Here is a 41,282-nt window from a genome sequence, read left to right on the forward strand (position 1 = left end):
CTCGCGTGGGCGCGGCGCCGCCCCGGTGCAGCACGCGCTCATCGCCGGTGACCGCGTGACCGGCGCGGCCGTGTTCCAGCTCGTGCCCGCCCTCGATGCCGGCGACGTCTACGGCGAGGTCCGCTACGACGTGCCGCGCGGGGCGACCGCGGGGGAGGTGCTCGCCAACCTCGCCGACGTCGGCGCGGCGCTCCTGACCGAGGTGGTCGACGCCATAGATGCGGGCACCGCCCGCGCCGCGGCACAGACGGGAGAGCCGACGCTCGCCCCGAAGCTGACCCTCGCCGACGGCGCGCTCGACCTCACGGCATCCGCCGACCGCGTGCTCGACCGCTACCGGGGCACGACGCCCGAGCCCGGGGCGTTCGTGACGATCGACGGGCAGCGCCTCAAGATCCTCGCCGCACTGCGTGGCCCCGACGGCGCGGCGGCAGCGGGCGAGTTCGCGCTCGTCGGGCGCGATGTGGTCATGGGCACAGGCGACGGCACGATCCTGCTGAAGAGGGTCCAGCCCGCCGGCAAGGCGGCGATGGGTGCCCCCGACTGGTGGCGGGGGCTCCGCGGCGCGACCCCGCGCGCCGACCTTCCACGCGAACACGACGACAGCGACGCCGCCGACGGGGGTGAGTCGTGAGCGCCCGCGACGCGTCGGGCGCCGAGGCGCACGCGCGCGGCCGCGCGCAGGAGGCATCCGGGCGGTCGCCGCGCTGGGTCGCCTATGACACGCTCCGCGCCGTGCACACCTCCGACGCCTACGCGAACCTGCTCCTGCCGCGGGCGATCGCCCGCGCGGGACTGAGCGGCGCCGACGCCGGGCTCGCGACCGAGCTGACCTACGGCACGCTCCGCCGCGAGGGCACGTACGACGCGATCATCGCGGATGCCGCAGGTCGCTCGGTCTCGGCCATCGACCCGGCCGTCCTCGACGCGCTGCGCCTCGGCACGCACCAGCTCCTGTCGATGCGCACGCCCTCGCACGCCGCGGTCAACGAGACGGTGCGCCAGGTGCGGCAGGCTGCGGGAAAGCCCGCGTCGGGCTTCGCGAACGCCGTGCTCCGGCGCGTGTCGGAGAGGTCGATCGACGAGTGGCTCGCTCGACTCGACGCAGCCGCCCGCTCGGAGGACGAGCGCCTGGGCCTGCGCTACGCGCACCCCGTCTGGGTGATCCGCGCGTTCCGCCGCGCCCTCGCCGCGGAGGGGCGCGCCGACGAACTCGAGTCACTTCTCGAGGCCGACAACGTCTCACCGGTCGTGACGATGAGCGCTCTCCCCGGGCTCGCCGATGTCCCCTCGGATGCCGAAGCCACCCCCTACTCGCCGATCGGCTTCCGCTCGCCCGGCGGCGACCCGGGCGCCCTCGTCGTCGCCTCGGAAGGGCGCGTGCGCGTGCAGGACGAGGGCTCGCAGCTCGCCGCACTCGCGCTCAGCCGGGTTGCGCCGGTGCGTGCGGGGGAGCGGTGGCTCGACCTGTGCGCCGCTCCCGGCGGCAAGACCGCGGTCCTCGCCGCGGAAGCGCTCGCGGGAGGCGCCCTGCTGGAAGCCAACGAACTGTCCCCGGCGCGCGCCGGTCTCGTCCGCGACTCGGTGGCCGGCGTGCCACTCGACGTGCCGGTCTCGGAAGAGGACGGACGCACGCGCGCGGGGAAGGGGCGGTACGACCGCATCCTCGTCGACGCGCCCTGCACCGGTCTCGGCGCGCTGAGGCGACGCCCCGAAGCGCGCTGGCGCAAATCGCCGGCCGATGTACCTGCTCTCGCCGCGCTCCAGTCGGAGCTGCTGGATGCCGCGCTCGCGGCGCTCGCGCCGGGAGGAATCGTCGCGTACGTCACCTGCTCGCCGCACCTCGCCGAGACGGCCGCAGTCGTGTCCGAGGCGCTTCGTCGTCACGGCGACGCGGTCGAGGAGCTCGACGCGCGGGCCGTCGTCGCGGAGATCTCCCGGCATCCGATCGACCTCCCGGAATCGGGGGGTAGCGGACGTGCCCAGCTCTGGCCGCACCGCCACGGCACCGACGCGATGTCAATCTCGCTCTTGCGGCGACGCTGACACTCCCGCCGACTCATCCGAACCCGAAGCGGAACGCGGTTCGCCGCGGGTCGGGTTCACGGGGCCGGGTTCACGGGGCCGGGTTCACGGGGCCGGGTTCACCGGGTCGGGTTCACGGGGCCGGCTTACGCGAACGGGCGCCGGGGCGCTCCGCGAAGGAGTGCCCCGGCGCCCGTCGGCGCGTGATGCGTCAGTCCCAGCGCACGGTGAGCGGCGTCGTCGTGAAGTCGACGAGCGGCGAGCCGATCGACGGTGTGAAGAAGAACTCGCACCCCGTCATCGTCTGGCCATCGACGATGCAGTCGGCCACGACATCGACCGAACCGATGTAAGGCCCGCTCACCTGCATCGGGTCGCCGTAGATCTCATCGGGCTGCAGGTTCGCGAGCTTCGCCTGGGCATCGGCGCTGAGCGTACGCGTCAGGGTGCCGTCAACGATCTGGGTGCCGTCACTGAGTGTTCCGGGAACGGTGAGCCCGCAACCCGCCTCGAGCGTCTTGGAGGCCACGCAGGCGTTGACCGAATCGTTGACTGCCGTACGGAAAGCGGTGAGGCCCGACTCGCTCAGGCCGACGGTCGCTTCGAGGTCTCCCTCCGTGTAGTCGGCGGGGTCGCTCACGACGGCCGACGTGGTCCCGCTGAGCGCGTAGTTCTCGTTCGAGACGGCCAGCTCGTACGTGCCCGGGAAGACGGTGACGCTCTCCGCGTCATCGATATCGATGCCGTTGATCGTGGAGCCGAGCCCCTTGTAGCGGTCGCCCAGGTAGATGTCGATCGTGCCGACGTAGATCTCCCACTCGCCCTTGCCCGAGTAGTCGGCCACCCGGAACGTGCCCGAGACCGGCTCGCCGCCGACCGTGAAAGACGCCTCGACATCAGCCGAATAGGAGTCCTTGTCGGTCTTCGGCGCGGTGACGTCGATGTCCGCGATCTCACCGAGCTCGTTCGACGCGGCGAGCGCCTCATCGGTGAGGAGCGTCGTATCGGACGGCTTGCTCTCCATGAGCCCGAGAGCCGTCTTCGCATCGCCGTCGGCGATCGCCTCGAGGTACGACGTGACCACTTGTTCGGGGCTGGACTTCTTCGTGTCGTCACCGCCGCCACCACCGGAGGGAGACGAGCCGCCCGCTGCGCCGACGAGTGCGACGATGCCGAGCACGATGAGCAGGAGGAGGACGACGCCACCGGCGATGATGCCGATGATCGCGCCTGTGCCGAGCTTCTTCTTGCTGGTGGTGTCGGTCTGCGTCGGGTACGCCTGCGAGCCGTACGGCTGGGCAGGGGATGCCTGCTGCTGGCCCGGGTAGGCCTGCTGCCCGGGGTAGGACTGCTGGCCCGGGTGGGCCTGCTGACCGGGGTAGGGCTGCTGACCCTGAGCGGGGTAGGCCTGCGGAGACGTCTGCTGACTCGCGTACGGCGTCGCCGGAGCCTCTGCGCCGGTCGTCGGCTGCGAGGGCGTCTGCGGCGTGGCGGGCGCCTCGGACTCCGCAGCGGGCGCCGCGTCGCTCGCGGGCGCGGCGTCGCTCGCGGGCGCCTGCGGCGCGGGCGGGGTCTGAGCGGCGGTGTCGCGCGCGACCCATTGGCCGCTCGCGGCATCCCACCGGTGATCTCCGGACACCCATTGTCCGGCCTCAGCGTCCCACTGCGGCTGCGGTGCGCCGTCGTTGCTCATGGCTCTCCTTCTCGATACCTGTGAGGACCCTATCGGTTTCGACGCGCCCACAACGCCGTTTCCCGCGGCGGTGTGGATAATGGGCGCGTGAGCGAGCCGCGCATCAACCCCAGCATCCTTTCCGCCGACTTCGTGAACATGCAGGCCGATCTGGAGCGGATCGCGAACGCCGATTTCGTGCACGTCGACGTCATGGACAACCACTTCGTGCCGAACCTCACCTTCGGCCCCCAGATGGTCCAGCGCATCCAGGAGACCAGCCCCGTCCCGCTCGATGTGCACCTCATGATCACCGACCCCGACACCTGGGCGCCGGGGTATGCGGAGCTCGGCGCGGCCTCGGTGACCTTCCACCTCGAGGCGGCCGCCGACCCGCTCACCCTCGCGCGCCGCCTCCGTCAGATCGGCGCGCGGGCGGGCGTGGCCGTCAAGCCGGCGACACCCGTCGAGGGGCTGTTCGAGGTGCTCGACGAGTTCGACCAGATCCTCGTGATGACCGTCGAGCCGGGCTTCGGCGGGCAGAGCTTCATGGCCGACCAGATGCCCAAGCTCGCGCTCCTGCGCGACGAAGCACGACGTCGCGGCTCGCAGGTGTGGCTGCAGGTCGACGGCGGCATCTCCGATTCGACGATCGCGCAGGCCGCCGAAGCCGGAGCCGACACGTTCGTCGCCGGGTCGGCCGTCTTCGGCGCCGACGACCCCGGGCGGGCGATCGAGGCGCTCCGCTCCGAGGCATCCGCGCATACCCACTGACGCAGACGGCCAGCCGGTCAGCCTTCGACGCGCACGCGTCTGTCCGAGTCGGATACCTGCCGGCGTAGCACGTCGATCGCCATCGGGTGCACCTGGGCGAGGCCTCCGGCGTCGATCACGATCGACCGACCCGGCAGGTCGATGTCCCTCAGGCGCGTGAGCACCCGCTCGACGCCGCTGAAGGAGAGCTCACCGCCGAGGATGACCCGCAGTTCGTCGCCGTCCTCCCGAATGGCGACCTCGGGCGTCGCAACGGCTTCGTGAGCCTCGAAGACGTGCATGCCGAATCGCTCCGACAGCTTCTCGAGGACCATCTGCCCGCGCACCGTGTTGCCGCGCGCGTTCAGACGCGGACTGAACACGCCGACACCGAACTGCGACGGCGAGATCGCGATCAGCCCGCCCGCGACGCCGCTCTTGGCCGGGAGGCCGACACGCAGCAGCCATTCGCCGGAGTTGTCGTACATGCCGCACGACGACATGACCGCGACGGTGTCACGCGCACTGCGCTCGCTCACCACCCGCTCCCCGGTGAGGGGGTTTCGGCCCCCGAAGGCGAGGGTTCCCGCCATGACGCAGAGGTCCTGCACCGTGACGAGGGCCGAGCACTGTCGGAAGTAGGTCTCGACGACGTCGTCCACCTCGTCGGTGAAGATCCCGTACGAGCGCAGCAGATGCCCGAGCGCACGATTGCGGTCACCCGTCGCCGACTCCGATCGGTACACGTCTTCGTCGACGGCCAGGTCGCGCCCCGCGAACGCCGAGAAGCCCGCGAGGATCGTCGCCGACCGCTCGACGATGTCTGCACCCGGGATGAGCGACGTGACGGCGAGCGCGCCCGCGTTGATGAGCGGGTTCGCGGGGCGCCCCGTGCCCTTCTCGAGGCTGATCGCGTTGAACGGCTCGCCGCTCGGTTCGACGTCGACCTTCTGCATCACGGCATCCGGACCCCACCGGTCGACGGCGAGCGCGAACACCATCGCCTTCGAGATCGACTGGATGGTGAACGCCGCGTCCGCGTCGCCGACGGCGCTGATGCCCGCGCGCGGGCCGATGATCGCCAGTCCGAGGCGGTCCGGATCGGCGGAGGCGAGCTGCGGGATGTAGTCGGCGACCGCGCCGGAGGCGTCGGGGCGGACCTCGTCGAGAACGTCGCAGAGCAGCTGACTGATGGCATCCATGTCTCGACCCTAGCCAGCGCCCCTGCGCGCGTGTCCCCGTGCCCGCGCCCCGCAGCGCACCGTCCGTGCGTCCGACCCGGGCGGGGACCGGTAGCCTGTCAGGGTGAAGACGTTCGAGGGCCTCTTCGCGGAACTGACCGCGACCGCAGCCTCCCGCCCCGAGGGCTCGGGCACCGTCGCGCAGCTCGACCGCGGCGTGCACGCGATCGGCAAGAAGATCGTCGAAGAGGCCGCCGAGGTCTGGATGGCCGCCGAGTACCAGACGGATGCCGAGACGGCCGAGGAGATCTCGCAGCTGCTCTACCACCTGCAGGTGCTGATGCTCGCCAAGGGCCTGTCACTCGAGGACGTCTACCGACATCTCTGAGCGCGCCTCGTCCTCCACACACTCCGACACGAAAGCTCCCGCCATGCTGCGCATCGCCGTGCCGAACAAGGGCTCCCTCGCCGACACCACCGCCGAGATGCTCGCCGAGGCCGGGTACACCGGTCGTCGCGACCCGAAGGACCTGCACGTCATCGACCCCGTGAACGAGGTCGAGTTCTTCTACCTGCGCCCGAAGGACATCGCCACCTACGTCGGCTCGGGCGCGCTCGACGTCGGCGTGACCGGTCGTGACCTACTGCTCGACGCACGGATGCCGGGCGCGCGGGAGATCGAGCAGCTCGGCTTCGGTGGCTCGACGTTCCGCTTCGCCGGCCCTCCCGGTCGGTTCCGCGACGTCACCGACCTCGAGGGGCTCCGCGTCGCGACGGCCTACCCGGGCCTGGTCGACGCATTCCTCGACGAGCAGGGCGTCGCCGTCGATCTCGTGCCGCTCGACGGCGCCGTCGAGTCGGCCGTCCAGCTCGGTGTGGCAGATGCCGTGGCCGACGTCGTCTCGACCGGGACGACCCTCAAGCAGGCGGGCCTCGAGATCTTCGGGCCCGTGCTCCTCGAATCCGAGGCCGTCCTCATCGGCGCACCCGTCGAGGCCGACGGCGTCGAGACGCTGCTGCGGCGCCTGCGCGGAGTCATGGTCGCGCGCCGCTACGTGCTGATCGACTACGACCTCCCCGCCGACCTCGTCGACGAGGCGGTCGTGCTCGCACCCGGTATCGAGTCGCCGACGATCTCTCCGCTGCGCGACCCCGCCTGGGTCGCTGTGCGCGTCATGAGCCCCCGGAAGACCGTCAACCAGGTCATGGACGCGCTGTACGCGATCGGCGCGCGGGCGATCCTCGTCACTCCCATCCACAACGCGAGGCTCTGAGATGAGTCTCGCGTGCCGGGTGATCCCGTGCCTCGATGTCGCCGCGGGCCGCGTCGTCAAGGGCGTCAACTTCGAGAACCTCCGCGACATGGGCGACCCGGTCGAACTCGCCGCGCTGTACTTCGCGCAGGGGGCCGACGAGCTGACCTTCCTCGACGTCACGGCGACGGTCGATGACCGTGCGACGACGTACGACGTCGTCCGCCGCACCGCGGAGGAGGTGTTCATCCCTCTGACCGTCGGCGGGGGAGTGCGCACCGCCGACGACGTGGCGCGCCTGCTCGCCGTCGGCGCGGACAAGATCGGCGTGAATTCCGCCGCGATCGCCCGCCCCGAGCTCGTCGGCGAGATCGCCGACCGCTTCGGCTCGCAGGTGCTCGTCCTCTCCCTCGACGTCAAGCGCGCCCCCGGCACCCGGTCGGGATTCGTCGTGACGACCCACGGCGGACGCACCCTGACCGACCTCGATGCGCTCGACTGGGCGAGCGAGGCGATCGACCGGGGCGCCGGCGAGCTGCTCGTGAACTCGATCGACGCCGACGGCACGAAGGACGGGTTCGATCTCGAGCTCACCTCCCTCATGCGGGAGATCTCTTCCGTACCCGTGATCGCGTCGGGTGGTGCGGGCGCGGTGGGCGATTTCGCCCCGGCCCTCCACGCGGGAGCCGACGCGGTGCTCGCGGCATCCGTCTTCCATTCCGGCGAGCTCACGATCGGCGAGGTCAAGAACGCGCTCGCCGCCGACGGGATCGAGGTGCGCCGATGAGCGACGTCGACGACCGCATCGCCCGGGTGGCCTTCAACGCCGATGGCCTGGCGCCCGCGATCATCCAGCAGCACGACACCGGCGAGGTGCTCATGCTGGGGTGGATGGATGCCGAAGCCTTGCGGCGCACGCTCACCGAAGGCCGCGTGACCTTCTGGTCGCGCTCACGTCAGGAGTACTGGCGGAAGGGCGACACCTCCGGCCACGCCCAGTACGTCAAGGGCGCGCGCCTCGACTGCGACGGCGACGCGCTGCTGATCGCCGTCGAGCAGATCGGTGCCGCGTGCCATACGGGCGACCGCACGTGCTTCGACGCCGACGATCTGCACCCGGTGGCTGGCGATCTGCACCCGGTCTCCGGCGACGAGCCCGAGGGCGTCTCGTGACGGCGAAAGGACGTCTGTACGCCGTTCTCACGATCGTCCTGGGCGGCGCGCTCGCGCTCATCGCGTCGACGCAGACGTGGCTGACCGTCACGCTGCAGGCGGGAACGGACGAGGCGCTCGAGGTCGCGGGTGCCGACGCGTTGCCCCTGCTCGCGCCCCTCGCCCTCGCCGCGCTCGCGCTCGGGCTCGCGCTCACGGTCGTCGGGCGCGTGCTGCGCTACGTGTTCGGCGTCCTCGCCGCGGTCATCGGCGGCACGATCCTCGTCGGCGCGCTCCGCATCGCCCTCGGCCATCCGCTCGACGCGGTCGCTCCGGCCGTCACCGCCGCGACCGGCCTCTCGGGAGGGCAGGCGATCGCCGACCTCGTGACCGCGATCGAGGGCACCGTGTGGCCCTTCGCCGCCGCGCTCGGCGGCCTCCTCATCGCGGCGGGGGGCGTGTTCACCCTCGCCACGGCGCACCGGTGGCGCAGCGGCGGGCGCCGCTACCGGCAAAGCGGCGAGTCCTCTCCCGGGCGAGGGCAGACGGCGAGCGCCGGCCCCCGCCCGTATGACTCGATCAGCGACCGCGCGATCGACTCGTGGGACGAGCTGTCGCACGGCGACGACCCGACGGCGCGCTGACCTCGACCGGCGTCATCGCGCGACCGATCACGGCAGCCAGCCGAGATGGCCGCAGTTGCCGAACGCGGGGAGGCCGACGAGCCGGTCGACCAGCCACTGCTGGCTCGGCAGCGCCCGCGTCACGGCCGGACCGAGGTGGTTGACCGATGTCTTCACCGGCTGGATCACCGGCACGTAGGTGACTTTCGCCCCGCGCGCGCACCAGTCCGCCGCGAGCTGCTTGGCCTGGGCGTGCTGGACGACGTCGTCCTTCGTGCCGGTGAGCACCTGCACGGGGGCGTTCGGAACACCGAGACCGATGCGCTGGTCGGCGATCGCCTGCTGAGCCGCCGGCGAGCGGCCGACGACCTGCGCGAACGACTCACCGGTCGTCGTCCACTGCGACGTCGTGACGCCGCGGTAGGTGAGGGCGGCGTCGACCGTGCACGCGCGGGAGAGTCCGTCGAGGGCCGCGCGCCCGGCGTCGTTCAACGCGCCGTCGAGCTCCGCCTTCGCCGCGGGGTAGTAGCTCAGGATGCCGTTGAACGCGTAGCCGACCGCCGCGGTCAGTCCGCCGTCCGCGGTCTGCAGCACGCCGAACAGGTCGGCGGGGGGAGCGCCGGCGAAGGTGCCCTTGATGTTGAGCTCTGGCGCGTAGGACGAGGCGAGCTCCGCCGCCGCGGCGACCGCGCCGCCGCCCTGCGAGTAGCCGTACAGCCCCACCGGCGAGGACGCGTTCACCGACGCACCCGGCACCGTGAGCGCGGCGCGCGCGGCATCCAGCACAGCGTGGGCGAGATCTAGCCGCACACCGTACGTGTGCACGCGGTCGGGCGTTCCGAGACCGACGTAATCGGTCACGACGACCGCGATGCCGCGGGCGAGGAACGCGTAGATGTTCGGGATCTCGTAGTTCAGGGAGATCTGCGTGTCGTCGACGACGATGAGCGACTCGAGCGACTTCGACGGCGCGCACGCGTCGCCCTGGCCCTGGGTGCCCGCGGCGAGGACGACGAGGGGGCGTTGCCCGTGCGCCCACGGGGCCGTCGGCTCGATGTACGCCCCCGTCACCGCGACGGGGGCGCCGAGGGCGTCCGTGGAGCGGTACGCGATGCGGGTCGCGGTGCCGGGGAGCGAGGTCGCGCCGCCGTTCTTGCGCACCTGGGCGAACAGGTTCATCGGTTCGGACTTCACGAGCGCGCCGTTGGCAGCGGGCAGCTGCGCCGGCGGGTCGTAGAAACCCGGCGTGGGCGCGGCGCTCGCGGGCGTCGCGAACAGGGCGGACAGGGACAGTGCCACGATCGCGGCAGCGGCGGACATCGTCGTTCGACGCATGCAGACCTCCATTGGTGTGCGGATTCGGCGTCACCCTAGCGCCACCCGGAGCGGCGCGCGCGGATTGTCCACAGCCGCACCCGAGACGGCGTCCCCCGCGTACCGGCCGCAGCGCGCCCGCCCGCTAGACTGGGCGCGACCCGCCCACGCCCGCCTTTCCAGAGGAGCATCATGAGCTACGACATCGAAGATCCCGGCCACGGACACTCGCCGGCCGCCTGGACCTCGGTGGTCATCATGCTCGTGGCGATCTCGCTGGGAACGCTCTTCTTCTTCCTCGACAAGCCCGCGCTCGTCTGGGCGTCGGTCGTCCTCCTCGTCATCGGCGCCGTCGTCGGCGTGCTGATGTCGAAGGCCGGCTACGGCGCGCACGGGCCCAAGTACACCCCGAAGCAGCACTGATCATGCTGGCAGGCCTCACCGCCGGTGCGGTGGAGGATGCCGAGGCCCGCGCCGTCGCCCGGCCGCTCGCCGATGTCGAGCGCGCCGCGCTCGCGCAGGCGCACGCGCGCGATGCCCTCGCCGCCCTCGCCCCGGCTGACCGCGTGAAGATCATCGCGGAGGTGAAGCGCGCGAGCCCCTCGCGGGGAGACCTCGCCGCCATCCCCGACCCCGCACGGCAGGCATCCCTGTACGAAGAAGGCGGCGCCTCGGCGATCTCCGTCCTCACCGAGGGACGGAAGTTCAAGGGCTCGCTGGCCGACCTCGAGGCCGTCAAGGAGCGCGTGTCGCTGCCGGTCCTGCGGAAGGACTTCATCGCGACGCCGTACCAGGTGCTCGAGGCCCGCGCGTCCGGCGCCGACCTCGTGCTCCTCATCGTCGCGGCGCTGGAGCAGCCGCTCCTCGGCGAGCTCCACGACCTCGTGCGCGAGCTCGGCATGACGCCGCTCGTCGAGACGCACTCACGTGACGAGCTCGACCGCGCCGCCGACATCGGCGCGCAGCTCATCGGCGTGAACGCGCGGAACCTCTCCACGTTCGAGCTCGACCGCGACCTGTTCGGATCCCTCGCCGAGCACTTCCCGGCGGATGCCGTGAAGATCGCCGAGTCCGCCGTCCTCACCCCCGCCGACGTCGCGCACTACCGCCGCGCGGGCGCCGACGTGGTCCTCGTCGGCGAAGCGCTCGTGACGAACGATCCCGTCTCGACCCTGCACGCGTTTCTGGAGGTATGAGCATGTCGACCAGCCCCGACGTTCAGAGTCCCGGCATCCAGAGTCTGCGGGACCAGCACGGCCCGTTCTTCGGCGAGTTCGGCGGGCGGTACATGCCCGAGTCCCTCATCGCCGCCATCGACGAGCTGACAGCCGTCTATGAGGCCGCCGTCGTCGACCCCGCCTTCCAGGCCGAGTTCGAGGGCCTGCTGCGCTCCTACGCGGGGCGGCCGTCGGCCCTCACCGAGGTGCCGCGCTTCGCCGAGCACGCCGGGGGGGCGCGCGTGTTCCTCAAGCGCGAAGACCTCAACCACACCGGCTCGCACAAGATCAACAACGTCATCGGGCAGGCCCTGCTCACGAAGCGCCTCGGCAAGACACGCGTCATCGCCGAGACCGGAGCCGGCCAGCACGGCGTCGCGACGGCGACCGCCGCAGCCCTCTTCGGCTTCGACTGCACGATCTACATGGGCGAGGTCGACACGGAACGCCAAGCGCTGAACGTCGCCCGCATGCGCCTGCTCGGCGCCGAGGTCATCCCGGTGACGACCGGATCGCGGACCCTCAAGGACGCGATCAACGAGGCGTACCGCGACTGGGTCGCCTCGGTGGAGACGACGAACTACATCTTCGGCACCGCGGCGGGCCCGCACCCGTTCCCCGCGATGGTGCGCGACTTCCAGAAGATCATCTCCGAAGAGGCGCGCGCGCAGCTGCTGGAGGAGACCGGCAAGCTGCCGGATGCCGTCGTCGCCTGCGTCGGCGGAGGCTCGAACGCGATCGGCATGTTCGACGCGTTCCTCGACGATGCCGGCGTGCGCCTGTACGGCGTCGAGGCGGCCGGCGACGGCGTCGACACGGATCAGCACGCGGCATCCATCGAGCGCGGCCGACCGGGGGTGCTGCACGGCGCGCGCACCTACGTGCTGCAGGACGAGGACGGGCAGACGATCGAGTCGCACTCGATCTCGGCGGGCCTGGACTACCCGGGCGTCGGCCCCGAGCACGCGTGGCTCGCCGACATCGGCCGGGCGAAGTACATCCCCGCGACCGATACCGAGGCGATGGAGGCGCTCCGGCTGCTTTCGCGCACCGAGGGGATCATCCCCGCGATCGAGTCGGCACACGCCCTCGCGGGCGCCCTTCGGATCGGACGCGAGCTGGGTCCGGATGCCGTCATCGCGGTCAGCCTGTCCGGCCGCGGCGACAAGGACATGGACACCGCCGCGCAGTGGTTCGGACTGTACGACGGGGAGAGCCCCGTCGAGGCGCCCGCTCCCGAAGAGGGCGCCAAGGGCGAGGGAGTCGAACTGTGAGCCGCGTCGCCGCCGCCATCGATGCGGCGCGCGCCGAGGGACGCGGCGCCTTCGTCGGGTACCTGCCGCTCGGGTACCCCGATCTCGAGACGTCGATCGAGGCCGCCGTCGCGCTGGCCGAGGCGGGCGCCGACATCCTCGAGCTCGGACCGCCCTACTCCGACCCCGTGATGGACGGCCCCGTCATCCAGGAGGCCACGCACGCGGCACTCGAGGCGGGATTCCGCCTGCGCGACACCTTCACCGCCGTCCGCGCGATCACCGAGCGGGTCGACGTGCCGGTGCTCGTCATGACGTACTGGAACCCTGTGCTGCAGTACGGCGTCGACCGCTATGCCGATGATCTCCTCGCCGCCGGGGGAGCGGGCCTCATCACGCCCGACATCACCCCGGACGCCGCCGCCGACTGGATCGCCGCATCGGAGCGCACGGGCCTCGACCGCGTGTTCCTCGCCACACCGACCTCGACCGACGAGCGCCTGCAGATGATCGCCGATTCCTCCACCGGTTTCGTCTACACGGTGTCGACGATGGGGACCACGGGCGAGCGGGCGGAGCTGGATGCCGCGGCGCGCACCCTCGTCGAACGGCTGCGGACGCACGGCGTCGACCGGGCGTGCGTCGGCATCGGGATCTCGACCCCCGAGCAGGTGCACGACGTCGTCGCCTACGCCGACGGCGCGATCGTCGGGACGGCGCTCGTCCGCGCGCTCCGCGACGGCGGTATCGAGGGGCTCACCGCCGAGGCGCGCGCCCTCGCCTCCGGCACCACCCGCTGACCCCCGGTCGTTGAGCGAGCCGCGCCAGCGGCGAGTCGAAACGCCGCCCTGTGGACAACGCCGACACCGCCAGGCATCCCACAGCTATGATCCCGACATGGCGTTCGTGTACATGCTGAGATGCGCCGACGGCACGCTCTACATCGGCAGCACGCTCGACCTCGAGCGTCGGCTGGCGCAGCATCAGGCGGGCGAGGGCGCCGAGTACACGCGACGGCGGCGCCCCGTGACCCTGCTGTGGTCGGAGCAGATGGACCGCATCGACGATGCGTTCGCCTGGGAGAAGCGCATGCAGGGGTGGAGCCACGCGAAACGCCTCGCGTACGCGGAAGGCGGTCTCAACGCGATCAAAGGCTGGAGCGCTCGCCACCACGGGCCTCCGACCCCCGGCCGTTGAGCGAGGGAGCACAGCGACCGAGTCGAAACGACGCACCGCCGGAGGGTCACCGCGTTTCCACTCGCTGCGCTCGGTCAACGACCGGAACCCCACCCCCGGTCGTTGAGCGACGCACCGCCGGAGGGTCACCGCGTTTCCACTCACTCCGCTCGGTCAACGACCGGGGCGGCTGCGCTCGGTCAAAGGCCGGGGCGGGCGGGCGGGGATGCTCTCACGGGAGAAGTAGACTGCCCCTCGTGCTTTCTTCCGCGCTCGTCGTCGCCTCGATTCCCAGCCCGCCGATCAGTTCGTTCCAAATCGGCCCGCTGACGATCCATTTCTACGCCCTGTGCATCCTCGCGGGCATCGTGGTCGCGGCGATCATGACGAACAGCCGCCTGACCAAGCGCGGCGCGGAGCCGTGGGTCGTCATCGACATCTGCCTGCTCGCAGTGCCGCTCGCGATCATCGGCGCGCGCATCTTCCACGTCGTCACCCATTGGGACTTCTACTTCGGTGAAGGCAAGGACATCTGGGCGATCTTCCGCATCTGGGAAGGCGGCATCGCGATCTTCGGCGCCCTCATCGGCGGCGCGTTCGGCGCGTGGCTCGGCTGCAAGTGGACCGGCATCCGCTTCTGGACCTTCGCGGACTGCCTCGCGCCGGGACTCCTCCTCGCGCAGGCGCTCGGCCGCTTCGGCAACTGGTTCAACCAGGAGCTCTACGGCCTGCCCACCGACCTCCCGTGGGGCCTCGAGATCGACTATCCGAACCCCGCGTGGCCCGTCGGCCTGCCCGAAGGGACCCTCTTCCACCCCACGTTCCTCTACGAGGTGATCTGGAACGTGATCGGCGTCATCTTCCTGCTCTGGGTCGGCAAGCGCTTCACCCTGCAGTGGGGGCGCCTGTTCGCCCTGTACCTCATCTGGTACAGCGCCGGCCGGATCGTGTGGGAGTCGATCCGCATCGATCCGAGCGAGGTCTTCTTCGGCCTCCGCACGAACGTCTGGGCGGCGATCATCGGCGTCATCGTCGGCATCGTGATCTTCGCCGTGCAGACGCGCCGTCACCCCGGCCTCGAGCCGTCGCCCTATGTGCCCGGCCGCGAGTGGGCTGGTGGGGTCGATGTACAATCGCAGAACAGCGACGAGTTCGTCGACGTCAGCGCACCCCCGACGTCCGACGCCGTCACGGACACCGCCACAAGCACAGTCGTCAGCAAGTAACACAGCAAGGGCCGACGTCGTCCCGATTCAGCACGATTTTGAGGACGGTAGGTATGGCTTCGAGCCCCCGTCGAGAACCGACCACGCGTGACATGTCGGGTTCCGCACCGGAGGTCCCGGTGGGATTCCCCGCCAAGCAGGGAATGTACAACCCGGCATTCGAGAAGGATGCCTGCGGCCTGGCGATGGTCGCGACGCTGCGCGGCGAGCCCGGGCACGACATCGTCTCCCTCGCTCTGACGGCCCTGCGGAACCTCGAGCACCGCGGCGCGATCGGGTCCGATGCGGGAACCGGCGACGGCGCCGGCATCCTCACGCAGATGCCCGACGCCTTCTTCCGTGAGGTCTCGGGTCTCGACCTTCCGCCCGTGGGCGAGTACGCCGCGGGCATGGCCTTCCTGCCGCGCGACGACGACGAGCGCGCCGCCGTCAAGGCGGGCGTCGAGAAGATCGCCGCGTCCGAGGGCCTCACGGTGCTCGGGTGGCGCACCGTCCCCACCGAGGAGGAGCACCTCGGCAAGCTCGCGCACGCCGCGCGCCCCGTCTTCGAGCAGCTCTTCGTCTCGCACCCCGCCGTCGGCGACGCGCCGGCCCTCCGCGGTATCGCGCTCGATCGTCGCGTCTACCGGCTGCGCAAGCGCGCCCGCCGCGAGCACGGCGCCTACTTCGTCTCGCTGAGCTCGCGCACCATCGGCTACAAGGGCATGGTCACGACGCTCCAGCTCGAGCCGTTCTACCCCGACCTGCAGGACGAGCGCTTCCAGTCCGAGCTCGCCGTCGTGCACTCGCGCTATTCGACCAACACGTTCCCGTCGTGGCCGCTCGCCCAGCCGCTGCGCATGCTCGCGCACAACGGCGAGATCAACACCGTCGGCGCGAACCGCAACTGGATGCGCGCCCGCCAGTCTCAGCTCGAATCGGAGCTCATCGGAGACATCAAGCCGCTGCTGCCCATCTGCACGAAGGGCGCGAGCGACTCGGCATCCTTCGACGAAGTGCTGGAGCTGCTCACCCTCACCGGGCGCAGCCTGCCGCACGCCGTCATGATGATGGTGCCCGAGGCCTACGAGAAGCAGGCCGACATCGATCCGGACCTCCGCGCCTTCTACGAGTACCACTCGATGCAGATGGAACCGTGGGACGGTCCGGCCGCCCTCATCTTCACCGACGGCACCCTGGTCGGCGCGACCCTCGACCGCAACGGTCTGCGCCCGGGCCGCTGGACTGAGACGACGGACGGCCTCGTCGTGATCGGCTCCGAGACGGGCGTCCTCGACTTCGAGCCCGAGCGCATCAAGCGGCGCGGGCGCCTGCGCCCCGGCCGGATGTTCGTCGTCGACACGGCGCAGCAGCGCATCATCGAGGACGACGAGGTCAAGCGCGAGCTCGCGACCCTGCACCCGTGGCAGGAGTGGCTGGATGCCGGGCGCGTGCGCCTCAAGGACCTGCCCGAGCGCGAGCACATCGTCCACCCGATCGCCTCGATCACGCGTCGTCAGCGCACCTTCGGCTACACCGAGGAGGAGGTCCGCATCCTCCTCACCCCGATGGGCCAGAACGGCGCCGAGCCGCTCGGGGCGATGGGGTCGGATGCCCCGATCGCCGTCCTCTCGGAGCGTCCGCGCCTGCTGTTCGATTATTTCGTGCAGCAGTTCGCGCAGGTGACGAATCCGCCGCTCGACTCGATCCGCGAAGAGGTGGTCACCTCTCTCTCGCTCGGCCTCGGCCCCGAGCGGAACCTCCTGGACTGGGGCCCCGACCACACCCGCACGATCACGCTCGATTTCCCCGTGATCGACAACGACGAGCTCGCCAAGCTCCAGAACATCGACAAGGCGCTCCCCGGGCGCCGGTCGGTCACGATCCGGGGCCTGTACCGCCTCGATCACGAGGAGAACGCCCTCGAGCAGCGGCTCGAGGAGATGTACGACGAGGTCGACGAGGCGATCGCGCAGGGCGCGGAGTTCGTCATCCTGAGCGACCGCGACTCGAACAAGGACCTCGTCCCGATCCCCTCGCTCCTCATGCTCTCGGCGGTGCACCACCACCTCATCCGCAAGCAGAACCGCATGAAGGTCGGTCTCGTGGTCGAGGCGGGCGACGTGCGTGAGGTCCACCACGTCGCGACCCTCATCGGCTACGGAGCCTCGGCGGTCAACCCCTACCTTGCGATGGAGACCGTCGAGTACCTCGTGCGCGCGGGCTTCATCACCGGCATCACGCCCGAGAAGGCTGTCAAGAACCTCATCTACGCCCTCGGCAAGGGCGTGCTCAAGATCATGTCCAAGATGGGCATCTCCACCGTGTCGTCGTACGCGGGGTCGCAGGTGTTCGAGGCTGTCGGTCTCTCGGAGGAGTTCGTCAAGCGCTACTTCACCGGCACCGAGACGAAGCTCGGCGGCATCGGCATCCGCGAGATCGCGATCGAGAACCAGGCGCGTCACGACTACGCCTACCCCGAGGACGAGGCCGCGCGCGCCCACGAGCGCCTGTGGACCGGCGGCGAGTACCAGTGGCGCCGCGACGGCGCCCCGCACCTGTTCAACCCCGACACCGTCTTCCGCCTGCAGCACGCGACGCGTACGCGGCGGTACGACATCTTCCGCGAGTACACGAAGCTCGTCGACGACCAGGCGAGTGAGCTGAAGACGCTCCGGGGCATGTTCCGCCTCAAGACGGGTGAGCGTCCGCCGGTGCCGATCGACGAGGTGGAGCCGGTGGCATCCATCGTCAAGCGCTTCTCCACCGGGGCGATGAGCTACGGCTCGATCTCCAAGGAGGCGCACGAGACGCTCGCGATCGCGATGAACTCGATCGGCGCGAAGTCGAACACCGGCGAGGGCGGCGAAGACGTCGAGCGCCTGCTCGACCCGACGCGCCGCAGCGCCATCAAGCAGGTCGCCTCGGGCCGCTTCGGCGTGACGAGCATGTACCTGACCCACGCCGACGACATCCAGATCAAGCTCGCCCAGGGCGCGAAGCCCGGCGAGGGCGGGCAGCTCCCGCCCGGCAAGGTCTACCCGTGGATCGCCCGCACCCGCGGCGGCACCCCCGGCGTCGGGCTCATCTCGCCGCCGCCGCATCACGACATCTACTCGATCGAGGACCTCAAGCAGCTGATCTTCGACCTGAAGCGGGCGAACCCCGCCGCCCGGGTGCACGTCAAGCTCGTGAGCCAGTCGGGCATCGGCGCGGTCGCCGCCGGCACCGCGAAGGCCCTGGCCGACGTCATCCTGGTGTCGGGGCATGACGGCGGCACCGGTGCGAGCCCGCTCAACTCCCTCAAGCACGCCGGCACGCCGTGGGAGCTCGGCCTCGCCGAGACCCAGCAGACACTCATGCTCAACGACATGCGCGACCGCGTCGTGGTGCAAGCCGACGGGCAGCTGAAGACGGGTCGCGACGTCATCGTCGCGGCGCTCCTCGGCGCCGAGGAGTTCGGCTTCGCGACGACGGCGCTCGTCGTGGAGGGCTGCGTCATGATGCGTGTCTGCCACCTCGACACCTGCCCCGTGGGCGTGGCGACGCAGAACCCCGTGCTGCGCAGCCGCTTCACCGGCAAGCCCGAGTTCGTCGTGAACTTCATGGAGTTCCTCGCCGAGGAGGTACGCGAGTACCTGGCCGAGCTCGGGTTCCGCTCGCTCGACGAGGCGATCGGGCGCAGCGACCTGCTCGACGTCAACGGTGCGATCGAGCACTGGAAGGCCGACGGACTCGACCTGCGTCCGATCCTCGAGGGGCCCGCGTTCGCTCCCGACGCTCCGCGTCGGCACCGCCGCGACCAGGACCACGAGCTCGACAAGCACTTCGACGTGCCGATCATCGAGCAGGCGCAGGACGTCATCGCGCACGGCGGTCACCTCTCCGTCGACCTCCCGATCCGCAACACCGAGCGCGCGGTCGGCACCATGCTCGGCAACCGCGTCACGCTCGCCCACGGCGAGCACGGCCTCCCCGCCGGCACGATCGAGGTGAACCTCACGGGGTCCGCCGGCCAGTCGTTCGGCGCGTTCCTTCCCGCGGGCATCACGCTGCGCCTCGAGGGCGACTCGAACGACTACGTCGGCAAGGGCCTGTCGGGCGGGCAGATCGTGGTGCGTCCGCCGCGGGATGCCGCATTCGACGCGTCTCGGAACGTCATCGCCGGCAACGTCATCGGCTACGGCGCGACGCAGGGCAGCATGTTCCTCCGCGGCGTCGTGGGGGAGCGGTTCCTCGTGCGGAACTCCGGCGCGACCGCCGTCGTCGAAGGCGTCGGCGATCACGCGCTCGAGTACATGACGGGCGGCCTCGCGGTGATCCTCGGCACGACCGGGCGGAACCTCGGAGCCGGCATGTCCGGCGGCGCGGCCTACGTCTACAAGCTCGATCGCGCGCTCGTCAACCGCGAGGCGCTCGCGAGCGGAGAGCTCGAGCTGCTCGACCTCGGCTCGGGCGACGTCGAGATCCTCCGCGACCTGCTCGAGCAGCACGTCGCCGAGACCGGATCGACCCTCGCCGCCGCTCTTCTGGACGACTTCGAGGCCGAGGCCGAGAACTTCGTCCGCGTCCTGCCGCGCGACTACGCCGCGGTGCTGCAGACCCGTCAAGACGCGGCCGCCGAGGGGCTCGACCCCGACGGCGACGTCGTCTGGACCCGCATCCTGGAGGTGACCGGTGGCTGACCCGAAGGGCTTCCTCAAGACCACCGAGCGCGAGCTCCCGGCGCGCCGGCCGGTTCCCGTGCGCATCATGGACTGGAAAGAGGTCTACGAGCCGGGAGACTCGGCGGTGCTGCGCCGGCAGGCGGGCCGCTGCATGGACTGCGGCATCCCGTTCTGCCACAAGGGATGCCCGCTCGGGAACCTCATCCCGGAGTGGAACGACCTCATGTGGCGCGGCGAGGGTCGCGCCGCGATCGAGCGTCTGCACGCGACGAACAACTTCCCCGAGTTCACCGGCCGCCTGTGCCCCGCGCCGTGCGAGAGCTCGTGCGTGCTCGGCATCAACCAGCCTGCCGTGACGATCAAGCAGATCGAGGTCGCGACGATCGACGACGCGTTCGCGAAGGGCTGGGTCGAGCCGGAGCCGCCCGCGCGCCTCACCGGCAAGACCGTCGCCGTCGTCGGTTCGGGCCCCGCGGGCCTCGCCGCCGCGCAGCAGCTGACCCGCGCGGGCCACACCGTCGCGGTGTTCGAACGCGACGACCGCATCGGCGGTCTGCTGCGCTACGGCATCCCCGACTTCAAGATGGAGAAGCGCCACCTCGAGGCGCGCCTGCGCCAGATGCAGGACGAAGGCACCCGCTTCCGCGCGGGCGTCGAGATCGGCGTCGACATCACGTGGGACGAGCTGCGCGCGCGGTACGACGCCGTCGTCGTCGCGACCGGCGCCACCGCGCCGCGCGACATTCCGATCCCGGGCCGCGACCTCGACGGCGTGCACTTCGCGATGGAGTACCTCGTCGAGTCGAACAAGGCCGTCGCAGGCGACCAGGTGCCGAACCAGATCCACGCCGAGGGCAAGCACGTGATCGTCATCGGCGGCGGCGACACCGGCGCCGACTGCATCGGCACGGCCCACCGCCAGGGCGCGTTGAGTGTCACGAACCTCGCCATCGGCAAGCAGCCGCCGTCCTCCCGCCCCGACCACCAGCCCTGGCCGACGATGCCGACGCTGTTCGAAGTGGCCTCGGCGCACGAGGAGGGCGGGGAGCGGACGTACCTGGCATCCACCGTCGAATTCCTCGGGAACGACGCGGGCGAAGTGCGGGCGCTGCGCCTGGCCGAGACCGAATACCTCCCCGACGGACGCCGCGTCCCCAAGAGCGGCACCGAGCGTGAGATCCCCGCCGACCTCGTCCTCATCGCGATGGGTTTCACCGGCCCGGAGCGCAGCACGCTCGAGGCGCAACTCGCTACCGTGTTCACCGGACGCGGCAACGTCGAGCGCGGTGAGGACTACCAGTCCACCGCTCCCGGCGTGTTCGTCGCTGGCGATGCCGGGCGCGGCCAGTCGCTGATCGTCTGGGCGATCGCGGAGGGTCGGGCGGCGGCGGCGGCCGTCGACGAGTACCTCATGGGACGCACCGCACTGCCGTCGCCGGTACGTCCGACAGACCTCGCCATCGGCTTGCAGCCCGCGTATTCTGGATCCACCCCACAACCGCACACAGACCGGAGATACAGCCAGTGAGACGCGCGAAGATCGTCGCCACCCTGGGCCCCGCCACCGAATCGTACGAGATGATCCGCGCGATCATCGACGCCGGTGTCGACGTCACCCGAATGAACCTGAGCCACGGCTCCTACGCCGAGCACGAGGTCCGCTTCGCCAATGTCCGCAAGGCGGCCGACGACTCCGGCCGCGCGGTCGCGATCCTCGTCGACCTGCAGGGGCCGAAGATCCGACTCGGCAAGTTCGTCGACGGCCCGCACGAGCTCGCCGAGGGCGACACGTTCAAGATCACCACCGAGGACATCCCCGGTACGAAGGAGATCGTCTCGACGACGTTCAAGGGCCTGCCCGACGACGTCAAGCCGGGCGACGACCTGCTCATCGACGACGGCAAGGTCCGCGTCCAGGTCGAGAGCGTCGACGGCCCCGTCGTCACCACGAAGGTCATCGTCCCCGGAGAGGTGTCCAACAACAAGGGCATCAACCTCCCGGGCGTCGCGGTGAGCGTCCCCGCCCTCTCCGAGAAGGACGAGGCCGACCTCCGCTGGGGCCTGAGCGCCGGCGCCGACATCATCGCGCTGTCGTTCGTGCGCGACGCCAGCGACATCACCCGCGTGCACGAGATCATGGCGGAGGAGGGCCGGAAGGTCCCTGTCATCGCCAAGATCGAGAAGCCGCAGGCCGTCGACAACCTCGAGGAGATCATCGACGCGTTCGACGGCATCATGGTCGCCCGCGGCGACCTCGCCGTCGAGCTGCCCCTCGAAGCCGTCCCGATCGTGCAGAAGCGCGCGGTGGAGCTCTGCCGTCGCATGGCGAAGCCCGTCATCGTCGCGACGCAGATGCTCGAGTCGATGACGCACGCGCCCGTCCCCACCCGCGCCGAGGCATCCGACGTCGCCAACGCCGTGCTCGACGGAGCCGACGCGGTCATGCTCTCGGGCGAGACGAGCGTGGGGGAGTACCCCGTCGTCACGGTGCAGACCATGGCGCGCATCGTCGAGTCGACCGAGGAGCACGGCCTGGAGCGGATCCGTCCGTTCTCGGCGAAGCCGCGCACGCAGGGCGGCATCCTCACGCTCGCCGCGAACGAGGTCGCGGAGTTCATCGAGGCGAAGTACATCTGCATCTTCACCGAGTCCGGCGACACCGCGCGTCGCATGTCGCGCCTGCGCCCGGGCATCCCGATGATGGCCTTCGCCGTCGACCCCGCGATCCGTCGCCGCATGGCGCTCACGTGGGGAGTGCAGTCGACGCTCGTCGAGCACGTCGCGCACACCGACCTCATGTTCATCCAGGTCGACGAGTTCTTCCTCGGCAAGGGACTCGCGAAGGAAGGGGACAAGGTCGTCGTGATCTCCGGTTCCCCTCCCGGCATCATCGGCTCGACCAACGACATCCGCATCCACAATATCGGCGACGCCGTCAACGGCAATGCCCCGATCTACCGCGAGTAAACGGTGACGGCGCCCGCGAACGTGGCGGCACCCGCACCCATCGCGACCTGGGTGCGGGTGCTGGCGATCGCGAACGCGGTCTTCCTGCTCCTCGCGATCGTCGGCCCCGTGCTCGCCGCTACGGAGAACTCAGCGGGATTTCTCATCTCGCTGACCTTCCCGCAGGTGGTGATGTGGGCGTTTCCTCCGGCGGTTCCCATTGGAGTGGTGTGCGTCCTCGTCGTCCTGGGTATCGGGGCGACCGGGCTGAGCGGCACCGGTGACGGCGCGCACCGACGACGGCGGGTCTTCACGCGCGTCACCGTGGCCGCCTTCGTGATGTTCGTCGTCACGGCCGTGTCGGTCGGTGCTCTCCTCATGGCGCTGCAGGGTTCTCTCGCATCGACCTGAGAGCGTGTCGTGCCGGTGGTGGGAGTCGAACCCACACGTCCGAAGACAACCGAGTTTGAGTCGGTCGCGTCTGCCATTCCGCCACACCGGCGCACGTGCAATCGACGATACCGCAGGCGCGGGCCCGTCCTGGCTCTAGGATGGACAGGTGACTGAGCAGGAACTGAGCACCCCCACCGGCCCCACGGCGTCCACCGCCCCGCGACGCGTCGTCGTCGCCGAGGACGAGTCGCTGATCCGCCTCGACATCGTGGAGATCCTCCGCGACAACGGCTTCGACGTCGTCGGTGAGGCGGGAGACGGTGAGACCGCCGTGCAGCTCGCGACCGAGCTCCGCCCCGACCTCGTCATCATGGACGTGAAGATGCCCGTCCTCGACGGCATCTCCGCGGCCGAGAAGCTCAGCAAGAATCACGTCGCTCCCGTCGTGCTGCTGACCGCGTTCAGCCAGAAGGAGCTCGTCGAGCGCGCGAGCGAGGCCGGTGCGCTCGCGTACGTCGTGAAGCCGTTCACGCCGAACGACCTGCTGCCGGCGATCGAGATCGCGCTGGCGCGTTACGAGCAGATCATCACGCTCGAGGCCGAGGTCGCCGACATGGTCGAGCGCTTCGAGACCCGCAAGCTCGTCGACCGCGCGAAGGGCCTGCTCAACGAGAAGATGGGGCTGTCTGAGCCCGAGGCGTTCCGCTGGATCCAGAAGGCGTCGATGGACCGCCGCCTCACGATGCAGGACGTCGCGAAGGCGATCATCGAGCAGCTCTCGCCCAAGAAGGCCTGACTCCCTCTTCGCTGGGTCGCGCGCGCGCCTGACGTTCCCGCGCCTGACGCTCCAGCGCCTGACGCTCGCGCGCTTGGCGGTCGCACGTCTAGGTACCGCGCGCCTGCTCCCGTGCGCCTGAATCCCGCGAGACCCGGTGTTCTCGACGAGACCCGGGGTTCGGCGGCCGGGTCTCGTCGAGAACACGCGGTCTCGGGGGCGGCGGCACCGGAGGGTGCCGGCGCGGGCCGGTGCGGTGGAGGGGACGAGCGTCGGGCGGGGGTCAGCGATCCTTGATCATGTTGGTGATGCGGATCGTCGAGCAGCGCCGCCCCTGATCGTCGCTCACGACGATCTCGTGCACGGTTAGTGAACGCCCGAAATGCACGGGCGTGCACACGCCCGTCACGACGCCGGACGTCGCCGAACGCGTGTGCGTCGCGTTGATGTCGACGCCGACCGCGAGGCGGTCGGGGCCCGCGTAGAGGTTCGCCGCCATGGAGCCGAGCGACTCACCGAGGACGACGTATGCCCCGCCGTGCATGAGACCGACGGGCTGCGTGTTCCCCTCCACCGGCATGGTGGCGACGGAGCGCTCGACCGAGAACTCGGTGAACTCCATCCCCATCTTCTCGGCGAGAGCGCCCATGCCGCGCTCGAGCGCCCATTCCAGGCCGTCGGGACCAGGGGCCGAGGCACCGGGGGTCGCAGAATCAGACGTCATCGTTCACCTTCGAGGTCGACCGGCAGGAGTGTCCGACCCGCTGACTACGCTGGAGGGGTGACGGACCCCGCAAAGCCTACCCTTCTCGTCGTCGACGGCCATTCGCTCGCCTACCGTGCGTTCTACGCCCTGCCGGTCGACAACTTCTCGACGAAGGACGGGCAGCACACGAACGGCATCTACGGGTTCCTGTCGATGTTCGTGAACCTCGTGAAGGCCGAGCAGCCCACGCATCTCGCGGTCGCGTTCGACACCTCGCGCCACTCGTTCCGCACCGATCAGTACCCCGAGTACAAGGCGAACCGGTCCGAGTCGCCGGCCGAGTTCAAAGGACAGATCCCCCTCCTGCAGGAGGCGCTGGCCGCGATGAACGTGCCGGTCCTGACGAAGGAGGGCGTGGAGGCCGACGACATCCTCGCGACACTCGCGACGCAAGGCGCCGCCGAAGGGTTCGACGTTCTCGTCTGCTCGGGCGATCGCGACACGATCCAGCTCGTCACCGACGATGTGACCCTGCTGTACCCGAGTGTGCAGGGCGTGTCGCAGCTCAAGCGCTACACTCCGGATGCCGTCGTGGAGAAGTACGGGCTGCCCCCCGCGAACTACCCCGACATCGCCGCGCTCGTCGGGGAGACGAGCGACAACCTGCCCGGTGTGCCGAAGGTGGGGGAGAAGACCGCCGTCAAGTGGCTCACCCAGTGGGGGACGCTGGATGCCCTGCTCGAGAACGCCGACAAGATCACGGGTGTCGTCGGCGGTAACCTGCGCGAGCACCTCGACGACGTGCGCCGCAACCGCTCCCTCAATGCGCTCGTCCGCGACGTCGAACTCGATGCGGCACCGACCGACCTCGCCGTGCAGCCGATCGACGCGCAGGCCGTCCGCGACATCTTCGCGCGCCTCGAGTTCCGCACCCTCCTGCCGCGCGTCTTCGAGGCGATGGGCGACGGCGACGATCCCGGCCACGCCGAGCCCTCCGTCACGGCGCCCGTCGCCGCAGAGCTCGACGCCGACGCCCTGGCCGCGTGGATCGCGGAGAGAACCGCGACCGGTGACGAGGAGCTCGCCCTCACGCTGACCGTCGAGGGTGGGTCGCCCGCGCGCGTCGGCGTGGCTACCGCGGATGCCGCCGTCGAGGCGACCTGGTCGGAAGCAGTGGCCGAGGCCCTGCGCCCGTGGCTCGAGAGCGACGCCCCGAAGGTGCTGACCGACGCGAAGCCGCAGGTGAAGGCGCTGCGCCGCGCCGGCATCCGCCTCAGCGGTCTCTCCTTCGACCCGATCCTCGCCGGATGGCTCCTGCGCCCGAGCTTCCCCGACAAGACGCTCGGCAACCTCGTCGAGCGGTACCTCGACGAGAAGCTCCCGGAGGCCGACCCCACCCAGCTCGTTCCCGAGACCGAGGGAGCCACTCCCGGGCAGCTCAGCTGGTACGCGCTGCGGGTGACCGACGAGATCCGTGAGGAGATGCCGGGGTCCGTGGCATCCGTCCTGTCCGACATCGAGCTGCCGACGCTCGACACGCTCGCCGACATGGAACTCGCCGGCGTCGCGATCTCGCACGACAAGCTCGCCGCGTTCTCCGCGGAGCTCGGCGCCCGCGCCGACGACGTCGCCCAGCGCGCGTACGCCGAGATCGGCCGCGAGGTGAACCTCGGGTCGCCCAAGCAGCTGCAGGAGGTGCTCTTCGAGCAGCTCGAGCTGCCAAAGACGCGGAAGACGAAGACGGGGTACTCGACGGATGCCGCGGTCCTCGCCGACCTGCAGGAGTCGAATCCCCATCCCTTCCTCGACCTGCTGCTGCAGCACCGCGAAGCGACGAAGCTCCGCCAGATCATCGAGAGCCTCGACGCATCGATCGGCGCCGAGGGGCGCACGCACACCACCTACCTCCAGACCGGCAGCCAGACCGGGCGTCTGTCGAGCACCGACCCGAACCTGCAGAACATCCCGATCCGTAACGAGGAGTCGCACCGCATCCGCGCGGCGTTCGAGGTCGGCGAAGGGTACGAGACGCTGCTGACCGCCGACTACTCGCAGATCGAGATGCGGATCATGGCGCACCTCTCCGGCGACGAGGGGCTGATCGAGGCGTTCAACACGGGCGAGGACCTGCACCGGTTCGTCGGCGCACGCGTGTTCGGCGTCGAACCCGCCGACGTGACACCGGCGATGCGCACGAAGGTCAAGGCGATGTCGTACGGCCTCGTCTACGGGCTCAGCGCCTTCGGGCTCTCCAAGCAGCTGCGCATCGACCAGTCCGAGGCGAAGCAGCTCATGACCGAGTACTTCGCCCGCTTCGGAGCCGTGCGTGACTACCTTCGCGAGTCCGTCGCGCAGGCCCGCGTCGACGGCTACACCGAGACGATCTTCGGCCGCCGTCGCCCGTTCCCCGATCTCACGAGCCCGAACCGGGTCCTCCGTGAGAACGCGGAACGCGCCGCGCTCAACGCCCCGATCCAGGGGAGCGCTGCCGACATCATGAAGATCGCGCTCTTCCACATCCACGACCAGCTCGTCCGCGATGAACTGCGCTCGCGGGTGCTCCTTCAGATCCACGACGAACTCGTCGTCGAGGTCGCCCCGGGGGAGTGGGATGCCGTGGAGCAGATCGTCCGGGAACGGATGGGCGACGCGGCCGACCTCACGGTACCGCTCGATGTGCAGATCGGTCGCGGAGCGAACTGGGACGTCGCCGGGCACTGAGCGCGCGCCCACGGACGCTGCACCGCCGGCGCGCACGGGACTCGATGTCGTCGCCGGTGAGACCGAGCCCGAGGGGATTAGGCTCGAGGGATGACTGACGCACTACGCACCACGACCCCGATCGATCAGATCGCGGACGCGTGGGTCGACCGGATCGCCGAACTCTCCCCGACGGCGGCCACCTACATCGGACGCTTCGAGCACAACGCCCGCCTCGACGACCTCTCACCCGCCGGTCACGCCGAGCGCTACGAGGCCGCGAAGGCGACGCTCGCCGCCCTCGACACGGCGGAGCCCGTCGACGACGTCGACATCGTCACGCAGGCCGACCTCTCCGGCGACCTGCGCCTGTTCATCGAGCTCTACGAGGCGGGGGCGCACCTGCGCGACCTCAACGTCATCGCCTCGCCCGCGCAGGAGCTGCGGAGCGTCTTCGACCTCATGCCGACCGACACGGTGGAGGACTGGACCGTCATCTCCGACCGCCTGGGAGCGATCCCCGCCGCGCTGAACGGCTACGTGCAGACGCTTCGTCTGGGCATCGAACGCGGCGTCGTGCCCGCCCGCCGCCAGGTCCGCGAGGTCATCACCCAGATCGCCCGCTACACCGCCGACTCGGGTTTCTTCGCCTCCTTCGCCCACGACGCCGGCCCTGCCGAGGGCCATCTTCCGGCATCCCTCGCCCGCGCCGTCTCCGAGCATGCCGGCGCCGCCCGCGTCGCGTACGACGAGCTCGCCGCGTTCCTCCGCGACGAACTCGACCCCGCGGCATCCGAGCAGGATGCCGTCGGACGCGAGCTCTACGCGCTGCACTCGCGCCGCTTCCTCGGCGCCGAGATCGACCTCGACGAGTCCTACGAATGGGGTCTCGAGGAGCTCGCCCGCATGGTCGCCGAGCAGGAGGCGATCGCGAACGAGATCCTTCCCGGCGCGAGCGTCGAAGAGGCCGTCGCGTTCCTCGAGCAGGACGAGAACCGTAAGCTCCACGGCACCGAGGCGCTCCAGAGCTGGATGCAGGAGACGAGCGACCGCGCCGTCGCAGAACTCGGCAAGACCCACTTCGACATCCCGGAGCCCATCCGCAAGCTCGAGTGCATGATCGCGCCGACCAACGAGGGCGGCATCTACTACACCGGTCCGACGGATGACTTCTCACGGCCCGGACGCATGTGGTGGTCGGTGCCCGAGGGCGTGGACTCGTTCGACACCTGGCGCGAGCTCACCACCGTGTACCACGAGGGTGTCCCGGGCCACCACCTGCAGATCGCGCAGGCGGTCTACAACCGCGCGGAGCTCAACTCATGGCGGCGCCTGCTCGCAGGTTCCAGCGGCCACGCGGAGGGGTGGGCGCTGTACGCCGAGCGCCTCATGGAGCAGCTCGGCTACCTCGACGACCCCGCGGACCGTCTCGGCATGCTCGACGGCCAGCGAATGCGCGCGGCGCGCGTCGTCCTCGACATCGGCGTGCACCTCGGCAAAGAGCGTCCCGACGGTCAGGGCGTGTGGGATGCCGACTACGCGCTGGAGTTCATGCGCCGGAACGTCAACATGTCCGACGAGTTCATCCAATTCGAGGTGAACCGCTACCTCGGCTGGCCGGGACAGGCCCCGTCGTACAAGGTCGGTCAGCGCATCTGGGAGCAGATCCGCGACGACGCCGCCCTGCGCGAAGGCGATGACTTCGACATCAAGGCGTTCCACATGAAGGCGCTGCGCCTGGGCGGCGTCGGTCTCGACACCCTCCGGATGGCGCTCGACCGCTGAGGTCGGCGCCGTCCGATCGCTGAAGGAGACCGGCGTGCGGCTTCCGGGAATGCCGGGCACCGCGCGCCGGTTCCTATTCACATGCATGAAGTGAAACTGGGCCTGGACACCTTCGGCGACGTCACGGTCGGTGACGACGGCACGCGCCTGAGCGACGCGCAGACGTTGCGGAACGTCGTCGACGAGGCGGTGCGCGCCGACGAGGTGGGCCTCGCGTTCTTCGGAGTGGGGGAGCATCACCGGCACGAGTTCGCCGTCTCGAGCCCCGAGCTCGTCCTCGCCGCCGCCGCCGGCCGCACGGAGAAGATCCATCTCGGCACGGCCGTGACGGTGCTCTCCAGCGACGACCCGGTGCGCGTCTACGAGCGGTTCGCGACGCTCGACGGCCTCTCGAACGGGCGCGCCGAGGTCATCCTCGGCCGCGGGTCCTTCATCGAGTCGTTCCCGCTGTTCGGGTACGACCTCGGCGACTACGAGGTGCTCTTCGAGGAGAAGCTCGACCTTTTCTCGCAGCTCCTCGCCGAGAAGCCGGTCACCTGGGAGGGAACGACCCGCGCGTCGCTTACCGACGCCGACGTCTACCCCAAGACCGAGAACGGCATCACCGCCTGGGTGGGCGTCGGGGGCTCGCCGGAGTCGGTCGTCCGCACCGCCCGCTACGGATACGGCCTCATGCTCGCGATCATCGGCGGGTCCGCCGAGCGGTTCCGCCCCTACGTCGACCTCTACCACCGCTCGCTCGACTCGTTCGGACGCGACCCTCTGCCCGTCGGCGTGCACTCGCCGGGGCACATCGCCGACACCGACGAGCAGGCCTGGGAGGAGCTCTACCCGGCGCTCGAGGCGAACCGCAACGCCATCGGCGCCGAGCGCGGCTGGCCGCCGTACAGCCGCCTGCAGTTCCAGCACGACATCGGTCCGGAGGGCGCCGTCTACGCCGGAGCGCCCGAGACGGTGGCGCGGAAGATCGCCGCGACCGTGAAGACGCTCGGGGCCGACCGGTTCGATCTGAAGTACGCGAACGGCACGCTGCCGCACGCCAAGATGCTGCACTCGATCGAGCTGTACGGCACGAAGGTCGCCCCCATCGTGCACGACATCCTCGCAGCCGGCTGAGCGCCGCAGGGCAGGCATCCCACTAGCATGCAGGCATGACCGATGCCCCCGCCCGCACCGACACCTCGGTCGCGGCCCGCCTCGACGCCCTGCCGTTCACCCGCGCCCATCTGAAGGTCCTCACCGGGTCGGGAATCGGGTGGGCCCTCGACGCGATGGACGTCGGTCTGGTGTCCTTCATCCTCGCCGCGCTGACGGCCGAGTGGGCGCTGAAGCCCGAGCAGGCGTCGTGGATCGCCTCGGCCGGGTTCGTCGGCATGGCGGTCGGCGCGAGCCTCGGCGGCCTTCTCGCCGACCGGTTCGGGCGGCGCTCGGTCTTCGCGGTCACGCTGCTCATCTACGGCCTCGCGACGGGAGCGAGCGCCCTCGTCGGGGGACTCGTCGCGCTCATCGTGCTGCGCCTGCTCGTCGGGCTCGGCCTCGGCGCAGAGCTCCCGGTCGCGAGCACCTACGTCAGCGAGTTCGCCCCCGCACGCATGCGCGGACGGCTCATCGTCATCCTCGAGGCGTTCTGGGCCGTCGGGTGGACCGCGGCGGCCCTCATCGGCTTCCTCGTCATCCCGAGCGTCGCCGACGGCTGGCGCTGGGCCTTCGCGATCGGCGCCGTCCCAGCGCTCTACGCACTGATCGTGCGGTGGGGACTCCCGGAATCGGCGCGCTGGCTGGAGAATCGCGGTCGCCACGGCGAAGCGGATGCCGTCGTCACGCGTTTCGAGCAGTCGCCGTCGCTCGACGGGTCGCGTCGGCGGCGCGTGGGCGGGGCGCCGACACCTGCGGCGTCGCCTGCGCCCGCGGCATCCGGCACCGCGTCGGCACTCGCCGCAGCCACCGCGCCCTCCGCTGCCACCTCGCGCTCCGCGGCCGCCCCCGCATCCTCCACCACCCCGGCGCAGCCGACGGCGTGGCAGCGGATGAGGGAGCTCTGGTCGGTCGAGTTCCGCGTCCGCACCGCGAGCCTGTGGCTCGTGTGGTTCTGCGTCAACTTCGCCTACTACGGCGCGTTCATCTGGATTCCCTCTCTCCTGTTCGCGCAGGGGTACGACCTCGTGAAGTCGTTCGGGTTCACGCTCATCATCACGCTCGCCCAGCTCCCGGGCTACGCCGTCGCCGCATGGCTCATCGAAGTGTGGGGGAGGCGCCTGACCCTGTCGGTCTTCCTCGTCGGCTCGGCCGTCTCGGCGCTCTGGTTCGGAACCGCCGGCACCGAGGGCGCGATCATCACGGCGGGGATGGCGCTGTCGTTCTTCAACCTCGGCGCGTGGGGCGCGCTCTACGCCGTCACCCCGGAGAACTACCCGACGTCCGTCCGCGCGACCGGGTCGGGCTGGGCCGCCGCGGTCGGGCGGATCGCGTCGATCATCGCCCCGCTCAGCGTGCCGTACCTGCTGAACCTCGGCGGCGTGCCGCTGCTGTTCACGGTGTTCGCCGCGTTCTTCGTGGTCGCCGCAGCCGCCACGTGGGGCCTCGCCGACCGAAAGGGCGCGGCGCTCGACGACCGCTGACCGCCCGCCGCCGACTCTCCGTCCGCTCTCGGTCCGGCCCGGGTGCCCACGGGTCGTAGGCTCGAGGGGTGGCATCCGTGCGTTTCGTCGCCATCGGCGACTCATTCACCGAAGGCGTCGGCGACGAACTCCCCGACGGCACCGTCCGCGGCTGGGCCGATCTCGTCGCGCAGGGGTGGGCCGACTCGCGCGGCGAGCCGATCGAATACGCGAACCTCGCGATCCGCGGCAAGCTGATCTGGCCGATCGTCGCCGAGCAGCTCGAGCCGGCAATCGCGCTGAAGCCGACGCACCTGAGCTTCAACGGCGGCGGCAACGACATGCTCCGCCCCCGCACGTCGATCTCGCACATCGCCGACGCGTTCAGCCAGGTGCTGCGCCGCTGCGACGAGGAGGGCGTGCAACTCGTGCTCCTCTCCGGCGCGAACCCCTCCGCGCAGCTGCCCCTCAGCCGCGTCATCCAGCGCCGCGGCGACCTGATGTCGGAGGCGGTCGTCGCACGCATCGCCGACCGCCCCGATGTCATCCGGGCCCTCAACTGGCCGGATGCCGCGCTCACCGACCCCTCGTTCTGGTCCGAGGACCGGCTGCACATGAACGCGCGCGGCCATCACCGCGTCGCAGCACGCGTCCTCGACGCCCTGGGCGAGACGGTGCCGAACGGCTGGTGGTCGCTGCCCGAGCTTCCCGAGTCGGTGCGCCTCGCCCGCGGAGAATATTTCCGCGAGCACCTCGGCCCCTGGGTGAAGCGCCGCCTGACCCGTACGTCGTCCGGCGACGGTCGCGAGCCGAAGTTCGGCGGCACCTGGGTCGACGTCACCCCCGCCTGAGGGCCCCGCGGCGGCGCTCTCGCGGCGGGTCCATCCCGAGGAGCACCCGCGTCTTGCGGCGCTCGACGACGATGAAGATCCACCCGAGCACCCAGAGCGGGATCTGGGTGAGGAAAGCGAGGCGGAAGGCATCCAGCCGGTAGGTCTCCGGCGTGCCGGCACCCTGCAGGTCGAGCGTGAGTCCGATCGCGAAGATCGCGACGAGGGCGGCGAGGAATCCGCCGACGTTCGTGATCCCGGTCGCGGTGCTGAGGCGGTGGGCGGGGTTGTGCGTGCGGGCGTGATCGAACGCGATCATCGATGCCGGGCCGCCCATCGCAAGTCCCAGGGCGAGCACGTACAGCAGCCAGAGCGGAGCCGGCCCGTTCCAGGCGATCACGGCGATCCAGGCGGTCATCTGCGCGGCGATCGCCGGGAGGACGAGAGCCCGCGACCGGCGATGCGGGATGCGGCGCGACAGGTCGCCCATCACCGGGCCGATGAGCATGCCGGCGATGACGCACGTCGACAGCACCGCCGCGGCCTGCCCGCGCGAGAGCCCCTCGCCGGCGGTGAGGAACGGCATGCCCCACAGCAGCACGAACGCCGAGCCGGCGAACGGGGTCGCGAAGTGCGACCAGAAGGCGAGCCGCGTGCCGGGGTGGGCCCAGGCGGCGCGGATGCCGACGCCCTTATCCATCGAGGACCGCACGATCTGCACCGCCCCGGTGTCGGTGTCGACGCTGACGTCGGCGGCGACCGTCGGCGGGTGGTTCCGGACGAGGGCGAACACGAGCACCGCGAACAGGATGCAGAGCGCGGCGATGCCGCCGAACACGATCTCCCAGCTCGTCGCATGCAGCACCGCCGCGAGGGGCGCGAGCGCGAGGAGTTGCCCCGACTGGCCGACGAGGCCGGTGAGCTGGCTCATGAGCGGTGCGCGCCGCGCCGGGAACCACGTCGCAATGAGGCGCAGCACCCCCGGGAAGATCGCGGCGTCACCCGCGCCGAGGAGGGTCCGTGCGAAGATCGCGACCCCGACGCTGGGGGAGAACGCGAGCGTCAGCTGCCCCACCGCCATGAGCACCATCCCGATCGCCATGATCGGGCGCGCGCCGTACCGGTCGAGCAGGAGCCCGACGGGGATCTGCATGCCGCCGTACACGGCGAGCTGGACGACGGCGAACATCGACAGCGTCGCCGCGTCGGCGCCGAAGCGCTCGGCCGTGTCGATACCGACGGCGGAGAGGGAGCTGCGGTTGACCACCGCCAGCATGTAGGCCGCGACGCCGACACCCCAGATGAGCCATGCCCGCCATCCCGGCCCGGTGGCGGGGCGGGTGAGAGCGGACATCACCTCCCACGTTACCCGCGATGGCGTTACAGGCCGCACGTGCGTCGCGTCAAGGGTCGCGCGCGAAGCTCCGATGTAGACCACAATGAGCGGATCAGACCCCCGACTGAAGGAACATTCCCATGAGCATCGGACTCGGCATCGCCCTCATCGCCATCGGCGCGATCCTCGTATACGCGATCAACGTCGACACCAGCCAGTTCGTTGACCTCGACATGATCGGCTACATCCTCATGGGCGCCGGCGCGGTCGTGTTCCTCCTCGGCATCGTGTTCCTGGTACGCCGCCGCTCGAGCGAGCAGGTCACGCGCACCGTCGACCCTTCCGGCGAGCGGGTCACGCACACCGAGTCGCGCGTCTCGGGCGACGGCACCGTCTGACCCCGCCTGGCCCGTGCCCGATGATGGGAGCATGACAAAGCTCCGCGTCCACGATCTCGCCGTCTCTCTGGATGGGTTCGCGACGGGGGAGGGGCAGTCTCTCGATGCTCCGTTCGGCCACGCCGGGGGCCGGCTCATGCAGTGGTTCTTCCCGACGCGCACGTTCGTCCGCACGTCCGGTCACGAGTCCGAGGCGGTGGGCGCGGGGACGCAGGGCGTCGACGACGCCTTCGCCGCGGCATCAGGGTCGCGCCGTGCTGATGCACACGAGCGATCGTGGAGTCGATCGAGACGACCCAGTCGATCTTCCCCGCGGCGTCGCCCTGCCTCTGCACCTCGGCCAGCAGCTTCTCCCAGGTGCCGTCCACGGCCCAACGGTTGAACCGCTTGTAGATCGAGTTCCACTTACCGAACCGCTCCGGCACATCCCGCCACGGAGCCCCGGTGCGGTACTTCCACGCCATACCCTCGACAGCCAACCGATGATCCGCCCACGGCCTCGACCTCCCGGACGCCGTCGGCATCAACGGCTCCATCACGGCCCACACCTCGTCAGAGATCTCCTGTCGCGTCACCGCTTAAGACTCACCCAGCCGGGAGCGAAACCTCTTGATCAACACGGCCTAGGTCCACCCGAGATGGATAAGACATCGCTCAGGCTCTCACGGCGTCGCGCTAGCTTGGGGACTTAGGCCCAGTCCTTGTGCGGCGACGTGCCGCCGATACCGGCGTTGAACGTATTCGTCGGATCGAGCTCCTTGAAGTGCTCTTCCATGGACTCCGGCAGCTTGTAGATGCGACCGTAGTTGTGCTCGGCGGGCAGCTTCGCGCCGCGCTCCTCCAGCAGGTGCTGGATGCGGTCGTGCAGCGCCTCGGGATCCACGCCCTGCTTGGCGACATAGTCCTGGTGCATCACATGGCAGAAGAAGTGCCCGTAATACGCCTTGACCTCAAGCTGGTCGTCGATCTCCTCCGGCAGCACCTCGAGCCAGTTCCAATCGTCGCGACGCAGGGCCACATCGATGGGGATGAGCCCTGCGATGTGCCGGCGCTTCAACGCGGCGTAGCGAGTGGCGGCACTGGCCGCGCCGAACCGGTTGAGCGACGCGCTCTTTTCTTCATCAGACGTGCAGATGAAGAACTCACCAGTGTGCTCGGGCTCTGCGAAGAACTCCTTGAGCAACTTCTCGCTCGCGGCCTTCTGCGACTCGCTGACGGTGAGCAGCAGGTGATGCTCGAAACGGTTGCCGTACTCCATCATGCGCTTGGGCAGCTGGTTGGGCAGCACGCTGAACATGGCTTGCGATACCGTGTCGGCGAAGGTCGGACCAATGCCGGGAATCTTGGAGAACAAGCCGTTGGCCCACGTCTTGAACGAGAACATGCGCGTCTGCAGCGCTGGACTCATGAACTTCAGGAAGACGAAGGTGTCTTTGCCGTACTTCTCGGCCAAGTCGAAGGCACTGCGGCCCATGTACTCACCAGAGATAGGCAGCGGCATGTCGGCTTCGAGGAACAACCGACGGATCTCTTCGAGCTCGTGCGTGTTGTTCGTGCCGATGTAAAACACGGTCGGGTGCACTTCGCGAGGGAAGGTGCGGGTGCGCACCGCGAACACCATCAGCTTGCCGGCCGGGCCGGATGCCTCGAACAGGTACTCGGGGTTCGCATTGTAGCGAGCAGGCGAAGGCACGATCTTGCGCAAGTGCTCGGCGTACTCGGTCTCGTTCGTGTCTTCGGGAGCTGGGGTGACATCCTCGGGAGACCACTCGCCGCGCTGTAGACGGTCGAGTGCGACCTCAGGGTCGTCTCCGAGCGAGATGCCCAGGTGATTGACCAGCTCGACCTTGCCGTCGTCGTTGACGCGGGCGAAGATCGCTTCGCGCGTGAATGCCGGACCCTTGCGAATCTGGCTGCCGCCCGAGTTGTTCGCGATGCCGCCGATGACCGAGGCGCCGATTGATGTCGACCCGATCACCGAGTGCGGCTCGCGCTGGTGCTTGGCGAGCGCGTCGGTCAGGTGTGTCAGCGGGGTGCCCGCGAGCGAGATCGCCTCGCGCGCGTCGTTGATGAGGTGCACCTCATCGATGCGGTGAGTCGAGATGATCACAATGGGGCGATCGTAGTCTTGGAAGCCGGGGCCGGATCCACCAGTCAGGCCCGTGTTCGATGCCTGCGGGATGACGATGAGGTTGTTGTCGACGGATACCTGCAGCGCCCGCCACATCTCGACCAGCGTGCCGGGGCGCACCACGGCGAAGACTGGTCCTCCGCCGAATCGATAGCCTTTGCTGAATGACATCGTGGCACGCTCAGAGGTCAGTACATGTTCGTCGCCGACGATTCTCTTGAACGCATCGATCGCTTCGTGCGAAGTCGTGGTGGTCTGTCCCGGTTGCGTCATCTCTAAGCTTCCTATATTCAGTGTGCATCACAAGCGCGTCATGATGCTGAGGGGATGTCGCCTTGATCCGAGCTAGTCCGCGGTCGTTCATTTTTTGATGGGCGGGGAAACGAGCCAGGGGGACGACGTCTGCGACCGTCTGCCCGGAAGCTCGCTACGGCGTCGAAGGAGTGTGCGTGTGCGTATGCATGTGCATACGCGCATCGGACCGCGGTACTTTCGGACTCCGGTAGGTTCGGACCGCGATAGTTCGGACCGCGATAGTTCGGACCGCGATAGTTCGGACCGCGATGTCGGCCACTGCCCTCACCCCATAGATCGACGCAGCAATCAGACTCGCCTAGCGCCGCTTGAACCGTCCCAGGTTTGGTGCCGCATCTTTTCGAGTTGAGAGGATGGCGTCATGCCGCGCAGCAACTGCGATCCGCCTACCACGCGAAGGATCTCGCCGAGGGCCGCCGAATCGCGGAGCGAGTCGCCGAGACATTCCACACCTGCCCGATCCCGGAGATCGCCCGCCTCGGTCGCACCCTGCGCCGGTGGCGGTCAGCGTTCCTCGCGTATTTCGCGACCGGGCGCGCGAACAACGGCGGCACCGAGGCGATCAACGGAATCATCGAGCTGCACCGGCGCCTCGCCCGCGGCTATCGCAACCGGCACAACTACCGCCTCCGCATGCTCCTCGCCGCCGGCGGCCTCACCCCATGACCCCCACCGAATGTCCGAAGAGCCACTTTGCACCGGACTGAGATGCAACTAGTATCTATCTTGTTCATCAGCACGGGGACGGGGTCATGGAGCATCAGGAGACGGAGGCATCCGCCGCGGATGCCGCGTACGCGAAGGTCAAGGAGCGGATCCTCGACGGCGATCTCGCCGGCGGGACGATGGTCAGCGAAGGAACGATCGCCGACGAACTCGGGATGAGCCGCACCCCCGTCCGCGAGGCGTTCCTGCGCTTGCAAGTCGAGGGGTGGATGCGGCTGTACCCCAAGCGCGGTGCGCTGATCCGCGATGTGACGCCGGGAGAGCTCGACGACGTCGTCGAGGCGCGAATCCTCATCGAGACCGATGCCGTGCGGCGGCTCGTCCGTGACTCCGAACGGGTGCAGGACGTCGTCGACGAGCTCTCCGACATCCTCGACGCGCAACGCCGCGCGTACGAGGCATCCGACCTCGCGCGGCTCGCCGAGGCAGACACGGCCTTCCACGCCCGGATCGTCGCGGCCGGCGGGAACGCCCTGCTCGCAGAGTTCTTCGCGACGCTGCGCGATCGGCAGAGGCGGATGCTCGCGTGGTCGCTCTGGCGACGCGACGACCGAGCCGAGCAGGTGCTCGACGATCACGGATTGCTCGTCCGCCTCATCGGCGATGGCGAGACCGCGGCGTTCGAGGTGGCACTCGGCCGTCACATCAAGAAGACCCACCGGGAGCTGCTGTCATGAGTGAGATGTCCTCCGAGGGAGCCGCCGCCGAAGAGCGGATCGCGATCGTCCCCTGGATGCGCGTGAGCGCTGCCCTGTTCGCTGTCGCGTGGGGTGGAAACGAGTTCACACCGCTGCTCGTGATGTACCGCCAGATCGACCAGATGAGCGCCTTCAGCGTGAATGTACTGCTCGGGGCATATGTCCTGGGCATCGTGCCCGCGCTCCTTCTCGGCGGCCCGCTGTCCGACCGGTACGGCCGCCGACCGCTGTTCGTCCCCGCCCCGATCATCGCGATTGCGGGCAGCACGCTCCTCGCCGTCGGGGCTTCCTCGATGCCGCTCCTGTTCGCCGGGCGGGTGCTGTCGGGTATCGCGCTGGGGCTCGTGATGGCAGTCGGCACGAGCTGGGTGAAAGAGCTCTCCGAGCCTCCGTTCACGACCCGCGCCGTCGACGGCCGTGGCGCCTCACGCGCTGCACTCGCACTGACGTCCGGGTTCGCGCTGGGCGCCGGATTCGCGGCGGCGCTCGGGCAGTTCGGCCCGATCCCCACCGCGTCGCCCTACCTCCTGCACATCGCTCTCACCCTCGTCGCGCTCGTGCTGCTGTGGGCGGCGCCGGAGAGCCGGCCGCGCCGAGACACCTCTGGGCCGCTCCTCGCCGACCTGCGCATCCCCACCGCGATGCACCGCCGGTTCCTCCTCGTCGTCGCCCCGATGGCGCCGTGGGTCTTCGGCACCGCCGCAAGCGCGTACGCGATCCTGCCGGGCCTCATGATGTCGCAGGCGCCGGGACTGCAGATCGGTGTGTCGGGTCTGCTGTGCGTCGTCGCGCTCGGCTGCGGTGTCGCGGTGCAGCGGTTCGCCGCGAAGGTCGACACCCCGCTGTCGGCCCGCGGCATCGGGATCGCGCTGACGGTCACCGTTCCCGCCATGATCCTGGCCGCCGTCGCGGTGAGCCTCAACTCGCTCGCCTGGGCGTTCGTGGCCGCCGCGGCACTCGGCGCAGCCTACGGCATGCTGCTCGTCGGGGGACTGCGCGAGATTCAGCGGATCGCCGGTCCGCGCGATCTTGCCGGACTCACCGCGGTGTACTACTCACTGACGTATCTCGGGTTCTTCATCCCGGCGATCCTCGCCGCGCTCGGCGCGTGGATCCCGTACACGACGATGTTCCTCGCCGGCGCGGTCCTGGCGGCGGTCAGCGTCGGGATCGTCGCGCTCAGCTGGCGCCGGCACCTGCCGGCGGCCTGATGAGGAACCGGCCGGGCGCGGCGTCCTCGCGAAGACCTCGCAAAAAAGGGGGCGCGGGAAGGACATGTCCTCCCCGCGCCCCCTTCGGATGCATCAGTTGTAGAGCATTCCGCCGTCCACGAGCAGCACCTGACCGGTCACGTAGTCGGCCTTCTCGCTTGCGAGGAACGACACGACGTTCGCGACGTCTTCGGGCGTCTCGATGCGGCCGAGGGCGATGCTCTCGACGTTCTCCTTGAGGTTCTGGCCCCGCGGCTTGCCGTTGATCTCCGACAGCTTCTCGTCGATGAGGTCCCACATGCCCGTGCCGACGATGCCGGGAGCGTACGCGTTGACGGTGATGCCCTTCGGGGCGAGCTCCTGCGCCGCGACCTGCGTGAGGCCGCGCACGGCGAACTTCGACGCCGAGTACGCGCCGAGGATCGGGAAGCCCTTGATCGACGCGATCGAGGCGGCGGAGATGATCTTGCCCTTCACACCGAGCTCGATGAACTTGTCGGCAGCGGCCTGGATGCCGAAGACCACGCTGTTCACGTTGATGGAGAAGATCTTGTCGAGCTCTTCCGCCGTCACTTCGAGGATCGGCTTGACCTGCGCGATGCCCGCGTTGTTCACGATGACGTCGAACCCGCCGAGCTGCGTGGCGGCTGCGTCCACAGCGGCGACGACGTCTTCCTTCTTCGACACGTCGGCAGCCACGAAGATCGCACGGCGGCCCAGCGCCTCGATCTCCGCGACGACGCCGCGCGCCTTCTCCTCCTGGAACGTGAGGTCTGCGACGGCGACGTCGAAGCCGTCCTTCGCGAGCTGGAGCGCGACTCCGCGACCGATTCCCTGACCTGCGCCCGAGACGAGAGCGACCTTGGCAGTGGACATTCCGACTACTCCTTCATGGTTCGATGAAGCGCTGTCGCGCTCCGAGAGAAGGTCGCCCGAAGGCACGTTGCTCGGCGCCGCACGACCCTCGACATCCTCGCAAAACTCATCGAGTCGGACGGAGATGGCAAGTATGCTCGCGAAGACCGCGTCCACGAGCTGCTTTTCCCCATGCGCAAGGACTCGAACGATGTCGGGGCCGATGCGTCGAACCTGTGGATTCTGGACGAGCGGCTCGTCTTCCACACTACCTCGCGTCCGACAAGACTCTCAAGAGCATGCCCGTCACGGACGACGCCTCGACGAACCGACCGGACATACTGGCGACACGCGTGCTCGAGGCGGACTCGCCCGTGCTCGCGACCGCGGGGCAGAAGTTGCCGCTGCAGTCGATCGTCGTCGTCGAGCTCAAGCGCCCCATGCGCAACGACGCGACGACGGAGGACAAGAACCCCATCGCGCAGTGCCTTGACTACGTCGCGCGGGTTCGCGAGGGCAAAGTAGCGACGGCAACCGGGCGGCTGATTCCGTCGAGCGCGCAGGAGCCGCCGGCCTTCTGCTACGTCATCGCCGACCTGACGCCAACGATGGAGCGCATGTGCAAGCTGTCGAACTTGACCAAGACGCATGACGGGCTCGGGTACTTCGGCTACGTCGAGCCGTACAAGGCGTGTGTCGAGGTCATCAGTTTCGACGGCCTCGTCAACGCGGCCACGGAGCGGAACAGGGCGTTCTTCGACAGGCTCGGCCTACCGTCGAGCTAGGCCGTGTTGATCAAGAGGCGGGGCCGGGCGCGGCCAGTGATTCCATCCGACGGGAAGGTCGCGGAGGACGGGCTTGGCGTCTTTGAGGCGCTGGGCAGGAAGATCTTGGGAGCGGGATTTCCCGGAGCTCGCGCCGTCGGGATAGGTGAAGGCGTAATCGACCCAGGGGCGAAGTCCGCGTTCGGTCGTCTCTCGGTAGTTGCCGCTGACGGTCGCGAACACTTGCTGCTCGAGTTCATCGGCTTCGGCCTCCCAGTTCGAGTCGCAAGCGTCGCAACCGCAGACTGGGTAGTGGAAGTCGTGCAATAGTCCCGCGTGCATGTAGATCCCCGGATAAGCGGTGGGGTCTGCCCCGAGTTTGGTTGACATCTGAACTGTGAGGATTCGTCCTCGCTGGAAGGATGTTTCTGTGGCAAAGCCCTATCCCCGAGAGTTCCGCGATGATGTCGTGGCCGTGGCCCGGAAGGGTCAAGCGCCGTTGGCGCAGATCGCGAAAGACTTCGGTATCTCCGAAGGCTCGCTGTCGAACTGGTTGAAGCAGGCCGACGTCGAGGACGGCAAACGTGCCGGCCTGACCGAGGACGAGCGTATGCAGCTGCGGGAG

Annotated in this window: 38 protein-coding genes, 1 tRNA gene and 1 pseudogene; 30 read left to right on the top strand and 10 right to left on the bottom strand. The window is 69.5% G+C overall.

From position 1 onward, the window contains the following. Together AC3ENQ_RS13455 and AC3ENQ_RS13460 are read left to right on the top strand one after the other, a co-directional pair. Nucleotides 1-634, top strand: a 634-nt coding sequence (locus AC3ENQ_RS13455) for a methionyl-tRNA formyltransferase (protein WP_431805253.1), incomplete at its 5' end; no start/stop codon positions are given. Nucleotides 635-735: 101 nt separating this feature from the next. Then, complete coding sequence (locus AC3ENQ_RS13460; RefSeq protein WP_431805290.1) at nt 736-2,046, top strand: RsmB/NOP family class I SAM-dependent RNA methyltransferase; 1,311 nt, start codon at nt 736-738, stop codon at nt 2,044-2,046. 190 nt (nt 2,047-2,236) lie between these two features. On the opposite strand, the gene AC3ENQ_RS13465 is transcribed toward AC3ENQ_RS13460, so the two are convergent. Continuing rightward, the gene (locus AC3ENQ_RS13465) at nt 2,237-3,718 is read right to left on the bottom strand and encodes a hypothetical protein (RefSeq protein WP_431805254.1); all 1,482 of its coding nucleotides are present in this window, start codon (nt 3,716-3,718) and stop codon (nt 2,237-2,239) included. Nucleotides 3,719-3,805: 87 nt separating this feature from the next. Between AC3ENQ_RS13465 and rpe the strand changes: the two genes are divergently transcribed. After that, nucleotides 3,806-4,471, top strand: coding sequence for a ribulose-phosphate 3-epimerase (gene rpe, locus AC3ENQ_RS13470; RefSeq protein WP_431805255.1), 666 nt, complete (start codon nt 3,806-3,808; stop codon nt 4,469-4,471). Nucleotides 4,472-4,488: 17 nt separating this feature from the next. Here rpe and glsA read toward each other — a convergent pair whose 3' ends face one another. Next, on the bottom strand, nt 4,489-5,652 hold the full coding sequence (gene glsA / locus AC3ENQ_RS13475; RefSeq protein ID WP_431805256.1) for a glutaminase A: 1,164 nt from the start codon (nt 5,650-5,652) through the stop codon (nt 4,489-4,491). A gap of 103 nt (nt 5,653-5,755) precedes the next feature. Here glsA and AC3ENQ_RS13480 point away from each other — a divergent pair, with 103 nt between their 5' ends. From AC3ENQ_RS13480 to AC3ENQ_RS13500, 5 genes are read left to right on the top strand one after another with little or no spacing between them, the layout of a single operon-like run. Next, nucleotides 5,756-6,019 carry a phosphoribosyl-ATP diphosphatase gene (locus AC3ENQ_RS13480; RefSeq protein WP_431805257.1) on the top strand — a complete coding sequence of 88 codons (264 nt, stop codon included), beginning with the start codon at nt 5,756-5,758 and terminating at the stop codon, nt 6,017-6,019. Between the two features lie 43 nt (nt 6,020-6,062). Beyond that, nucleotides 6,063-6,905, top strand: coding sequence for an ATP phosphoribosyltransferase (gene hisG, locus AC3ENQ_RS13485; protein WP_431805258.1), 843 nt, complete (start codon nt 6,063-6,065; stop codon nt 6,903-6,905). Between the two features lies 1 nt (nt 6,906). Further along, entirely contained in the window at nt 6,907-7,671 is a 765-nt protein-coding gene (gene hisF, locus AC3ENQ_RS13490) for an imidazole glycerol phosphate synthase subunit HisF (protein ID WP_431805259.1), read from the top strand. Beyond that, nucleotides 7,668-8,057, top strand: a complete 390-nt coding sequence (hisI, locus tag AC3ENQ_RS13495; protein ID WP_431805260.1) for a phosphoribosyl-AMP cyclohydrolase — start codon at nt 7,668-7,670, stop codon at nt 8,055-8,057. Before hisF ends, hisI begins: the two co-directional genes overlap by 4 nt. Next, entirely contained in the window at nt 8,054-8,680 is a 627-nt protein-coding gene (locus AC3ENQ_RS13500; protein ID WP_431805261.1) for a Trp biosynthesis-associated membrane protein, read from the top strand. Before hisI ends, AC3ENQ_RS13500 begins: the two co-directional genes overlap by 4 nt. A 27-nt stretch (nt 8,681-8,707) precedes the next feature. Here the strand turns inward: AC3ENQ_RS13500 and AC3ENQ_RS13505 are convergent, their stop codons facing one another. Beyond that, nucleotides 8,708-9,994: a lipase family protein gene (locus tag AC3ENQ_RS13505; protein ID WP_431805262.1), complete on the bottom strand. Its 1,287-nt coding sequence runs from the start codon at nt 9,992-9,994 to the stop codon at nt 8,708-8,710. Between the two features lie 171 nt (nt 9,995-10,165). Here AC3ENQ_RS13505 and AC3ENQ_RS13510 point away from each other — a divergent pair, with 171 nt between their 5' ends. From AC3ENQ_RS13510 to AC3ENQ_RS13555, 10 genes are all read left to right on the top strand, one after another. Next, on the top strand, nt 10,166-10,396 hold the full coding sequence (locus tag AC3ENQ_RS13510; RefSeq protein ID WP_431805263.1) for a DUF6704 family protein: 231 nt from the start codon (nt 10,166-10,168) through the stop codon (nt 10,394-10,396). 2 nt (nt 10,397-10,398) lie between these two features. Beyond that, nucleotides 10,399-11,169 (top strand): indole-3-glycerol phosphate synthase TrpC, encoded by a 771-nt coding sequence (gene trpC, locus AC3ENQ_RS13515; RefSeq protein ID WP_431805264.1) that lies wholly within the window; start codon nt 10,399-10,401, stop codon nt 11,167-11,169. A gap of 2 nt (nt 11,170-11,171) precedes the next feature. Then, nucleotides 11,172-12,464: a tryptophan synthase subunit beta gene (trpB, locus tag AC3ENQ_RS13520; RefSeq protein ID WP_431805265.1), complete on the top strand. Its 1,293-nt coding sequence runs from the start codon at nt 11,172-11,174 to the stop codon at nt 12,462-12,464. Next, nucleotides 12,461-13,243, top strand: a complete 783-nt coding sequence (gene trpA, locus AC3ENQ_RS13525) for a tryptophan synthase subunit alpha (RefSeq protein ID WP_431805266.1) — start codon at nt 12,461-12,463, stop codon at nt 13,241-13,243. Before trpB ends, trpA begins: the two co-directional genes overlap by 4 nt. 97 nt (nt 13,244-13,340) lie before the next feature. Next, complete coding sequence (locus AC3ENQ_RS13530) at nt 13,341-13,640, top strand: GIY-YIG nuclease family protein (RefSeq protein ID WP_431805267.1); 300 nt, start codon at nt 13,341-13,343, stop codon at nt 13,638-13,640. A 236-nt stretch (nt 13,641-13,876) separates the two neighbouring features. After that, complete coding sequence (gene lgt, locus AC3ENQ_RS13535; protein ID WP_431805268.1) at nt 13,877-14,845, top strand: prolipoprotein diacylglyceryl transferase; 969 nt, start codon at nt 13,877-13,879, stop codon at nt 14,843-14,845. Between the two features lie 92 nt (nt 14,846-14,937). Beyond that, nucleotides 14,938-19,509 (top strand): glutamate synthase large subunit, encoded by a 4,572-nt coding sequence (gltB, locus tag AC3ENQ_RS13540; RefSeq protein WP_431805269.1) that lies wholly within the window; start codon nt 14,938-14,940, stop codon nt 19,507-19,509. Next, on the top strand, nt 19,502-21,019 hold the full coding sequence (locus AC3ENQ_RS13545; RefSeq protein WP_431805270.1) for a glutamate synthase subunit beta: 1,518 nt from the start codon (nt 19,502-19,504) through the stop codon (nt 21,017-21,019). The genes gltB and AC3ENQ_RS13545 overlap by 8 nt, the downstream gene beginning before the upstream one ends. Further along, nucleotides 21,016-22,458 carry a pyruvate kinase gene (gene pyk / locus AC3ENQ_RS13550; RefSeq protein ID WP_431805271.1) on the top strand — a complete coding sequence of 481 codons (1,443 nt, stop codon included), beginning with the start codon at nt 21,016-21,018 and terminating at the stop codon, nt 22,456-22,458. Before AC3ENQ_RS13545 ends, pyk begins: the two co-directional genes overlap by 4 nt. Nucleotides 22,459-22,461: 3 nt before the next feature. Next, entirely contained in the window at nt 22,462-22,848 is a 387-nt protein-coding gene (locus AC3ENQ_RS13555; RefSeq protein ID WP_431805272.1) for a hypothetical protein, read from the top strand. A 10-nt stretch (nt 22,849-22,858) separates the two neighbouring features. Here AC3ENQ_RS13555 and AC3ENQ_RS13560 read toward each other — a convergent pair. Next, nucleotides 22,859-22,939 (bottom strand) — tRNA-Leu (locus AC3ENQ_RS13560). Between the two features lie 57 nt (nt 22,940-22,996). Between AC3ENQ_RS13560 and AC3ENQ_RS13565 the strand changes: the two genes are divergently transcribed. Next, nucleotides 22,997-23,626 carry an ANTAR domain-containing response regulator gene (locus AC3ENQ_RS13565; RefSeq protein ID WP_431805273.1) on the top strand — a complete coding sequence of 210 codons (630 nt, stop codon included), beginning with the start codon at nt 22,997-22,999 and terminating at the stop codon, nt 23,624-23,626. 262 nt (nt 23,627-23,888) lie between these two features. On the opposite strand, the gene AC3ENQ_RS13570 is transcribed toward AC3ENQ_RS13565, so the two are convergent. Then, nucleotides 23,889-24,329, bottom strand: a complete 441-nt coding sequence (locus AC3ENQ_RS13570; protein WP_431805274.1) for a hotdog fold thioesterase — start codon at nt 24,327-24,329, stop codon at nt 23,889-23,891. Nucleotides 24,330-24,386: 57 nt separating this feature from the next. Between AC3ENQ_RS13570 and polA the strand changes: the two genes are divergently transcribed. From polA to AC3ENQ_RS13595, 5 genes are all read left to right on the top strand, one after another. Beyond that, the gene (gene polA / locus AC3ENQ_RS13575) at nt 24,387-27,032 is read left to right on the top strand and encodes a DNA polymerase I (protein WP_431805275.1); all 2,646 of its coding nucleotides are present in this window, start codon (nt 24,387-24,389) and stop codon (nt 27,030-27,032) included. Nucleotides 27,033-27,122: 90 nt separating this feature from the next. Then, complete coding sequence (locus tag AC3ENQ_RS13580; protein WP_431805276.1) at nt 27,123-28,796, top strand: DUF885 domain-containing protein; 1,674 nt, start codon at nt 27,123-27,125, stop codon at nt 28,794-28,796. Between the two features lie 81 nt (nt 28,797-28,877). Then, nucleotides 28,878-29,912 carry an LLM class flavin-dependent oxidoreductase gene (locus tag AC3ENQ_RS13585; RefSeq protein WP_431805277.1) on the top strand — a complete coding sequence of 345 codons (1,035 nt, stop codon included), beginning with the start codon at nt 28,878-28,880 and terminating at the stop codon, nt 29,910-29,912. 35 nt (nt 29,913-29,947) lie between these two features. Then, a complete protein-coding gene (locus AC3ENQ_RS13590; RefSeq protein ID WP_431805278.1) occupies nt 29,948-31,414 on the top strand; it encodes an MFS transporter in 1,467 nt (488 codons plus the stop codon). A 68-nt stretch (nt 31,415-31,482) separates the two neighbouring features. Continuing rightward, a complete protein-coding gene (locus AC3ENQ_RS13595) occupies nt 31,483-32,244 on the top strand; it encodes an SGNH/GDSL hydrolase family protein (RefSeq protein ID WP_431805279.1) in 762 nt (253 codons plus the stop codon). Here the strand turns inward: AC3ENQ_RS13595 and AC3ENQ_RS13600 are convergent. Next, on the bottom strand, nt 32,231-33,577 hold the full coding sequence (locus tag AC3ENQ_RS13600; protein WP_431805280.1) for an MFS transporter: 1,347 nt from the start codon (nt 33,575-33,577) through the stop codon (nt 32,231-32,233). The two genes, AC3ENQ_RS13595 and AC3ENQ_RS13600, sit on opposite strands and share 14 nt — an antisense overlap. Nucleotides 33,578-33,699: 122 nt before the next feature. Between AC3ENQ_RS13600 and AC3ENQ_RS13605 the strand changes: the two genes are divergently transcribed. Continuing rightward, a complete protein-coding gene (locus AC3ENQ_RS13605) occupies nt 33,700-33,957 on the top strand; it encodes a DUF6458 family protein (protein ID WP_431805281.1) in 258 nt (85 codons plus the stop codon). A gap of 134 nt (nt 33,958-34,091) precedes the next feature. On the opposite strand, the gene AC3ENQ_RS13610 is transcribed toward AC3ENQ_RS13605, so the two are convergent. Then, nucleotides 34,092-34,532, bottom strand: a complete 441-nt coding sequence (locus AC3ENQ_RS13610) for an IS5 family transposase (protein ID WP_431805282.1) — start codon at nt 34,530-34,532, stop codon at nt 34,092-34,094. A 113-nt stretch (nt 34,533-34,645) separates the two neighbouring features. Then, on the bottom strand, nt 34,646-36,361 hold the full coding sequence (dld, locus tag AC3ENQ_RS13615; protein ID WP_431805283.1) for a D-lactate dehydrogenase: 1,716 nt from the start codon (nt 36,359-36,361) through the stop codon (nt 34,646-34,648). A 408-nt stretch (nt 36,362-36,769) separates the two neighbouring features. On the opposite strand from dld, the pseudogene AC3ENQ_RS13620 reads away from it, so the two are divergent. The 3 genes and pseudogenes from AC3ENQ_RS13620 to AC3ENQ_RS13630 all read left to right on the top strand — a co-directional run. Next, nucleotides 36,770-37,069 (top strand): annotated as a pseudogene (locus tag AC3ENQ_RS13620) (ISL3 family transposase); the annotation flags it as partial. Between the two features lie 86 nt (nt 37,070-37,155). After that, nucleotides 37,156-37,806: a GntR family transcriptional regulator gene (locus AC3ENQ_RS13625; protein ID WP_431805284.1), complete on the top strand. Its 651-nt coding sequence runs from the start codon at nt 37,156-37,158 to the stop codon at nt 37,804-37,806. Next, nucleotides 37,803-39,038 carry an MFS transporter gene (locus AC3ENQ_RS13630; protein WP_431805285.1) on the top strand — a complete coding sequence of 412 codons (1,236 nt, stop codon included), beginning with the start codon at nt 37,803-37,805 and terminating at the stop codon, nt 39,036-39,038. Before AC3ENQ_RS13625 ends, AC3ENQ_RS13630 begins: the two co-directional genes overlap by 4 nt. Before the next feature lie 93 nt (nt 39,039-39,131). On the opposite strand, the gene AC3ENQ_RS13635 is transcribed toward AC3ENQ_RS13630, so the two are convergent. Next, nucleotides 39,132-39,914, bottom strand: a complete 783-nt coding sequence (locus AC3ENQ_RS13635) for an acetoin reductase (protein ID WP_431805286.1) — start codon at nt 39,912-39,914, stop codon at nt 39,132-39,134. A gap of 278 nt (nt 39,915-40,192) precedes the next feature. Between AC3ENQ_RS13635 and AC3ENQ_RS13640 the strand changes: the two genes are divergently transcribed. Further along, entirely contained in the window at nt 40,193-40,678 is a 486-nt protein-coding gene (locus AC3ENQ_RS13640) for a hypothetical protein (protein WP_431805287.1), read from the top strand. Here the strand turns inward: AC3ENQ_RS13640 and AC3ENQ_RS13645 are convergent. Next, on the bottom strand, nt 40,664-41,047 hold the full coding sequence (locus AC3ENQ_RS13645; protein WP_431805288.1) for a DUF6226 family protein: 384 nt from the start codon (nt 41,045-41,047) through the stop codon (nt 40,664-40,666). The genes AC3ENQ_RS13640 and AC3ENQ_RS13645 overlap by 15 nt on opposite strands. Before the next feature lie 40 nt (nt 41,048-41,087). Here AC3ENQ_RS13645 and AC3ENQ_RS13650 point away from each other — a divergent pair. Further along, on the top strand, nt 41,088-41,282 hold a 195-nt coding region (locus tag AC3ENQ_RS13650; RefSeq protein ID WP_431805289.1), incomplete at its 3' end, for a transposase.

Source organism: Microbacterium sp. bgisy203 (assembly GCF_057706945.1).

Bases quoted from the DNA above. Each gene is read 5' to 3' on its own strand.
- AC3ENQ_RS13465 (WP_431805254.1), bottom strand. From the start codon at position 3,718: ATGAGCAACGACGGCGCACCGCAGCCGCAGTGGGACGCTGAGGCCGGA.
- glsA (WP_431805256.1), bottom strand. From the start codon at position 5,652: ATGGATGCCATCAGTCAGCTGCTCTGCGACGTTCTCGACGAGGTCCGC.
- hisG (WP_431805258.1), top strand. From the start codon at position 6,063: ATGCTGCGCATCGCCGTGCCGAACAAGGGCTCCCTCGCCGACACCACC.
- hisF (WP_431805259.1), top strand. From the start codon at position 6,907: ATGAGTCTCGCGTGCCGGGTGATCCCGTGCCTCGATGTCGCCGCGGGC.
- hisI (WP_431805260.1), top strand. From the start codon at position 7,668: ATGAGCGACGTCGACGACCGCATCGCCCGGGTGGCCTTCAACGCCGAT.
- AC3ENQ_RS13505 (WP_431805262.1), bottom strand. From the start codon at position 9,994: ATGCGTCGAACGACGATGTCCGCCGCTGCCGCGATCGTGGCACTGTCC.
- AC3ENQ_RS13510 (WP_431805263.1), top strand. From the start codon at position 10,166: ATGAGCTACGACATCGAAGATCCCGGCCACGGACACTCGCCGGCCGCC.
- trpC (WP_431805264.1), top strand. From the start codon at position 10,399: ATGCTGGCAGGCCTCACCGCCGGTGCGGTGGAGGATGCCGAGGCCCGC.
- trpB (WP_431805265.1), top strand. From the start codon at position 11,172: ATGTCGACCAGCCCCGACGTTCAGAGTCCCGGCATCCAGAGTCTGCGG.
- AC3ENQ_RS13530 (WP_431805267.1), top strand. From the start codon at position 13,341: ATGGCGTTCGTGTACATGCTGAGATGCGCCGACGGCACGCTCTACATC.
- gltB (WP_431805269.1), top strand. From the start codon at position 14,938: ATGTCGGGTTCCGCACCGGAGGTCCCGGTGGGATTCCCCGCCAAGCAG.
- AC3ENQ_RS13570 (WP_431805274.1), bottom strand. From the start codon at position 24,329: ATGACGTCTGATTCTGCGACCCCCGGTGCCTCGGCCCCTGGTCCCGAC.
- AC3ENQ_RS13580 (WP_431805276.1), top strand. From the start codon at position 27,123: ATGACTGACGCACTACGCACCACGACCCCGATCGATCAGATCGCGGAC.
- AC3ENQ_RS13585 (WP_431805277.1), top strand. From the start codon at position 28,878: ATGCATGAAGTGAAACTGGGCCTGGACACCTTCGGCGACGTCACGGTC.
- AC3ENQ_RS13590 (WP_431805278.1), top strand. From the start codon at position 29,948: ATGACCGATGCCCCCGCCCGCACCGACACCTCGGTCGCGGCCCGCCTC.
- AC3ENQ_RS13600 (WP_431805280.1), bottom strand. From the start codon at position 33,577: ATGTCCGCTCTCACCCGCCCCGCCACCGGGCCGGGATGGCGGGCATGG.
- AC3ENQ_RS13605 (WP_431805281.1), top strand. From the start codon at position 33,700: ATGAGCATCGGACTCGGCATCGCCCTCATCGCCATCGGCGCGATCCTC.
- dld (WP_431805283.1), bottom strand. From the start codon at position 36,361: ATGACGCAACCGGGACAGACCACCACGACTTCGCACGAAGCGATCGAT.
- AC3ENQ_RS13625 (WP_431805284.1), top strand. From the start codon at position 37,156: ATGGAGCATCAGGAGACGGAGGCATCCGCCGCGGATGCCGCGTACGCG.
- AC3ENQ_RS13630 (WP_431805285.1), top strand. From the start codon at position 37,803: ATGAGTGAGATGTCCTCCGAGGGAGCCGCCGCCGAAGAGCGGATCGCG.
- AC3ENQ_RS13635 (WP_431805286.1), bottom strand. From the start codon at position 39,914: ATGTCCACTGCCAAGGTCGCTCTCGTCTCGGGCGCAGGTCAGGGAATC.
- AC3ENQ_RS13640 (WP_431805287.1), top strand. From the start codon at position 40,193: ATGCCCGTCACGGACGACGCCTCGACGAACCGACCGGACATACTGGCG.
- AC3ENQ_RS13645 (WP_431805288.1), bottom strand. From the start codon at position 41,047: ATGTCAACCAAACTCGGGGCAGACCCCACCGCTTATCCGGGGATCTAC.